This window comes from Cloacibacillus sp. (assembly GCA_036655895.1).
In the GTDB taxonomy this organism is placed as follows: Bacteria; Synergistota; Synergistia; order Synergistales; family Synergistaceae; genus JAVVPF01.
On the sequence record JAVVPF010000015.1, the window covers coordinates 1 to 57671 of the forward strand.

The 57671-nt window shown below is 57.5% G+C and carries 49 protein-coding genes and 1 other annotated feature (1 of these 50 running past the window's edge); of the genes, 28 read left to right on the forward strand and 21 right to left on the reverse strand.

Going from position 1 to position 57671, the window contains the following annotated elements; all coding sequences use genetic code 11:
- Nucleotides 1-298: hypothetical protein (locus RRY12_06205; protein MEG2184251.1), on the forward strand; the 298-nt coding region annotated here is incomplete at its 5' end.
- A 90-nt stretch (nt 299-388) separates the two neighbouring features.
- On the opposite strand, the gene RRY12_06210 is transcribed toward RRY12_06205, so the two are convergent.
- Nucleotides 389-2395 carry an FAD-dependent oxidoreductase gene (locus RRY12_06210; GenBank protein ID MEG2184252.1) on the reverse strand — a complete coding sequence of 669 codons (2007 nt, stop codon included), beginning with the start codon at nt 2393-2395 and terminating at the stop codon, nt 389-391.
- Between the two features lie 166 nt (nt 2396-2561).
- Between RRY12_06210 and RRY12_06215 the strand changes: the two genes are divergently transcribed.
- Genes RRY12_06215 through RRY12_06225 form a run of 3 tightly spaced genes read left to right on the forward strand, consistent with a single transcriptional unit; the run spans nt 2562 to nt 4276 of the window.
- Nucleotides 2562-3197 carry a cyclase family protein gene (locus RRY12_06215; protein MEG2184253.1) on the forward strand — a complete coding sequence of 212 codons (636 nt, stop codon included), beginning with the start codon at nt 2562-2564 and terminating at the stop codon, nt 3195-3197.
- A gap of 57 nt (nt 3198-3254) precedes the next feature.
- The gene (gspG, locus tag RRY12_06220) at nt 3255-3710 is read left to right on the forward strand and encodes a type II secretion system major pseudopilin GspG (protein ID MEG2184254.1); all 456 of its coding nucleotides are present in this window, start codon (nt 3255-3257) and stop codon (nt 3708-3710) included.
- A gap of 11 nt (nt 3711-3721) precedes the next feature.
- Nucleotides 3722-4276, forward strand: a complete 555-nt coding sequence (locus tag RRY12_06225; GenBank protein MEG2184255.1) for a deaminase — start codon at nt 3722-3724, stop codon at nt 4274-4276.
- An 87-nt stretch (nt 4277-4363) separates the two neighbouring features.
- On the opposite strand, the gene RRY12_06230 is transcribed toward RRY12_06225, so the two are convergent.
- On the reverse strand, nt 4364-4642 hold the full coding sequence (locus RRY12_06230; GenBank protein ID MEG2184256.1) for a hypothetical protein: 279 nt from the start codon (nt 4640-4642) through the stop codon (nt 4364-4366).
- A gap of 659 nt (nt 4643-5301) precedes the next feature.
- Between RRY12_06230 and yedE the strand changes: the two genes are divergently transcribed.
- The gene (gene yedE, locus RRY12_06235; protein ID MEG2184257.1) at nt 5302-6378 is read left to right on the forward strand and encodes a YedE family putative selenium transporter; all 1077 of its coding nucleotides are present in this window, start codon (nt 5302-5304) and stop codon (nt 6376-6378) included.
- A 12-nt stretch (nt 6379-6390) separates the two neighbouring features.
- Entirely contained in the window at nt 6391-6645 is a 255-nt protein-coding gene (locus RRY12_06240; GenBank protein MEG2184258.1) for a sulfurtransferase TusA family protein, read from the forward strand.
- Between the two features lie 133 nt (nt 6646-6778).
- On the opposite strand, the gene RRY12_06245 is transcribed toward RRY12_06240, so the two are convergent.
- From RRY12_06245 to RRY12_06260, 4 genes are all read right to left on the reverse strand, one after another.
- The gene (locus RRY12_06245) at nt 6779-8074 is read right to left on the reverse strand and encodes a hypothetical protein (protein MEG2184259.1); all 1296 of its coding nucleotides are present in this window, start codon (nt 8072-8074) and stop codon (nt 6779-6781) included.
- A gap of 122 nt (nt 8075-8196) precedes the next feature.
- On the reverse strand, nt 8197-8985 hold the full coding sequence (locus RRY12_06250) for an XdhC/CoxI family protein (GenBank protein ID MEG2184260.1): 789 nt from the start codon (nt 8983-8985) through the stop codon (nt 8197-8199).
- Nucleotides 8986-9223: 238 nt separating this feature from the next.
- Nucleotides 9224-10270, reverse strand: a complete 1047-nt coding sequence (locus RRY12_06255; GenBank protein ID MEG2184261.1) for a molybdopterin-binding protein — start codon at nt 10268-10270, stop codon at nt 9224-9226.
- Nucleotides 10267-10716, reverse strand: coding sequence for a Fur family transcriptional regulator (locus tag RRY12_06260; GenBank protein MEG2184262.1), 450 nt, complete (start codon nt 10714-10716; stop codon nt 10267-10269). The genes RRY12_06255 and RRY12_06260 overlap by 4 nt, the downstream gene beginning before the upstream one ends.
- Nucleotides 10717-11230: 514 nt before the next feature.
- Here RRY12_06260 and ilvN point away from each other — a divergent pair.
- From ilvN to ilvD, 4 genes are all read left to right on the forward strand, one after another.
- Nucleotides 11231-11719 carry an acetolactate synthase small subunit gene (gene ilvN / locus RRY12_06265; protein MEG2184263.1) on the forward strand — a complete coding sequence of 163 codons (489 nt, stop codon included), beginning with the start codon at nt 11231-11233 and terminating at the stop codon, nt 11717-11719.
- 63 nt (nt 11720-11782) lie between these two features.
- Nucleotides 11783-12796, forward strand: a complete 1014-nt coding sequence (gene ilvC, locus RRY12_06270) for a ketol-acid reductoisomerase (GenBank protein ID MEG2184264.1) — start codon at nt 11783-11785, stop codon at nt 12794-12796.
- Nucleotides 12797-13120: 324 nt separating this feature from the next.
- Nucleotides 13121-14803 carry a biosynthetic-type acetolactate synthase large subunit gene (ilvB, locus tag RRY12_06275; GenBank protein MEG2184265.1) on the forward strand — a complete coding sequence of 561 codons (1683 nt, stop codon included), beginning with the start codon at nt 13121-13123 and terminating at the stop codon, nt 14801-14803.
- Nucleotides 14804-14816: 13 nt separating this feature from the next.
- Nucleotides 14817-16481, forward strand: coding sequence for a dihydroxy-acid dehydratase (ilvD, locus tag RRY12_06280; GenBank protein ID MEG2184266.1), 1665 nt, complete (start codon nt 14817-14819; stop codon nt 16479-16481).
- Nucleotides 16482-16629: 148 nt separating this feature from the next.
- On the opposite strand, the gene RRY12_06285 is transcribed toward ilvD, so the two are convergent.
- From RRY12_06285 to RRY12_06305, 5 genes are all read right to left on the reverse strand, one after another.
- Complete coding sequence (locus tag RRY12_06285; GenBank protein ID MEG2184267.1) at nt 16630-17403, reverse strand: DpnI domain-containing protein; 774 nt, start codon at nt 17401-17403, stop codon at nt 16630-16632.
- Nucleotides 17404-17429: 26 nt separating this feature from the next.
- Nucleotides 17430-18644, reverse strand: a complete 1215-nt coding sequence (hydF, locus tag RRY12_06290) for a [FeFe] hydrogenase H-cluster maturation GTPase HydF (GenBank protein ID MEG2184268.1) — start codon at nt 18642-18644, stop codon at nt 17430-17432.
- Nucleotides 18645-19568, reverse strand: coding sequence for an aliphatic sulfonate ABC transporter substrate-binding protein (locus RRY12_06295; GenBank protein MEG2184269.1), 924 nt, complete (start codon nt 19566-19568; stop codon nt 18645-18647).
- A gap of 92 nt (nt 19569-19660) precedes the next feature.
- Nucleotides 19661-19948 carry an iron-only hydrogenase system regulator gene (locus tag RRY12_06300; GenBank protein ID MEG2184270.1) on the reverse strand — a complete coding sequence of 96 codons (288 nt, stop codon included), beginning with the start codon at nt 19946-19948 and terminating at the stop codon, nt 19661-19663.
- A gap of 291 nt (nt 19949-20239) precedes the next feature.
- Nucleotides 20240-20899 (reverse strand): lysophospholipid acyltransferase family protein, encoded by a 660-nt coding sequence (locus RRY12_06305; protein MEG2184271.1) that lies wholly within the window; start codon nt 20897-20899, stop codon nt 20240-20242.
- 77 nt (nt 20900-20976) lie between these two features.
- On the opposite strand from RRY12_06305, the gene RRY12_06310 reads away from it, so the two are divergent.
- On the forward strand, nt 20977-21591 hold the full coding sequence (locus RRY12_06310; protein MEG2184272.1) for a DUF502 domain-containing protein: 615 nt from the start codon (nt 20977-20979) through the stop codon (nt 21589-21591).
- Nucleotides 21592-21695: 104 nt separating this feature from the next.
- Here RRY12_06310 and nifJ read toward each other — a convergent pair whose 3' ends face one another.
- The 3 genes from nifJ to RRY12_06325 form a co-directional block, all read right to left on the reverse strand.
- On the reverse strand, nt 21696-25208 hold the full coding sequence (nifJ, locus tag RRY12_06315; protein ID MEG2184273.1) for a pyruvate:ferredoxin (flavodoxin) oxidoreductase: 3513 nt from the start codon (nt 25206-25208) through the stop codon (nt 21696-21698).
- Between the two features lie 168 nt (nt 25209-25376).
- Nucleotides 25377-27908 (reverse strand): AMP-binding protein, encoded by a 2532-nt coding sequence (locus RRY12_06320; GenBank protein MEG2184274.1) that lies wholly within the window; start codon nt 27906-27908, stop codon nt 25377-25379.
- A gap of 1 nt (nt 27909) precedes the next feature.
- A complete protein-coding gene (locus RRY12_06325) occupies nt 27910-29325 on the reverse strand; it encodes an alpha-isopropylmalate synthase regulatory domain-containing protein (GenBank protein ID MEG2184275.1) in 1416 nt (471 codons plus the stop codon).
- An 81-nt stretch (nt 29326-29406) separates the two neighbouring features.
- Nucleotides 29407-29636, reverse strand: a binding site (T-box leader).
- A gap of 269 nt (nt 29637-29905) precedes the next feature.
- Between RRY12_06325 and RRY12_06330 the strand changes: the two genes are divergently transcribed.
- From RRY12_06330 to RRY12_06360, 7 genes are all read left to right on the forward strand, one after another.
- On the forward strand, nt 29906-31120 hold the full coding sequence (locus RRY12_06330; protein ID MEG2184276.1) for an ATP-binding protein: 1215 nt from the start codon (nt 29906-29908) through the stop codon (nt 31118-31120).
- 296 nt (nt 31121-31416) lie between these two features.
- Complete coding sequence (gene iorA / locus RRY12_06335; protein ID MEG2184277.1) at nt 31417-33219, forward strand: indolepyruvate ferredoxin oxidoreductase subunit alpha; 1803 nt, start codon at nt 31417-31419, stop codon at nt 33217-33219.
- Complete coding sequence (locus RRY12_06340; protein MEG2184278.1) at nt 33212-33820, forward strand: indolepyruvate oxidoreductase subunit beta; 609 nt, start codon at nt 33212-33214, stop codon at nt 33818-33820. The genes iorA and RRY12_06340 overlap by 8 nt, the downstream gene beginning before the upstream one ends.
- A gap of 82 nt (nt 33821-33902) precedes the next feature.
- Nucleotides 33903-35132, forward strand: a complete 1230-nt coding sequence (locus RRY12_06345; GenBank protein ID MEG2184279.1) for a phenylacetate--CoA ligase — start codon at nt 33903-33905, stop codon at nt 35130-35132.
- A 196-nt stretch (nt 35133-35328) separates the two neighbouring features.
- On the forward strand, nt 35329-38415 hold the full coding sequence (locus RRY12_06350; protein MEG2184280.1) for an efflux RND transporter permease subunit: 3087 nt from the start codon (nt 35329-35331) through the stop codon (nt 38413-38415).
- A complete protein-coding gene (locus RRY12_06355) occupies nt 38415-39710 on the forward strand; it encodes a TolC family protein (GenBank protein MEG2184281.1) in 1296 nt (431 codons plus the stop codon). The genes RRY12_06350 and RRY12_06355 overlap by 1 nt, the downstream gene beginning before the upstream one ends.
- Nucleotides 39711-40880: an efflux RND transporter periplasmic adaptor subunit gene (locus RRY12_06360; GenBank protein ID MEG2184282.1), complete on the forward strand. Its 1170-nt coding sequence runs from the start codon at nt 39711-39713 to the stop codon at nt 40878-40880.
- 102 nt (nt 40881-40982) lie between these two features.
- Here RRY12_06360 and RRY12_06365 read toward each other — a convergent pair whose 3' ends face one another.
- On the reverse strand, nt 40983-42188 hold the full coding sequence (locus tag RRY12_06365) for an iron-containing alcohol dehydrogenase (protein MEG2184283.1): 1206 nt from the start codon (nt 42186-42188) through the stop codon (nt 40983-40985).
- A gap of 270 nt (nt 42189-42458) precedes the next feature.
- On the opposite strand from RRY12_06365, the gene RRY12_06370 reads away from it, so the two are divergent.
- Both RRY12_06370 and gpmA read left to right on the forward strand, forming a co-directional pair.
- Nucleotides 42459-42674 (forward strand): type II toxin-antitoxin system MqsA family antitoxin, encoded by a 216-nt coding sequence (locus RRY12_06370; GenBank protein MEG2184284.1) that lies wholly within the window; start codon nt 42459-42461, stop codon nt 42672-42674.
- 78 nt (nt 42675-42752) lie between these two features.
- Nucleotides 42753-43505: a 2,3-diphosphoglycerate-dependent phosphoglycerate mutase gene (gpmA, locus tag RRY12_06375; protein MEG2184285.1), complete on the forward strand. Its 753-nt coding sequence runs from the start codon at nt 42753-42755 to the stop codon at nt 43503-43505.
- A gap of 64 nt (nt 43506-43569) precedes the next feature.
- Here the strand turns inward: gpmA and RRY12_06380 are convergent, their stop codons facing one another.
- Nucleotides 43570-44991 (reverse strand): MATE family efflux transporter, encoded by a 1422-nt coding sequence (locus RRY12_06380; GenBank protein ID MEG2184286.1) that lies wholly within the window; start codon nt 44989-44991, stop codon nt 43570-43572.
- Between the two features lie 5 nt (nt 44992-44996).
- Nucleotides 44997-46364 carry an MATE family efflux transporter gene (locus RRY12_06385; GenBank protein MEG2184287.1) on the reverse strand — a complete coding sequence of 456 codons (1368 nt, stop codon included), beginning with the start codon at nt 46362-46364 and terminating at the stop codon, nt 44997-44999.
- A 201-nt stretch (nt 46365-46565) separates the two neighbouring features.
- Here RRY12_06385 and RRY12_06390 point away from each other — a divergent pair, with 201 nt between their 5' ends.
- From RRY12_06390 to RRY12_06410, 5 genes are all read left to right on the forward strand, one after another.
- Complete coding sequence (locus RRY12_06390; protein MEG2184288.1) at nt 46566-47477, forward strand: phosphate acyltransferase; 912 nt, start codon at nt 46566-46568, stop codon at nt 47475-47477.
- Between the two features lie 35 nt (nt 47478-47512).
- Nucleotides 47513-48586 carry a butyrate kinase gene (buk, locus tag RRY12_06395; GenBank protein ID MEG2184289.1) on the forward strand — a complete coding sequence of 358 codons (1074 nt, stop codon included), beginning with the start codon at nt 47513-47515 and terminating at the stop codon, nt 48584-48586.
- A 337-nt stretch (nt 48587-48923) separates the two neighbouring features.
- Entirely contained in the window at nt 48924-49487 is a 564-nt protein-coding gene (locus RRY12_06400; GenBank protein MEG2184290.1) for a DUF308 domain-containing protein, read from the forward strand.
- Between the two features lie 354 nt (nt 49488-49841).
- Nucleotides 49842-50345: a TlpA disulfide reductase family protein gene (locus RRY12_06405; protein MEG2184291.1), complete on the forward strand. Its 504-nt coding sequence runs from the start codon at nt 49842-49844 to the stop codon at nt 50343-50345.
- A gap of 1 nt (nt 50346) precedes the next feature.
- Nucleotides 50347-51018: a cytochrome c biogenesis CcdA family protein gene (locus RRY12_06410; GenBank protein ID MEG2184292.1), complete on the forward strand. Its 672-nt coding sequence runs from the start codon at nt 50347-50349 to the stop codon at nt 51016-51018.
- 211 nt (nt 51019-51229) lie between these two features.
- Here the strand turns inward: RRY12_06410 and RRY12_06415 are convergent, their stop codons facing one another.
- The 4 genes from RRY12_06415 to RRY12_06430 form a co-directional block, all read right to left on the reverse strand.
- Entirely contained in the window at nt 51230-51505 is a 276-nt protein-coding gene (locus RRY12_06415) for a type II toxin-antitoxin system Phd/YefM family antitoxin (GenBank protein ID MEG2184293.1), read from the reverse strand.
- A gap of 66 nt (nt 51506-51571) precedes the next feature.
- On the reverse strand, nt 51572-52474 hold the full coding sequence (locus RRY12_06420; GenBank protein MEG2184294.1) for a DMT family transporter: 903 nt from the start codon (nt 52472-52474) through the stop codon (nt 51572-51574).
- The gene (locus RRY12_06425) at nt 52474-53727 is read right to left on the reverse strand and encodes an MFS transporter (protein ID MEG2184295.1); all 1254 of its coding nucleotides are present in this window, start codon (nt 53725-53727) and stop codon (nt 52474-52476) included. The genes RRY12_06420 and RRY12_06425 overlap by 1 nt, the downstream gene beginning before the upstream one ends.
- A gap of 3 nt (nt 53728-53730) precedes the next feature.
- Nucleotides 53731-54663: a DMT family transporter gene (locus RRY12_06430; GenBank protein MEG2184296.1), complete on the reverse strand. Its 933-nt coding sequence runs from the start codon at nt 54661-54663 to the stop codon at nt 53731-53733.
- 241 nt (nt 54664-54904) lie between these two features.
- Between RRY12_06430 and RRY12_06435 the strand changes: the two genes are divergently transcribed.
- The 3 genes from RRY12_06435 to RRY12_06445 all read left to right on the forward strand — a co-directional run.
- Nucleotides 54905-56032: a sodium ion-translocating decarboxylase subunit beta gene (locus RRY12_06435; GenBank protein ID MEG2184297.1), complete on the forward strand. Its 1128-nt coding sequence runs from the start codon at nt 54905-54907 to the stop codon at nt 56030-56032.
- 160 nt (nt 56033-56192) lie between these two features.
- Nucleotides 56193-57089 carry a Wzz/FepE/Etk N-terminal domain-containing protein gene (locus tag RRY12_06440; protein MEG2184298.1) on the forward strand — a complete coding sequence of 299 codons (897 nt, stop codon included), beginning with the start codon at nt 56193-56195 and terminating at the stop codon, nt 57087-57089.
- A 45-nt stretch (nt 57090-57134) separates the two neighbouring features.
- Nucleotides 57135-57671, forward strand: partial view of a nucleoside-diphosphate sugar epimerase/dehydratase gene (locus tag RRY12_06445; GenBank protein ID MEG2184299.1) — the 5' portion only. The gene runs 1299 nt beyond the window's last position; only the first 537 of its 1836 coding nucleotides appear in the window; the start codon lies at nt 57135-57137; its stop codon lies beyond the right edge, outside the window.

Here is a 57671-nt window from a genome sequence, read left to right on the forward strand (position 1 = left end):
TTTGATGGCCTGCAAATTTTTGGCGAACTCAGACCGAGGATACACGGCGTTTGAGGCCCGTAAAGACATCACCGATATTTTGGCGATCTATGGCGTGGAGCCGCAAGCGCTCAGGCCGGCCTGGGATATTGCCTTTGACGCATACGGCTCGTGGCTTCAGAGGTGTACCAGAATATCGCTTGATAGGGATAGGTTTGATGAAACACTTGAGACCGTTGGAGTCGAGCCGGAACGCAGAAAAGAATTTTCGGATCTTCTTTTGAAATTATCAGAGGAAATAAAACCGTTGTTGGACTAGAAAAAACAACTATGAGAAGCGCGGCGCAGATGTCAACTGGCGCCGCACTTCTCATTTTAGTACGTTTATTTATATGGCGGGCGTGGCCGCTTATTTCTTTTTTGTCTTTGTCTGCGCGTCGTCGTTTGCGCGCATTATCATTATGTCGGCTACTGCCGCGGCAAGCTGGCCTTTGGTCATTATGGCTGGGCCGCTGTATTTTTTTATTACGGCGTCGTAACGGCCCGGCTCTTTTATTGTGAGCGCGGCAAGCCACTTGCCGAAGTCGTCGAGCGTCACGGTCTCTTCAAAGGGGCGCGTCGGAAATTCGCGGAGGCCGAAGGCACGGCGGAATGCGTCGCGCAGTTCAAGCCAGTGCATTTCGTCGTCCACGCCGTAGACGGTCTCGTCGGATGGGTCCATGTATTCGTAGAGCACGGACATTTCAACGCCCTTCCACCATTTCGACTCCGGCGGCACGTCGCCGAAATTATAGACGGAGAGTTTGTCTTTTGCGTCAAGTAGCGCGGACTGCACGTCAAGCGGGTTCACGTCGCGCGGGTTTTTCTTTTCGCGGATGGCGACGGCTGCAAGCGCGCCCGCGGCCTGTCCCGTCAGCATGGTGATGGGCTGAAGGCGCGTGGAGCCGTTGACTATGCGTGAGACGGAGATGTTTTTCTCTGCGGCGAGCAGCCCGTCTATCTTTTCGGGGATGAGCGCGCCCATCGGCACCTGAAACAGTCCGCCCTTCCAGTCGGATTCCTGCGGCACGCCTATGGACTGTTCGCCAAGGTCTTTATCGAGGTACTGCGGTTCGTGCAGGCCGTGTATGTCGGTCGGGTATTCGCCAAGCGCTATGCTGTCGTGCTTTGAGGTGAGGGTGCGGCGAAGCTGCGGGTCGCGTATGACGTCTTTTACCGTCATTGTTTTGACGCCCGCGATTCGGCGGCTTTCGCGTATGTATGGAAACGGAGGGAAGTGCTGGAGTATTGGCGCAAATTCTTTCGGCATTTCGGCCCAGTCCTGCCAGTCGTTGGTGAAGTATTGGCCGTAGCCCTGCCTGTTGTCGATGGCCCAGTCTTCCATTTTCAGCTCGGTCTGCATGTAGTAGAGGAAGGCGAGAGTTTTTTCCATCGCTTTGCGTTCGGCCTCGCGGCGGAATTTTTTGTCTTCGAGGAAGCGCACTGACATGCCTGGCTCGCCGCTGTCGTGTCCCGGGTAGTCGTTGGCCCAGTTGATGGCGGTGCGCGAGATGTAGGGCCATGATTCCGGGTTGCCGCCGCTTATGTGGGCCGCCTCAGGGTTCGTCACGTCTGGCATCCCGCGGTAGGCGTTGTGCGCGGCTATGTTGTACGGCGCCTTTCCGGGCCAGGTGTCTCCGCCAGCCGTCACTATTTTTTGAAAGCCGGGCAGGTACTGCTCGTAGTTCGGGGGGCGCATTGTGAATTTCAGTTCTTCGGGCACGCCGTTTGGATAGCGTTTTACGACGACGGGATAGGTGATGAACTGTATGACGCCGGTGCGGTCTATTTTGGGGGAGGCGCTGTTGCCGGAGCGGTAGCGCGCGCCGGTCATCGGGATGAAGTCGCCCGCTTCGGTGGCGTCGATGAAAATTTTTGCGTTGATTGAAAGGTCTTTGCCGTCGCACTGGATGAGGGCGGAGGTGACTTTGCCGCCCGTTAGGCCGGCCTTCAGCACCTTAGCCTGTAAGAAGAGGTCGACGTTTCCAGTCATTTTTATCATGTCGAGCAGCGCCTTCTGCGCGGCCCACGGCTCGAAGCCGAAGGTGTCCGGCCCCCAGAGGCAGACGTTGACCGCGGTGTTGCGAAGGTCGTAATATTCTTTCGCTTTGAGTATGAATTCGTAGTAAAGCCCGGTGCGCGTGCGGCGCACGTCGTCTATCGTGGAGACTGCGGCGCCCGTCATTTGGCCGCCGACCCAGTCGGACTGCTCTATGAGGGCGACGGACATGCCCATGCGCGCGGCCTGTACCGCGGCCATCGAGCCGCCCGTGCCGCCGCCTATGACCGCTACGTCAAAGTACAGATTGTCAGCGGCTTCCGCGGTGGCGGCAAGCGAAAAGAAAAATATCATAACTGTAGTTAAGAACGTTATCACAAAAGATTCCTCCAGAATGTTGAAGCTAAGGCACAACTTTTTGATTATACTAGTTTTCGTTAGACTACACAATGAAAAAAATAATGCAAAGCGGCGCTTTGCGCATATAATAGGTGACGTAATGACGTACCTTACAAAGTAAAGCTGCGAAAGGATGATAGTATAGATGAAGGTCATAGATTTGGGCAGGGCGCTTGAGGATTCTATGCAGGTATTTCCGGGGGACGACGCGCCTGTGGTGGAGCGGCTTGATTCCTGCGGCTGCCGTTCAAAGAAGCTCACTCTGTCCACACACACCGGCACGCACATGGACGCGCCGGCGCACATGCTGTGCTCCGGCGCCACGCTCGACGCGCTTGCTCCTGAGAGTTTCTTCGGCTTCGGCTTTATCGTAGACGTGAGCGGCTGCGCTGGGCGCGAGATAGAGCCGGCGGACCTCGGGCTCTCGGCTGCGGAGCTTTCGGCGGCTGATTTTCTGCTGCTGCGCACCGGCTTTGACGCGAAGTTCGGCACGGAGGCCTATTTTAAAAATTTCCCCGTGCTTTCCGCGCGCGCCGCGAGTTTTCTTGCGGAGCAGGAGCTTAAGGGCGTAGGTGTGGACGCGATATCGGTCGATTATGTCGAAAGCGCGGATTCTCCCGTCCACCAGATACTGCTGGGCGCGGGGCTCGTCATAATAGAGAACCTCACAGGGCTGGACAGGCTGCCGTACAAAGAACCCTTCTGCCTGACGGCTCTTCCGATGTCGATAAAAGAGGCAGACGGCGCGCCCGCGCGCGTCATGGCGGTGCTTGAAAATTAGCGCCGCGCGGCTTAATATAAGAGAGAGGCAAAAACAAAAAATCTCGGAGGTGCGGTAATGGCAGATATCGACAGAAAACCTGAAAATAAAATATTCAAGAAAAGGCGCGGCTTCACTCTTATAGAAATAATGGTGGTGGTCGTTATTATCGGGCTGCTTTCCGCGCTTGTCGGGCCTAAGCTGATGGGCCAGAGCGACGAGGCGAAGCGCAAGACGACGCAGACGCAGATATCGCAGCTGGAACAGGTGCTTGGGCTTTACTATCTTGACAACGGCTTCTACCCGACGACGCAGCAGGGCCTTGAGGCGCTGGTCTCCGCACCCGCAACGCCGCCGGAACCGCTCAACTACAAAAAGGGCGGCTATATGAAAAAAATGGCGAAGGACGCTTGGGGACGCGAGTTCATCTATGCTGCGCCCGGCGAGCACGGCGATTTTGACATCCTCTCCTACGGCGCGGACGGCCAGGAGGGCGGCGAAGGCGCCGCAGCCGACATCATGAATTGGGAATAGGGGCGAATACATTGAATAAACCTGAGATGATAATAAAAGCCATCCGCCATGATCTGCTGCTTGAGACGAGCAAGGGGGTGGACGCGGGCGGCCACGTCTTCGGCGCGGTGGTGCTCGATAAAGCGACGCTTTGTCCGGTCATCGCCGGAAGCAACAACCGAATGGAAAATCCTATATACCACGGCGAGGTGGAGACGCTGCGGCGTTTCTTCGCCTGCCCGAACCACCCGAAGCCCAAAGACTGCATCTTCGTAGCAAGCCACGACCCGTGCCCGATGTGCATTTCAGCCATCGCGTGGGCCGGCTTTGACGAAGTGTGGGTGCTCTTTAACTACGAGGACGTAAAAAAGAGCTTCGGTATGCCCGTAGACCTTCTGATGTATAAAGAAATATTTGGCGCGGAGGGCGCGCGGCCGCAGAACGCCTTCTTTAAAAAATACGACTTAAAGGCGGAGGCGGCAAAAGAAGAAAACGCAGAACAGCTTGCCGCGGCAATATCTGAAATAGAGGCTCTATACGCACAGATAGGCAAACAGGTGCGTGACTTCGACTATCCGGGAATGTAGGGCGCAGAAAGCGCCGGCGTTTGTATACGCAAAGGGACGGACATGGTGCAGCTGTCCGTCCCTTTGCGCTCTGGGGTTTTTAGGGTACTAGCTCTGGATGGCTTTTTGGATGATCTCCGTTATTATCTCTTCGCCTCGGGGAGTCATATTTTGGATGTCCGCCAAATCATTGTTGGTAAACGATGCAAAATCGAAATTCGCCCTTTTCAGGATGGCGGCCCCAATATAATGCACCGCGTCCTTGTTCTTCTTGTATATACGTTCCTCCAGCTTCTTCATCTTGGAGTCGAGCTCCTTGATCAGCAGCTCTGGGCTTCTCCTTATTCTCTTGGCGGACGGCCCTTTGGGCTCTCTGCTACCGGTCATAAATATTTCATCCCCTTTATCGTACATAATTTATATTAATTAAATCATTAGTTTGCTGTGCCTTACATTGAAAAGTATAATTCTCTTTTATGTTTGGCACATTGCGTTTTATACCTAAATGGCTATGCGTAAGCATAATGATTAAAGGTTTTTGTTTAAAATATAACATTATCCGCGCAAGCGGCCGTCCCGCGTGCGGCGCGCAAACGGGCGGCCACGCGCAAAACGGCCGCGCCCGTGGGCCGTTTGCTGCGCCGCGCGCGTTACTGGCGGGTGTTTTTTAAGCGCGCGCCTGTTTTATGCCGGCGAACAATTATTGTCGTTTTGATTTGCGCGCGCAAAGAGGCGGCGTTATAATAAGATAAAGGCAGTGCGCCTTATTCTTTCACATTTTTGGGGAGGTCGGCTTTTATGACGTGATCTGTTTTATTCGCTCGTGTACCGAGTCATACATATAATGCCGCGCGCTCCCATACCTCAAATAGAACCAGGACGAAACTTCCTCTTTAACAGCCCTCTGTCCCCTCTTTATTTTTGTGAGCCATGCGCGGCGTCGGTATGCCTGCCGCGTTCTTTCGGCATTTTTTGCGGAATATAAAAATGGCCGCGCCGCTGACGTCTTCATCGCGCGCGCAAAAACATTTATAGGAGGAATAACCTTGGATCGTTTTCTTACTTCAAAGAACGGCCCCGTCTATGCGGGGGTAGTGCTCGGCGTCATAGCCGCAGTGCTGGTAAAATTTGGAAACCCTGGAAATATGGGCTTCTGCGTCGCCTGCTTCACGCGCGACATCGCGGGTGCGCTTGGCCTTCATCACGCCTCTATAGTTCAGTATCTGAGGCCGGAAATAGCGGGCTTCATACTTGGCGCCTTCGCCTCCGCGCTGCTTTTTTCAGAATACAAGCCGCGCGGCGGCTCGTCTCCGCTCGTGCGCCTCGCGCTTGGATTTTTTGCGATGATCGGCGCGCTCGTCTTCCTCGGCTGCCCGTGGAGGGCCTATCTGCGCATCGCGGGCGGCGACATGAACGCCATTGCGGGGCTTGCCGGCCTTGTTGTCGGTATCGCGGGCGGCGTCTGGTTTTTGTACCGCGGCTTCAGCCTCGGCGCTTCGCGCCCCAATCCTAAGGCCTCAGGGCTCGTCATGCCGCTTCTTGCCGTAGCCGTTCTGCTGCTGCTTGTAGTGAGGCCGGTCTTCGGCCCGGACGGCCCAGTCTTTTTCTCAGCGAAAGGCCCCGGCGCCGCGCACGCGCCAGTTGCTATATCGCTTGCCGCGGGGCTGCTCGTCGGCTGGCTTGCGCAGCGCACGCGTTTTTGCACCATCGGAGCTATTCGCGACATGATAATGATAGGCGACAGTCACCTCTTCAAAGGAGTCGCCGCCTTCACCCTGGCCGCTTTTTTGACGAATGTCGCGCTGGGACAGTTCCACGCGGGGTTTGAGGGCCAGCCTGTGGCGCACACGATGCAGTTGTGGAACTTCCTCGGCATGGTGCTTTCGGGTCTTGCCTTCACGCTTGCCGGAGGCTGCCCGGGCCGTCAGCTCATAATGTCCGGCGAGGGCGACGCGGACGCGGGGACCTTCGTCATAGGGATGCTTCTTGGCGCCGCCTTCGCGCACAACTTCCTGCTCGCAAGCTCCGGCAAGGGCATTGGCATGTACGGCGCGGCGGCTACGATGATAGGCTTAGGCTTCTGCCTCATCGTGGGCTTCGGCTTTAGAAACAAGATGGCGTAGGAGGAAAGAACGATGGAAATGAAAGAGAAGAAAGAAAATAAAGAAAAGATGGAAAAGACGGTCGTGGACGCGCGCGGGCTTTCCTGCCCGCAGCCCGTCATAGAGACGAAAAAAGCGCTCGGCGGCAAAGCTTCCGGCGCGGTGGAAATTCTGGTAGACACCGTCACCTCACGCGAAAACGTCATCCGCTTCGCAGAGCACGCCGGCTGGCAGGCAAGCTGGACGGAGAAAAACGGCGGATATTCGGTAATCGCGGAGAAAAAATAAGCGAAGCGACAATCAGCCTGGCAATAAAAAACCTCGGGAGTTAGGGCTCCCGAGGTTTTTGTTAATGGTGGTCTTGCTTCATTTATCTGTCGTTTCCTTATTCTAACATAATCTTTTGTCGCCTCAAGCGCGCCTACCGCGAGGGCTTTGTGTGGTTTGTCACCCAGGCGGCCAGCTCATCCGGCGAACATTGGCCCGCGGGGCGTCCCTGTTTTGTCTGCATGTGCGCAAGCGGGATGCTCACCCTGTTTACGGAATCGGGCAGAGCTATGTTGTTGTGGAACGCGGCTAGTGAAAGCCCCGCAAACGCCGCTGTGACGTAGTTTTTTGCGCCGTCGCGCCATAGCTGCAGCACGAGGCAGCTTCCCGGAGGTATTTGGTTTTGCGCAAAGCCCGGCAGACGCCAGTTGAGGCCGAGCAGCGCGGCGACGCCCGCGATGTTCGTGTCGTGCCCCACAAAAATAGAAACCTTCGCCGCCTGCGCCGGAGCCTTTATCGCGGGCGCCACCTTCGCAAGCCCGAGGTCGCGCCCAAGCAGCGCAGAGGCGAGCAGCGCCGTAAGCTGGCTCGCTTTAGGGAGCGCCACGCCGTTTGCGCGGTTCACGACGTCGAAGATGTTGCTGTGCACCTGCATGAGGTTTTCAAGCACCTCGCCGTTTACAGCGCCCCAGCCTGCGTTTTGGTCGGGCCACTGACAGTATTCCAGCAAAAATATTTCAGCGGTCGATGAGGCTATGGCAAGGCCGCCGCTTATTCCCACGCTAGCTCCGTCCTCCGCAAAGACGATTTCAGAGGGTATGGCAAGCAGATTCGCGCCCTGCGGCAGATGATACTTTTGCGCCGCCTCCGCCGTTATCGGGCCGCATACGTTTGTAAGCTGCGACAGAGGACCGGAAAGTTCCTGCGTCAGCGCGGCGATAGAGCCGCCGGCGTTTCTTACGATGTCCTTGTAGGCCGCCGTTTTGTCGAAAGAGGCAAGCCCCGCCCTCACCGGGTGGAAAACGGGCGTGACAAATATCCTGTCATAGACGACGGGCGCCATATCCTGGGAGCCGGCGAGCGCCGCAAGCATCGCCTCCGCCGTTTGTACCGTGCGCTGCGTGGCGTCGGCGCAGATGAATATTTCCGCAGGCTGCACGCCCTGCGCCAGAAGCCGCGCGCGCTCCGCTCCCCACTGTTGGAAGACGAGCGCCGCGCCGCGAGCGGTAAGCTCGCCGGGCTTGACTGGCCAAACGGGCCATTTTTTTGCCGTCCACTCCGCAAGCACGGCCGGTTTTTCAAGAGGGCTGCGCACGCCGTGGCGTGCAAGCACCACCTCTTTGAGCAGCACCCTTCCATCTGCCAGCGCCTCCTGCGGCAGCGCCGCCGCTGCCGCCGCGGCTAGAAGCGCGCATATTAAAAACAGTTTGCATAATTTTCTCCAATCCATGACAGACCCGCCCTTTGCTTCATTTTTATATAAAAAATCGAGACTTATGACGATATTATTTATAATCCGTCAAAGCCTCGATATGCAGGGTATTTAATGAATCGGCGGGCTGCGTTTAGTGCCTATCCGCGCATTTTTTCAACGTCCGCTCCGTATTTTACGCCTATTATCTCCGCCATTATGGAGACGGCTATCTCGTTTGGCGTCTCTGCCTTTATCGGAAGGCCTATAGGCTGGTGGAGGCGGTCGAGGTGCGCGGCCGATACGCCGCGTTCAAGCAGCATCTTGCGCACGGTAGCTATCTTGCTGCGCGATCCTATCATGCCGTAATAGGCGCCGGGCATATTGTCCGTCACCGCCACGGCCTCCGCGTCGAGCGAGTGCCCGCGCGTCATTATGACGACGAAGCTGCGGTCGTGCAGCGAAAGGCCGTTCTCATAGACCTTTTCGATGGGGCAGACGATGCTGCGCGCCCACGGGATGTTTTCAGAGTTTGCAAATTCGGCGCGGTCGTCCCAGACGACGACGCGAAAGCCGGCGAAGGCGCCGATTTCCGCAAGGGCGCGTCCGACATGGCCGCCGCCGAAGATGACCAGCTCGTCGCTGCGCCCCAGCACCTCCATGAAGAGGTCGGCCTCGCCGCCGCAGGCCATTCCGTCGCGCTCCGTAAGGCTCTTGTGCCAGAGGCGCGTAGGCTCGCCGCTTTTTAAAAGTTCAAGCGCCTGTCCGATGGCCTCAAACTCGATAAGGCCTCCGCCGATGGTGCCGAGAATGCTTCCGTCGGGGCGCACCCACATCGACGCCCCGCGGCTGCGCGGCGTAGAACCAGATTCGGTAATGACCGTGCAGACGACGCCGTATTTTCCGTTTTCAAGCTCGCCGTTTATCTTTTCCAAAAGATCTCTATTCATAAAAACACCTTCCTCTAAAAAATCTCTCTGACATTGCGCCGCGTTAAATCTTTTATCTTCTCTCTTCCGCTTTCTTTTCGCATTTTGCCTTTGTCCGCCGTAACGCACAGCGTCGGCGTTGAGACGGCGGCGGCCAAATAAGCCCGGCCGGCATGGAACGCGCCGTATTTTCATACGCCGCAGTCAGAAGGCGCCCTGCCTCAGACGCTGGCGCGCCGTATGAGCGCGGGCACGATATTTAGGAGCCGGCGGCGAAGCTGCAGGCGGGGTAATGGCAGACGGGGCAGTGCTCGCACAGGCCGCCTACGCCCCATCTGCGCACGAGGTCGCCCGGCTCTATGCCGGCGAATACGAATGGCAGCAGCTTGTCGAGCGCTGTTCTTTCGTCAAAGGCGACGCAGGCTGGCGCGCCAATGACGGCCACGTCGCGCCCGTCTTCCGGCGATTTCGCCCAGCCCAGCATCAGCATAGCGCCGGGAAGCGCGGGCGTTCCCTGAAACGATATTTTCGCGCACCGCGAGCGGATGGCGCCAGGCGTTCTGTCGTCCGCGTCGACGCTCATGCCGCCGGTGCATATAACGGCGTCCGCGCCCTCGTCAAGAAACGCTCCTATGGCGCCGCTTATCTGCTCCAGTGAATCGGTACAGAAGCGCTGGCCCAAAAGCGTGCCGCCGAGCCGTCCAAGTTTTTCCAGAAGTTTCGGGCGGAAGGCGTCCTCAACGCGGTTGTCCACTATCTCCTTGCCAGTAGTCACAAGTCCCACCTTCAGCGGCTTGAAGGGCAGTATCATAAACGGTTTACTGCCGCGCACCGAGGCCACGGCGCGTTCGACGCGGTAGTCTCCAAGCACCAGCGGACGGATGCGAAAGCCAGCCACCGTCTGTCCGGCCAGCACCGGCCTGTGAGGGGCGAGCGCCGAAAGCACCCAGTCAGGGTCCTGATTGACGCGGTTCACCGTCTCAGCCAGATACCAAAGCAGCCCAGACTTCTCCGCTACGAGGTTGCACCGTCCCTCCTCCGGCTCCGTAAGGCGCAGGTTTTCGCCGCAGAGCGCCTCTCCGAGCGCGCGCGCCGCGTCGTCCTCGTGAATGTCGCCGGGAGACATCTCCATTATCGAAAGGTTCTCGCGCCCCATGCTGCGAAGCGTCTCAAGGTCGGCCTCTGTGATCACCTGTCCCTTTTTGAAGCGCGCCGATTTTTTGTGGTTTTTCGCGTCGATCTGCGTAAGGTCGTGCGCAAGCGGCAGTCCTACCGCCGCGTCAAGCGGGATCTGCGTTATCTTCAATTGTTATCATCCTTTTCATCGTTGTTTTTATCGGAATTGCTCACAGCGCACTCAGGGCACGCGCCGTAGATGACGAACTGTTTGCCCTCGACCTGCATCCCGGCGGGCACCGCAACGCGCGGCATCCGCTGGTCGGCAAGGCAGAACATCCTGCCGCACGAAAGACATAAAAAATGCGCGTGATCGCCGGGGCAGCCCTGCGTTCCCTGCTCGTGCGCGCAAAAACGCCAGACGCCGTCGATGCCCTGCACCTGATGGACGATGCCCGCCCTCTTCAAAGTTTCAAGCGTCCGGTATAGAGTGACGCGGTCGAGATGCTCCGCAAGCCGCGCCTGTATCTCCGCGTGAGAAAGCGGCGCGCCCTCCGCTGCAAGCAGCTCCAGCACCACGCGCCTCTGCCGCGTCACCCGCAGCCCCGCGCTTGTCAGTTCCATATTTATATCCAAAAGGTCCAGGCCCCCAGTCCGTTTTTATTTTCCCAATATTTATATTATCCTCAAATCACAACTTAATTGCAATAGGTTGCCCGCGCGCGAAAATAACACACCAAAGCGCCGCGCGTTTAAAATTATTTGATATATAAGGCAAAATTTGTTTTGAGGCCTTACTACATCGTGCAAAAGAAAAATCAACGTCGCAAACGTAAGCGTAAATTAATTTTTACAGCTCTGTTGCGTTCCAAAGCAGAGGTTGACATTATCGGCCTCTGCTTTTATTATGTTCCCCAATATGCGAGAAAGGCGCGCAGCCTTTCAAACCGGCATCGAAGGGACGGGACAGCAATGCGGAAAGATATGATGGTAAACGTATCCAATATAGTCGTCGTAGTACGCATTATTAGCAGCGGGTCCCCCGAATTGGCCGGCGCTTAATTGCCGTGTTACTTCGGACCGGGGCCCACAGAGGGCGCCGGTCCTTTTTTTATGATTTTTAAGTTTGCTTAGAAAGGGCGTTATCAATTTGAAGAGTACATTCAGCATCGTTTCCGAAGACAACCCCGGAGTGCTGATGCGCATCGCAAGCCTCATCTACCGGCGCGGCTATAACATCGAGAGCCTTAGCGTCGGGCGCACGGACACGCCGGGACTTTCGCGCTTCACCATCATCATAGAGGGCGAGGAGGGCGTCTACGACCAGATCCGCAAGCAGCTCATGAAGCTCATAGAGGTCGTAGAGGTGAACAACCTCACGAAAGAGGGGCCGTTCGTCGAGCGCTGGCTTTCGCTAGTCAAGGTAATGGCGCCTCTTGAACGCAGGCCGCACATCTTGCAGACGGCGGAGATCTTCCGCTGCCGCGTCGTAGACCTCGGCTCCGATACGATAACGCTTGAGGTGACGGGCGACTACGGAAAGGTGCAGGCCTGCATGGAGGCGCTTCGCCCCTACGGCATACTTGAGACGGCTGGCAGCGGACAGGTTGCGCTCTCCCGCACCGGCTTCGACAACTAAGTTATCATTTAGCCCAGTAAGCTTTTGATATATAAATTCTAATATTTTAAGGAGTGTTTTATTATGGGTGCAAAGGTTTATTACGATCGCGACGCGGACTTGAATTTTCTTAACGGCAAAAAGGTGGCCGTCATCGGCTACGGAAGCCAGGGACATGCGCATTCGCAGAATCTGCGCGACAGCGGCGCGGACGTCATCGTAGCTCTTCACGAAGGCAGCAAGTCAAAGGCGAAGGCGGAAGCGGACGGCTTTTGCGTGCTGACGGTGGCTGAGGCCGCAAAAGAGGCCGACCTCATCATGTTCCTCATGCCCGACCACATGCAGGCTGAGATATACAAGACGCAGGTCGCGCCGAATATGAAGCCCGACGCCAAGCTGCTCTTCGCGCACGGCTTCGCGGTACATTTCGGCCAGATAACGCCCGCTCCGTCGCACGACGTCTTCATGATAGCCCCCAAAGGCCCCGGACACATGGTGCGCGCCATGTACAAAGAGGGCAAAGGCGTGCCGTGCCTCATCGCCATCTACCAGGACGCAAGCGGCAAGGCGAAGGACTACGCGCTTGCATACGCCTCGGCAGTAGGCGGCGGACGCGCGGGCATCATTGAGACCACCTTCCGTGAGGAGACGGAGACCGACCTCTTCGGCGAGCAGGCCGTGCTTTGCGGCGGCGTCTGCGAACTGATGCAGCAGGGCTTCAAGACCCTCGTCGACGCCGGCTACCAGCCCGAGATGGCCTACTTTGAGTGCATCAACGAGATGAAGCTTATCGTAGACATGATCTTCGAAGGCGGCATGAGCTGGATGAGATACTCAATCAGCGACACGGCGAAATACGGCGACATGACGGCAGGCCCGCGCGTAATTGGCGAAGAGTCGCGCAAAGCCATGAAGCAGCTCCTCACAGAGATACAGGACGGCACCTTCGCGCGCGACTGGATCCTTGAGAACCAGACCGGACGCCCGCGCATGAAGAAATGGGCGAAGGCGGCCCAGGAAGCTCCCTGCGAAGCCGTAGGCAAAGAGCTGCGCAAGATGATGCCTTGGATGGATCAGAAGGAAATCCCTAAATTTTAAGATTGTATGGCCCATCTCCGTCATGACTTGGCCTCAGCCTTTCCTCGCCGCACGAAAGAGTGCGGCTCCGGGAGGCTGAAACCAAGTCATTTAGGAGCTGAACCATCCAATCTTAAAATTTCAACTTTTGACGCACCGCAAGTGCGCCTCCGGCTCATCGCCGGCCGATTCATTTAGCATCCGGCACATCTAAACAGCGGGCCATACGTATCGTATGAAAATATGAAAAGATAAGAAGATAAAAGATAACAAGACAAAACACAACATGATAACACGGTAAGCAGGCACTGGCTAAAAAACAAGATTTTAAAGGAGCGCAATAAAATGGCAAGAATGAACGGGGCTCAGATGGTGGTCAAAGCTCTGGAGGACGAGGGCGTATCGACGGTCTTCGGGCTTCCCGGGGGGACGGTCATCCATCTCTATGACGCTCTCTATGATTCCAAATTAAATCACATACTGATGCGCCACGAACAGGCGGCCTCGCACGCGGCGGACGGATACGCGCGCACAAGCGGCAGGCCGGGCGTCTGCATCGCGACATCGGGCCCCGGAGCCACGAACCTCGTAACAGGCATAGCGACAGCGAACCTCGACTCAGTGCCGATGATAGCCATCACGGGGCAGGTGGCGACCACAGTCATCGGAACGGACGCCTTTCAGGAGGCGGACATCGTAGGCGCCTCGCTTCCGCTGGTAAAACACAGCTTCCAGGTGCGCACGCCCGACCAGATACAGTCAACCATCCACAAAGCCTTCTACATAGCCTCGACGGGACGCCCCGGGCCGGTGCTCATAGACGTCCCCGCGGACGTACAGAAGGGCTTTGGCGACTATAAATATTCAACGGAGCTAGATTTTTTAGGCTATCATCCAGAAAACCTCTGGGACGTCTCGCAGCTTGACGCCGCGGTCTCCCTCATAGAGCATGCGGAGCGCCCCGTGATATTTGCCGGCGGCGGCGTCATTCGCTCAGGCGCCTCGCCCCAGCTCATAGACTTCGCGCTGAAATACCAGATACCGGTGACGACCACGCTCATCGGCAAAGGCGGATTCCCCGAGTCGCACGAATCGGGCCTCGCGCTCGGCATGGCCGGAATGCACGGACGCCCCGTAGCGAACCGCGCGCTCATGGCGGCAGACGTCATAATCGCCGTCGGCTCGCGTTTCAGCGACCGCACCACAGGCAACAGACAGCGGTTTGCCGCGGACGCAAAAATAATCCACATAGACCTCGACGCGGCTGAGATAGACAAAGCCATAGAGACGGACGTCTGGCTCGTAGGCGACGCCGCGCGCGTGCTCGACGCCTTGATGGCCGCGCTTGGCAAAAAAATAGCGGAGCACGGCGAATGGAACAAAACCCTTGACGAAATACGCAAAAAAGAGCCGCTGCCGCACGGCCGTCTTGAAAACGAAATAGCCCCGTGGCAGGCGCTCGAAGAGCTTCGCGCACTCACGGGAGGGTCGGCCGTCATCACAACCGAAGTCGGCCAAAACCAGATGTGGGCGGCGCAGTATCTTAACATCGAAGCGCCCGGGCGCTTTTTGAGCTCAGGAGGCCTGGGTACAATGGGCTTCGGATTCCCCGCTGCAATAGGCGCGGCCTACGCCTGCCCAGACCAGCCCGTATGGTGCGTCGCCGGCGACGGCAGCCTCATGATGAACATACAGGAGCTAGACACCTGCGCACGCTACAACATCCCCGTCAAAATCATGCTGCTCAACAACGCCTGCCTCGGCAACGTGCGCCAGTGGCAGCAGCTGTTCTACGATCACCGTTATTCAAACACCATCTACAACAGAACGCCTGACTTCGTAAAAGTCTCCGAGGCGATGGGCGTTCCCGCCTTCTCCGTCTCGCACCCGAACGATCTCCACAAAACGCTTGCGGCCGCAATGGCCGAGCCGGGCCCAGCCTTGGTGGACGTCCGCATACCGCAGGGCGCGCTAGTGCTTCCGATGGTCTACCCCGGCGACTCGATAGACAACATGGTGACTCAATAGGAGCTGATAGATAATGAACAGCGATAAAGCTAAAAAAGGATACCTTCGCGCGCCGCACCGCTCGCTTCTCAAAGCGGCCGGCTACACCGACTGGGAAATAGAACGCCCGTGGATAGGCGTAGCCAACGCCTACAACGCAATAATCCCAGGGCACACCCACCTGCGCACCATCACAGAGGCGGTCAAGGCCGGAATCTACGCGGCGGGCGGCCTTCCGATAGAATTTCCGGTAATAGGGGTGTGCGACGGCATAGCCATGAACCACGAGGGAATGAAATTCTCCCTGCCCAGCCGTGAGCTCATCATGGACTCAGTAGAGGTGATGGCGCGCGCCCACGCCTTCGACGGGCTCGTGCTCGTGCCCAACTGCGACAAAATAGTGCCCGGCATGGCAATGGCCGCGGCGGAGCTGAACCTCCCGTCAGTAGTAGTCTCAGGCGGCCCCATGATGGCCGGGCAGCACAAAGGAAAAACACTCGACCTAAACAGCGTCTTTGAAGGCGTCGGCCAGCGCGGAGCCGGAAAAATAGACGACGCGGCCTTACAGGAGATAGAAGACAACGCCTGCCCCGGCTGCGGCTCCTGCTCAGGCATGTTCACGGCAAACACCATGAACTGCATGATGGAGGCGCTGGGCCTCGCCCTCCCCGGAAACGGCACCATTCCCGCCGTGCACGCCGGACGCATCCGCCTCGCAAAAGACGCAGGGCGCGCCGTAATGGCGCTCGTTGAAAAAAATATACGCCCGCGCGACATACTGACCGCGGAGGCCTTCAGAAACGCCGTAGCGGTAGACCTTGCTCTCGGCGGCTCCACAAACACCTCGCTCCACCTTCCCGCCATCGCGTGGGCGGCTGGGCTAAAACTATCTCTTGAACTCTTCAACGAAGTCGGCGAACAGGTGCCGCACCTCTGCTCAATGAGCCCCGGCGGACAGTATCACATAGAGGACCTCTGGCGCGCAGGAGGAGTGCGCGCTCTCATGGAAGAACTCTTTGCCGCCAGCCTCATAAACGGCGAAGTCATCACAGTCACCGGAAAAACGGCCGCTGAAAACGCCGCGGGCGCCCGCGTGCTTGACACTGAGGTCATTCGCCCGCTCGACAGGCCCTACCACAAACAGGGCGGCCTTGCCTTCATGAAAGGAACGCTCGCCCCTCTTGGCGCAATAGTGAAACAGGCGGCGGTAGCCCCTGAAATGCTCGTCCACACCGGCCCGGCGCGCGTCTTTGAATCCGAAGAAGAGGCGAGCGCCGCAATAATGGCAAACAAAATAAAAGACGGCGACGTAGTCGTCATTCGCTGCGAAGGCCCCAAAGGCGGCCCCGGAATGCGCGAAATGCTCGCCCCCACCTCCGCCATAATGGGTCAGGGCAAAGGAGAAACGGTAGCCCTCATCACAGACGGGCGCTTCTCCGGCGCAACGCGCGGCGCCGCCATCGGCCACGTCTCGCCCGAAGCCGCGGTAGGCGGCCCCATCGGCCTTGTAGAAGAGGGAGACGAAATATACATCAACATCCCTGAAAAACGCCTCGACCTCCACGTCTCAGAAGAGACGCTCGCCGAACGCCGCAAAAAATTCGTCCCCAAAGAACAGCCCGTAGAGAGCCCCTTCCTAAACCGCTACCGCGCCTTCGCCACCAGCGGAGTAGAAGGCGGAGTGCTGAAAAAAGGCTAGCCCCTTACCTCGGCAATAAAAACCCAACATAAATAAACCGAAGAGAGCCGCGTCGCCAGACGAGGCTCTCTTGATCTGCATGCGACGGAGGTATCGCAAACTGGGCGGAACAAGGCTGTAAATGCGTCTGTCTATGTGCCGCCGCTTCTCACAGCGCTGCTTTCCGGTATCGCCCGCGCCCTGCGAACTCAATAAGCCCCCGGTCTCTTAGCATCTGCAACTGCTGCCTTATTTTTGCGCGGATGTTGTTGTTTTCTGGGTGGATCGCCGACAGTTTTTCTTCAAAGTCGTATATTTTCGCCAGCGTGAATTCTTCGCCTGCGGTTTTGTTGACGCAGTTTAAAATGTCCAACAGCCAACTGCGCGTGGCCATCTCTTTTACCTCAAGCTTTAAGGCGGCGGCGAATTTTTTAATGACCACTGCTTTTTCAAGCGGTACGCTATTCTCGATGATGTATATCCGCCCCTGCTCTGGAATGTCGTGAAGCAAGATATTACAGCCCGTCCATCCGGCTCTTTTTGCGGTAGGTGAAAGTGGTTCGCGTTTTTCAACTATCTTTGGTGTGAAGAAGAATTTTGGCACGGCGAAAAGGTCGTGGACGCGCATATCGGCGCGGCTGTAGTTCATGAAAAGAAAATCAGGGTTTGTCGTGCTCTTGATGCGGTCGATCATAGCTTCGTAGGCGCCGCCTGCCGTCTTTTTTGAAAAACCGTTCTGGCGGCTCTTTTGCTCGTAGACCGCGCCGCAGGCGGGGCAGGAAAAATCCTTCACTGGCCGGTTCGCCGTCTCATGTATCAGATGATCGCTGCCGCAGCGAGGGCAGTAAAGGTTTGGCGCAGTCCACCCTTCGGTGAGCCTGCGCGCGATCTGCGACGGGCTCATGTATTGATTGCCAAGTTTCTCCTCAAGCGCCGTATTCATCGTCTTAAGTCTCCCGTTTCCTATAGTTAAAACATCTCCGTAACTCTCTCCAATATGCCGTTCAGCTGGGCTATGGCTATGCCGTAGTTGGTTATGGGGACGCCGGCGGCTTGGGCTTCTATTATTCGGGACATTAGCTGTTTTCTGGTGAACATGCAACCGCCGCAGTGGAGGATGAGTTTGTATTCTTTGAGGTTCGCGGGGAAGTCAAGGCCGGTGGCGATGTCGGCGGTGAGGTTTTCTCCGGCTTTTTCGCGCAGCCAACGCGGCAGTTTTTCGCGGCCGATGTCTTCGTTCAGCGGCGCGTGGGTGCAGGCTTCGGCTATTAGCACCTTGTCGCCGTCTTTGAGGTTTTCTATGGCGCGCGCGCCCTCTATGAAGGCGGCAAGTTCGCCTTTCGCTCGCGCCATGAGTATGGAGAAGGAGGTGAGCGGCACGCTGCGCGGCAGCACGCCGTTTACGTAGCCAAAGACCTGCGAGTCGGTTATGACGAGCGCCGGCGGCTCTTTGAGCGCGGCCAGCATCTGCGGGAAACGGTCGGCGGTGCAGGAGAGCGCCATGCCGCCGTTGTCCAGGATGTCGCGTATCGTCTGCACTTCGGGCAGTATGAGCCGGCCTTTGGGAGCCTGTATGTCCTGCGGCGCTACGAGTACGACAGTGGCGCCCGGCAAAAAGAGGTCGCCCGTCAGCGTCGGCGCTTCAAAATCTGTGGGCGCCGCCTTTACGATGGAGGCAAGCAGCGGCGCGCGGGAGTTTTTGTCAAGCGCGGAGACCGCCGTGAAGGGGATGCCGAGCGCGGCTTCGACGCGGGCGCGAAGCGGCTCCACCTCCTGCGGCGCCAGTTTGTCCGTCTGGTTGAGCACGCCGATGACCGAGGTTTTTCTCTTTCGGAACTCTTCTATCCATTCTTTTTCAAAGTCAAGCGCGCCCGACGCCGCGCCCGCGGCTACGACCAGCAGCGCAAGGTCCGTCCTGTCCATCATGGAGCGCGCGCGTTCGATGCGCAGGGCGCCCAGCTCGCCGGTGTCGTCCAGCCCCGCCGTGTCTATTACGGCGATGGGGCCGAGCGGCAACAGCTCCATGCTTTTGATGACGGGGTCGGTGGTTGTGCCGGCGTATTCGGAGACGAGCGCCGTCTGCTGCGCCGTTACGAGGTTTATGAGGCTCGATTTGCCGGCGTTGCGTCTGCCGTAGAAGCCGATGTGCAGGCGGTTGCCGCGGGGGGTGTCGGAGAGCGCCATCTATTTCACCAGCGCGCGCACGTCGTCTATTTTTTTGCGCTGCAAGCCGTTGTCGAGCATGAACTGCTGCGTGCGCACCAGCTCTTCTATGTCTGCTTTGCGAATGGCCGGGTCAAAGTTGTACCAGCCGTACATGGCCTCTACGCCGGCCATCGGCATTCCAGTCTCTTTCTGGGTCATCTCTTTTGCCTCTTTTGGATGTTTTTTCATCCATTCGAGCGTCTTTTTGTGCGTCTCCATGAAGGTCGCGACGGCTTTAGGATAGGCTTTCATGAATTTGTCCGTCGTGGCTATGACGATCGTCGCGTCCACTAGTCCCTCGCCGTTTTTGAGCATCCGCGAGCCTGTTGAGAGCGCCTTGTAGGCGGCGGGGCCGGCAAGCAGCGCCGCGTCTACGCTGTTGTTCGCCAGTGCGTTTGCGCCGGAGGCCAAGTCCATCTGGATGAAGCTGACGTCGCGCATGGACATGCCCTCTTTGTCGAGCGCTGCGGCAAGCAGCTGATGAAGTATCGTTCCTTTGGGGCCGGCCACTTTTTTGCCTTTGAGGTCGCGCACGGTTTTTATCGCGGGGTCTTTTACTACTATCATGAAGGCTTTCGGCGCGCGGGAGTATATTCCGACGATGCGAAGGTCAAGGCCTTCGGAGGCGGCAAGCAGCGCTGAGGTGGAGCCAAGGCAGCTGGCTATGCCTATCTCGCCCGCGGCAAGCGCAGCCGTCTGTTTGGGGCCCTCCGTCAGTTCGGGGAAGGCGAGCGTAACGCCGGGGTAGGCGGCTTCAAAGGATCTGTTGTATTTTTCAACGATCGACGGAACGTTGAGCGGCGCTTTGACGTAGGTGATGGCAAGTTTTGCCGGGTAGTCCGCGGCAAACGCTGTGGCCGCCGCCGCAAGGACGATGAGAAACGCTGTGATTATTTTTTTCATTTTGAATATCTCCCTTTTTTAATTTTAAATTTTTATATTTTGGAACGGCTGATCATAAAACTGCAAAAGGACGGGCTGTCGAAGAGAGGCCTCTATTTTTTCGACATGGCGGCTTTGACGGTGACGCCGGTTATTTTTCCCAGTTTGCCTGTGAGCGCGCTTATGGAATCGGTCGTTCCGTCCAGCACGACGGAGATGACTGAAAGTCCGCGCTCGCGGTAGGGGATGCCGAGGCGGCCGACGATGAGGCCGCTGTACTGGTGCAGCACGGCGTTGACGGAGGCGGCGCTGTCCGGCTCTTCAACGATTATGGCGGCCACGCCGATTTTGTTTTCGTCCTTTTTTTGTTCTTTGTCTTCGTTTGCTGGTATTTCCGGCATGGATGTCCCTCCTAAAATAAAAAACAGAGCCGCTCCCGCACGGGAAAGGCTCTGTGAACGACATACAGAATTGCAGACCGCTTGCCGACCGCCGGAATGTTTCAACTAACGCGCCCGTGCGGGGCGACATACAGAACTGTTTACCTCTCCCCACCCGCAGGGCGCACCTCCGGGAGCGGAACGTTTATTAAAATCTCTTTAGATATTATAGGCTAAATCTTGCGTTAGGCAAGCGGTATTTTTAACGAACCGCCCGCGCCGCCGCACCGTTTTTTGCGGCGCTTTCGTAAATTATTTGAGCGGATGTTTCGCCTTGTCCTTTGCGTCCTCGGCCTTGTAGAAGGCGTCGATTTTTTCTAATATGAGGCGGCGTTTTTCGCGGTCGTCCGCCTCCTGAGGCAGAAGCGCCGGGTCTATCGGATCTCCGAAGGTGACGGTGAGCTTGCGCGGGCGCGGGAAGCGCATGGCGGGCGAGAGCGCGCGGAAGGAGCCGCTGACGTAGGTGGGCACGACAGGCGCGCCTGTTTTTAGCGCCATGATGGCGACGCCGCCTTCAAGCGGCTGGAGCCGTCCGTCGAGCGTCCTGTGCCCTTCGGGGCAGATGAAGGCGCTGAATCCGTCTTTTATAAAGCCTATGACCATGCGAAGCAGCCCCGCGGAGCTGGCTTTGTTTTCGGGCGAGACTGGCACAGCGCCCATCTCATGCAGGAAGGCCGCGAAGGGTTTGAAGTGAAACAGCCCTTCCCATGCGATGAATTTTAAATAGCCGGGCAAAAAGGCGTATCCAACTACGGGCGGGTCGAGGTAGCTTGCGTGGTTTGGCGCGACTATTACGGGCCTCTCCTGCGGGATTTTCTCTTTGCCGAAAATCTCCAAACGATGATAGAATGTGAAATATAGGAATGTTATAAGACGTACTACGTTATATACCCAGTTTCTGTCAGATTTCAAAGCCGATTCCCCCAATGTGCTGCTGTTTAATAGCATAACTCAGCGAGGGGGCGGCTGGCAAGTGAGGAGCGGTAAATTTGGAGGATAAAAATATAAAATCTCAGAACACGGCGGAGGGCGCGCGCGGCTTTACGCTTCGGACGCTCGGGCGCGACCTTTTTCTCGGCTGCGTCGCCATCATGCCGCTTGCGCTCTTTATTTTCTGTTTCTATTATCTCATCGGATTTTTTGAGGCGATAGGCGCGCTCATCTTCGGCATAACAAAATCGCAGAAGTCGACGGCGCTGATAAGCTGTTTTCTCATCGTAACTCTCATCTCCATCGGGCGAAAGCTGCGCCGCAGGGAGACGTCGATACTGAGCCTTCTCGAACACTACGTCATCACAAAGATACCGGTCCTGGGCGGCTGGTATACGGCGCTGCGCGACATTTTGCAGACGTTCACCTCAGGCGGCGGCAACACCTACCTCGGCACGGCGAAGGTGCCGGCGGGGCCGGGATATATCATAGGCTTCGTCTCCAGGCGCGAGACGCTTGCCGACGGCTCCGTGCAGGTGACGGTCTTCGTGCCTACGTCGCCGAACCCGACGACGGGGCTGGTATTTTTCTTCCCGGAGGATCAGATAGAATATCTCGACCTGTCGCCCGAGAAGGCCTTTACAAAGATAATCTCACTTGGCGTGAAATCTTAAAGGCGGACGGCGAAGGCGCCGCCTCTATTTTTCAAAAAAGGCAAAGGCCGCGGCCCCAGTCGTTTTGACCGGGGCCGCGGCTTTATGTTTTTGCGTCTTTTGCGTTACTGGTTTTCTTCCATGCGCCTGTATTTTTCGTAGCGCGCCGCGGCCTCTTCGGCCGCCTCTTTGAAGAATTTTTCTGCGTTGTCGGGGAAGGTGCGTTTCAGCGCGGAGTAGCGCACTTCGCCTTCAAGGAAGTCGCCGTAGGGCATAGTGGGCGCCTTTGAGTCGAGCGAGAGCGGCTTTTCTTTTCTCGGGTCAAAGCGGTAGAGGTTCCAGTAGCCGGAGGCGACCGCGCGCTTCATTTCGTCCTGCGTGCGCCCCATGCCGCCGCGGATGCCGTGCGCCATGCAGGGCGCGTAGGCTATGATGACGGAGGGGCCGTCGAACTCCTCGGCCTCGCGCATCGCCTTGATGAGCTGGTTTTGATCGGCGCCCATCGCCACCTGCGCCACGTAGATATTCCCGTAGGTCATAAGCATCGCGCCCAGGTCTTTTTTGCCGACCTTTTTGCCGCTGATGCAGAACTGCGCCACAGCGCCTTTAGGCGTGGACTTTGAGGACTGGCCGCCCGTGTTTGAGTAGACCTCTGTGTCTACGATGAGGACGTTTACGTTCTCGCCCATAGCCAGCACGTGGTCCAAGCCGCCGAAGCCTATGTCGTAGGCCCAGCCGTCGCCGCCGTACATCCAGAAGGTCTTTTTTGATAAATGTTCTTTGTTGGCCAAAAGCTCCGCCGCTTTTTCGGCGGCCGCCCCTGCAAGTGTCGCCGATTCAAGCGCGGCTACAAGCGCGTCGCCCGTCTTTGCGGAGGCCGCGAAGTCGTCGTAGGCGGCAAGCCACGCACGCACCGCGTCGGCGGCAGCCTCAGGCGCGCCCGCTTCAAGCAGAGCCTCAGCGCGCAGCCTCTGCGCGCTGCGCTGCTGCTGAACGGAGAGGAACATGCCCAGGCTGAACTCAGCGTTGTTTTCAAAGAGCGAGTTTGACCACGCAGGGCCTTTGCCCGCCTTGTTTTTTGTGTAGGGGATGCCGGGCATCGCCGCGCCCCATGCCTGCGAGCAGCCGGTAGCGTTCGCCCAGTAGACGCGGTCTCCAAAGAGCTGCGTCATAAGCTTCGCGTAGGGCGTCTCGCCGCATCCGGCGCAGGCCGCGGAAAATTCAAGCAGCGGCTGGCGGAACTGGCTTCCTTTTATCGTCCACGGGTCGAAGGAGCCCTCTTTGTCGGAGAGAGAAAGTCCGTAGGCCCACTCGTCGGGCAGCGATTTTGATTTTTCTATGGGAACCAACGCAAGCGCCGTCTCCTTTGCGGGGCAGGCGGCGACGCAGCTTCCGCAGCCTGTGCAGTCGTCGCGGCTTATCTGCATCGTGAAGTAGAGTCCCTTTGCGCCCGTCGCGGGCATTGTGAGGAAGCCCTCCGGGGAGGCAGCCTTTTCGTCTTCCGTGAGCAGATAGGGGCGGATGACGGCGTGCGGGCAGACGCAGGCGCAGCGGTTGCACTGTATGCAGCGCGTCGGGTCCCATTCGGGAACCTGCGTCGCGATGGCGCGTTTTTCGTAGGCGGTGAGGCCAAGCTCCACCGTGCCGTCCTCGTAGCCCTTGAAGGCGCTGACGGGCAGGCTGTCTCCCTGCTGGCGGTTTATCGGTTCAAGCAGTTTTTCGATGATGGCGGGCTCTCCTTTGGGACGCGGCTTTGCCGCCTCCTGCGCCTCGCTCCAAGACTCGGGAATCTCCACGCGCACCAGCATAGCGCCGCCGTCGTCGATGGCCGCTATGTTTCTTGCCACCACCTCGTCTCCCTTTGCGAAGAAGGTCTTGCGCACAGCTTCGGCCATATATTTTTTCGCCTCGTCTATCGGTATGAGGTCTACGAGGTGGAAGAAGGCCGACTGGAGCGGGATGTTGACGTGGCTGCCGAGGCCGTGTTTTTCGGATATCTTCGTCGCGTTTATTATGTAGAAGCGGGCGTGCTTGCGGGCCAGTTTGCGGCGGATGTCGGCTGGGATGTTGGCCTCAAGCTCCTCCGGCTCCCACGGGCAGTTGAGCAGCAGCGTGCCGCCCTCCTTCAGCTCGCTTACGATGTCGTAATTTTGGATGTAGGTCGGGTTGTGCGCCGCGATGAAGTCGGCGCGCTTTACGAGGTACGACGAGCCGATTGGGCTGTCGGAAAAGCGCAGATGCGAGATGGTGACGCCGAAGGATTTTTTTGCATCGTATTCAAAATAGGCCTGTCCGTATTTTTCAGTGCTGCTGTTTATTATCTCAACGGTGTTCTTGTTAGCACCGACCGTGCCGTCGCCGCCCAGCCCCCAGAATTTGAAGGCCATATCGCCCTTGGCCGCGGCCGAAAGCGGCTCGCCCACGGGCAGAGAGAGGTTCGTCACGTCGTCGGTGATGCCTATCGTGAAATTGTTTTTAGGGTGCGGCTGCGCCAAGTTGTCAAAGACGGCCGCTATCTGCGCCGGGTCGGTGTCCTTCGACGAAAGTCCGTAGCGCCCGCCGACTATCGCAACTCCGCGCCCTGAGCCTGCGAAGGCGGTGCAGAGGTCCTGATAGAGCGGCTCGCCGTTTGAGCCCATCTCCTTGCAGCGGTCCAGTGCCGCTATTTTTTTGACCGTGGCGGGAATGGCCGCCATCAGGTGCTTCACGGAGAACGGACGGAAGAGGTGCACCTGCACGAAGCCAGTTTTGCGCCCCTGCGCGTTCATGTGGTCGACGGCCTCGCGCGCCGCGCCGGAGACGGAGCCCATCGCAACGATGACCTCCTCCGCGTCAGGCGCGCCGTAGTAGTTGAAGAGGTGATACTCGCGCCCGGTTATGGCGCTTATTTTGCCCATGTAATCCTCGACTATTGCGGGAAGCTCGTCGTAGGCGCCGTTGTTCGCCTCGCGTATCTGGAAATAGATGTCCGGGTTCTGCACCGTGCTGCGCATCATCGGGCGCTCCGGGTTCAGCGCTTCGGCGCGGAATTTTGCAAGCGCCTCTCGGTCGAGCAGAGAGGCAAGCGTCTCGTAGGAGATCTCCTCCACCTTGTTTATCTCGTGCGAGGTGCGGAAGCCGTCGAAGAAGTGCATGAAGGGCACGCGGCCCTTTATCGCGGCAAGGTGCGCCACGCCCGCAAGGTCCATTATATCCTGCACGCCCGCCGTCGAAAGCATGGCAAGCCCGCACTGGCGGCAGTTCATTACGTCGGAGTGGTCGCCGAAGATGGAGAAGGCGTGAGTGCCCACCGTGCGCGAAGCTACGTGGAGCACTCCCGGGTGGCGCTGGCCGGAGAGCCTGTGCAGCACGGGGATCATCAGCATCAGCCCCTGGGACGAGGTGAACGACGCGCCAAGCGCGCCGGTTTCAAGCGCGCCGTGGATGGCGGCGGAGGCTCCAGCCTCCGACTGCATCTCAATAAGCGTCACCTGCTGCCCGAAAATATTTTTCTTTCCGGCCGCCGCCCACGCGTCGGTCTTTTCCGCCATCGGGGAGGATGGCGTGATGGGATATATGGCGGCGACCTCCGTAAAGGCGTAAGCCACATACGCGGCCGCTTCGTTGCCGTCCATTGTAACAAGACGTTTGTCTGTCATAGTCAAGCACCTCTTTGTCAAATTAAATTATTTAAACGACAGGCCGTTAGTTTGCCCGATAAATCATCTTTACGCTTTTTATTATAATACCTTTCGGCCGCCGTATCTTATAAAATTTCGCGCGCCGGCAAAAAGTCGAAAGCCGGCGCGCGCCTCTTTTTGTCAGCGCTACGCAGTCTTTACCGAGGCCGCCTTTTGCAGGCCGAGCTTCGCCACGGCGTCGTCGCGCATCTTGTATTTCAATATCTTTCCCGCCGCGTTCATCGGGAAGTCGCGCACGAAATCTATATACTTCGGGCATTTGTGGCGCGCCATCTGCGCTAAGAAAAATTCCTTTATCTCGCGCTCCGTTACGCTTTCGCCTTCCTTCAATACGATGCAGGCCATTATCTCCTCGCCCAGAGCCTCATCCGGCACTCCTATCACCTGCACGTCCTTCACCTTCGGGTGTGTATAGAGGAACTCCTCCAGCTCCTTCGGGTAGATGTTTTCGCCGCCGCGGATTATCATGTCCTTCAGACGTCCCGTTATCCTGTAATAGCCCTCGGGCGTGCGGCAGGCGAGGTCTCCGCTGTGCAGCCAGCCATCTTTGTCGATGGCCAATGCCGTAGCTTCGGGCATCTTGTAATATCCCTTCATTATATTGTAGCCTCGCGCCACGAACTCTCCGGTCGTTTCGTCCGGCAGCTCAAGGCCCGTCTCCGGGTCGATGATGCGGCATTCTATCTCTGGCAGCGCCTTGCCCACCGTGGCCACGCGCGCCTCAAGGCTGTCGTCCGTCCCGCTCATCGTGCAGCCGGGCGAGGCCTCCGTCTGGCCGTAGGTTATGACTATCTCCTTCATGTTCATCTTTTCTACGACGTCCTGCATCTTTGAGATGGGGCAGGGGCTTCCCGCCATGATGCCGGTGCGCATGTAAGAGAAATCAGTTTTTTCAAAGTCCTCGTGCTCCATCATCGCGATGAACATCGTGGGCACCCCGTGGAAGCAGGTGATGCGCTCCTGATTTATGCAGGCAAGAGAGGCCTTCGTGGAAAAATAGGGCATCGGGCAGAGCGTCGCTCCGTGCGTCATCGAGGCGGTCATAGCAAGCACCATGCCGAAGCAGTGGAACATCGGGACGTGGACCATCATGCGGTCGGCGGTCGAAAGGTCCATCCTGTCGCCGATGCACTTGCCGTTGTTCACTACGTTGTAATGCGTAAGCATGACGCCCTTTGGAAATCCCGTCGTGCCGCTTGTGTACTGCATGTTGCAGACGTCGTGGACGTCGACCGCAGCGGCCATCCGGCGCACCTCGTCGTGGGGCGTCATTTGAGCGCGAAGCAGCGCCTCCTCCCACGAGAGGCAGCCCTTCATCTTAAAATCGACTGTGATGATGTTGCGCAAGAATGGCAGACGGCGGCAGGCGAGCGGTTTGCCCGGCGCGGACTCGGCAAGTTCGGGGCAAAGTTCGCGCATAATATTGTCGTAATGCGAATCTCGGTAGCCCTTTATCATAACGAGCGTGTGCGTATCCGACTGGCGCAGCAGATATTCAGCCTCGTGTATCTTATAGGCGGTGTTCACTGTGACGAGCACCGCGCCTATCTTCGTCGCGGCCCAGAAGGTTACGTACCACTGAGGCAGGTTCGTAGCCCAAATGGCAACGTGGCTGCCTGCCCGGACGCCCAGCGAGACCAGAGCGCGCGCGAACTCGTCAACGTCGTCCCTGAACTGCGAATAGGTGCGCGTGTAGTCCAGCGTCGTGTATTTAAAGGCGTACTGGTCGGGGAACTCCTCGACGATACGGTCCAGCACCTGCGGGAAGGTCTTTTCGATGAGCCTGTCCTTTTGCCACGGATAAAGCCCCGTGTGGCGCTTGTTGTCGTAGAGGCGCTTGCCGCGAAGCTGGCGCGCCGGGTTGTCAAAACGGCTCATTGTGTTTACGAAATGCAGCGAAATAAGCTCAAAGCAGTTTATCTCCGGCATCCACGCAGGGTCCCATTCCATCGATATAAAGCCGTCGTAGTTCAGCGAATAGAGCGAGCGCATCATGGCGTCGATGGGCAGCGTCCCCTCGCAGACGAGGCGGTACTCAGTGCGCCCGTCCACCACCTCGGAATCTTTCAAGTGTACGTGCTTTATATAGGAGCCCAGGTTCTTCACAGTCTTTTCGGGGCTTTCGCAGCCTTCGCGCACCGTGTGCTCCATGTCCCAGAGCGCGGCCAAACTGTCGCAGGCGAAGGCGTCCAGCAGTCCGCAGAGCCTGTCCGTGTCGGAAAAAAGGCCGATAGTCTCAACCAGCAGCGTCACGTTGTTTTCGCGCGCCGCCGGTATCATGCGCGCAATCACCTCGCGCGCCGCGGAAAACTGTGCCTCCGCCGCAGCCGCGCCTCGCGCGCCAAGGCGAACGTAGGGGATGCGGAGGTTCTTTGCCTTCTTTATATAGTCGCCTATCTCGGCGCAGCAAAGGTCGAGCAGTGAGGCGTCGCCTATGTTGCAGGAGGTGTCGATACAGGGGATGCAAAGCCCCTGCTCCGTCATCTCGCGGTGCGCCGCGTTTGCCATCGCCGGGTCGAAGATGCCGCTTTTCTCCGAAAAGGCCGGTTCATTTATGCTGTGTACCTCTATGCCCGCGAAACCTCCGTCCTTCGCCGCCGCGCAGAGATCCTGCCATGAGTAGCCGCTCCATCCGAATGTCGAAAATGAGAACTTCATTTTAATGGTTCTCCTCGTAGGTTATTTTGTTCAGCGCGTTGACGTAGGCGCGGATGCTGGAGCCTATGATGTCCGTCGAGATGCCGTTTCCGGAATAGAGCTTGCCGTTTGAACGCAGCTTCACCAAAGTTGAGCCCATCGCCTCGCGTCCCTCGGTAACGGACTGTATCTGAAAATCGTCCAGCTCGTAATGATGTCCCGTTATCTGCTCCACGGCGAGAAAGGCCGCGTCTATAGGCCCGTCGCCCTCGGCCAGGCCGAAGAGCTCCTCCCCATTACGGCGCACGTGGATATTCGCGGTGGCGTTTATGATGTTGCCGCTGTTTATGACGAAGCTCACCAGCTCATAGGTGGGCGGCGCCTGCAGCGCGCTTGTTGCGATTATCGCCTCCAGCTCCTTCGTGCCCACGGATTTTTTCGCGGCTACGTTGCGGAAGGTCTCGTAGACGTTCGCCACGTCCTCGTCCGAAAGGTCGTAGCCAAGACGCTGCGCCGCCTTTGCCACGGAGCCTGCGTCGTCGTTTGCGTCAAGCCGTACGTCATGTGCCTCCGTCGCGGCAAGCCCTGTGTCGAAGGCGGAGGTCTTGCTGCGTTCCGGCCTCGTTATCCAGTGCATCTGAGCCACGGAGCGGTGTATCTCGGTAAATTTAAGGCCGCAGCAGTAGCCGCAGTCGTCGCCGCGCGTGCGTATGACGTGGGCCGCAGCCTCAAACTCCGGCGCGCAGCCGCCGCTTACGCAGACGTCCACCTCTGTCGCTCCCGCCTTAACGGCGGAGACGGCGCAGGCCGCCGCCATCGAAAGTTCGTCCGAACATTTCACCGCAAGCGCAACATCCTTCAGCTCCGGCACAGCCGCGTAAAGCGCCTTGACAAAGGCGGCAAATTCATAGGGCATCATAGTCCCCGCGGAGTCGCAAACTGTAATGGTCGAGGCGCCGGCCGTTATCGCGGCCGATATTACGGAATAAAGAAAATCCGGCTCGCTGCGCGTTGCGTCGACTGCGGCAAACTCAACGTCGGGGCAAAGCGCGCGCGCGCGTTCGACCAACTGGCGCGTCATATCGAGGATGCCGGCGGGCTTTTTGCCGCAGACAAACTCCATCTGCACCGCCGAAAGCGGAGCCTCCACATAAAGGCGCGGATGCGCGGCCTCCGCCACGGCCGCCCACGCGCGGTCGACGCCCGCTTCGTCGAAGCCCACGGGGATGGAAAGCGCGCTGTTTTTCACAGCGGCCGCCACCGTGCGCACCAAAAGCGAATCTATCTTGTCGTGTACAATAGGCGCCATGCTTATGACGTCGAGATTCAGCTTGTCCAGCGTCTTTGCCATCTCGATTATCTCTTTGAAAGAGAGCGCGCCCTCCGCTCCGCGCTGCGCCTCCCGCAGCGTAATGTCCGTAAACTTGATTTGTTTCATCACAAAAACACCCTTTCTCATCCGATCTAGTTCCTCGCAGGCGTATAAAAACATAAAAAAGCCCCCGAGGTATGTTCATACCTCAGGGGCGAATATTTAAAGTTCGCGGTACCACCCTGATTGCCGCAGATTTCGCGGCCGCTTCATTGGCGCCTGTAACGGGGCCAGCCGTAATCCCTTAGCGGCAGACGCTTTAGGGGATTCCGCTCCGGAGCGAGGCCGATACGCCGCCATTCGGTTCCGGCTCTCACCTGCATGCCGGCTCTCTGTAAACCTATCTGCTGCGTTCGTAACTCCATCATTGCGTTTGTTCCGCATATTCAGTAAGCTTGATATTTCATAAATCCAAGCTGTATTTGTTAATAATATTCTCAAAAGCCCGAAGTTGTCAAGCGCGAAATTTTAAAAAATATCGGGCGCAAAACCGGACGAAGAAATCCGCCACGCCCACTTATAACTGAAAGCGCGCCCAAAAATATGACGTTTATCAGTTATAACTGATAAAATAGGTAAAAACGCTTCGTTTGTCAGGTATAACTGTGATAATATTACAGCGGCAACAGAAGGGGGCCGAGCTGCTATGATAAAACGAGAACTATATATGAAACGCATCCGCCCGTTCATGGGACAGGAGATAATCAAAGTGCTGACCGGCATCCGCCGCAGCGGCAAGTCCGTTATGCTTGGGCTGATCCAGCAGGAGCTCATCGCAGCTGGCGCGGCGCCGGAGCAGTTTATATCAATAAATTTTGAGAATATGAGCAACGCGCCTCTTTGTACGGCAGAGGCGCTCCATGACGAAATAGCCGCGCGCGCGGCGAAAGTGCCCGGCAAAGCCTACCTCTTTTTTGACGAGATACAGGCGGTAGACGGCTGGGAGAGGTGCGTCAACTCCTTCCGTGTAGAATTTGACTGTGAGATATACATCACAGGCTCCAACGCTAAACTTCTTTCGGGAGAGCTTGCCACCTATCTTGCGGGAAGGTATGTGGAGTTCGTCGTCTACCCGTTTTCTTTCGCGGAGTTCATTGAGCTTTACAATACAGTCTATCCGGGGACCGCGCAGGGAGAAGCGTTTAAAGCGTATCTGACATCGGGAGGGATGCCGTACCTCAGCAATCTGCGCTATGAAGCCGAGCCGAGCCGTCAGTACCTCCAGGATCTCTATAATTCCGTCTTGCTCAAGGACATCGTCAAACGCAAGAACATCCGCGACGTAGACCTGCTTGAGAGGATCATCGGCTATCTGACCGCGAATGTCGGTACGACCTTTTCCGCGTCGTCCGTTTCAAAATATTTGAAAAGCGAGGGCCGCGCTGTAGCCGTGGAGACGATATTGAACTATATCCGATGCTGCGAGGAGGCGTTTTTGTTCTATCGCGTGCGAAGAGAGGAGCTGCGCGGAAAAAAGCTGCTCAGCAGCAATGAAAAGTATTACATAGCCGACCACGGCATACGCGAGGCGGTCTTTGGCGGAAATATGAAGGACATCAACCTTGTCCTTGAAAATATCGTATTCATGGAACTTATCCGGCGCGGATACAGGGTCACGGTGGGCAAATTGGAAGAGCGCGAGATAGACTTTATCTGTGAAAAACGCGGTCAAAAAATTTACATACAGGTATCCTATCTGCTTGCCTCAGAGGAGACGATAGAGCGCGAATTTGGCGCCTTCGACGGCGTCCGCGACAATTACCCGAAGTACGTCGTCTCACTCGACGAGTTCGAAAGAAGCCGCGACGGCATCCGTCATATAAACCTTCGGGATTTCCTGCTTGCTGAAAAGTGGGATTAAAATCACCGGCTGTTGCATCCCGCAGCCGCGGTTTGTATATTGTGCGGCAATTCTGTATCTTTGCTCTTGGAGGCCGCAATCCTTGACATTATCGGGCGGCGGGGCTATAAATATCAGCAGAAGAAGAGGGAGAGCCCTTTTCGGTTTAGAAAAGACAAGACCAGATTAGCGAAGGCAAGTTGAGTGACTGTGAATATTTCAGGGCTCTGCCGCCGTATTTGTCGCGCAGGGCTCTTTTCTTTAGAGTTTTTTAGAAAAGCTTTTAACATAACCTGTTTGATTTTGGAGGAATATAAATGAGCCGCAGGGTCTGCATGGGAAACGAAGCTATAGCGCTGGGCGCGCTTGCCGCCGGAGTATCGGTGGCGGCGGGCTACCCCGGAACGCCGTCCACAGAGATAATAGAGACGCTCGCCGCCGTGAAGCAGCCGGGCGTGAAAGTCCAGTGGTCCGACAACGAGAAGGTGGCGCTTGAGGTGGCGGCTGGAGCCGCCTACGCCGGCGCGCGTTCGCTCGTCACCATGAAGCAGGTGGGGCTCAACGTAGCCTCCGATCCGCTGATGAGCCTTGCCTACATCGGAGTGAAGGGCGGCATGGTGCTCGCAGTGGCTGACGACCCGGGGCCGTGGTCTTCGCAGACGGAGCAGGACACGCGTGGCTTTGCAAAGCACGCGAACCTTCCGGTCTTCGACCCCTCCTCGCCGGAGGAGGCCTACGAAATGGTGCAGAGCGCCTTCGACCTCTCCGAGGCATTTCTTCTTCCCGTATTCCTGCGCCCGACGACGCGCGTCTGCCACGCAAGCGCGGAGACGGAGGTGGCGGAGAGTTTTTCACCGCGCGCCGCCACGGGCTTTGAAAAACGTCCTGAGTGGTGCATATTCCCGGCGCTCTCCTACAGACGCCACGGCGAGCTTGAAGAAAAACAGCACGAGCTTGCGCGCGCCTTCGACGAGCTTCCCTACAACCGCATCGAGCGCGGCGCGCGTCCCTCTCGCATGGGCGTCGCCGTCTCCGGCATCTCCTATCTATACGCGAAAGAGGTGATAGAGGAGCTTGCCCTCGACGTTGTATTATATAAAATTGGCACTCCGTACCCGCTGCCGGAACGGATGACGCGCGATTTTCTTTCTGCGGTCGATTCAGTTCTCGTCATAGAGGAGCTGGACCCTGTCGTTGAGGAGCAGCTTCTTATTGAGGCGCGCGGCGGCGTCCCTGTCTTTGGTAAACGCTCCGGCCACATGCCGTGGAACGGAGAATATTCTTACGAACTTATAAAAAAGGCGCTGCTTGCCTATCTCGGCCTGCCGGCGGACGAGGAGGCTGCCCCCGCTCTTCCGCAGCTTCCGGTGCGCCCGCCCGTGCTTTGCGCGGGATGCCCGCACCGCGCTTCGTTCTACGCGGCGAAGGTGGCCGCACGCGACGCAAAGAAGGCCGTTTTCTGCGGCGACATCGGCTGCTACACTCTAGGCAACGCGGCGCCCCTTAACATGGTAGACACCTGCCTCTGCATGGGCGCCGGCATCACTCTCGCGCAGGGTATAGCGCTTGCGGAGCCGGAGACAAAGTGCATGGCCTTCGTTGGAGATTCAACCTTTTTCCATACCGGGATACCGGGCGTCATAAACGCGGTCTATCAGGGAACGGACATAACGCTCGTGGTGCTTGACAACCGCACGACGGCGATGACGGGACACCAGCCGCACCCTGGAACGGGACGGCGCGCGCTCGGCGAAGAGGCGGTGGCGCTTGACATAGAGACCATCCTCCGCGCCTGCGGCGTATCGCACGTCGCCTCCGTCGATCCGTTTGACTTCAACGGGACCGTTTCCTCTATGAAGGAGGCGCTTGCCTTTGACGGGCCCTCCGCCGTAATAACGAAGGCCCCCTGTATAGCGCAGATGAAAAAGCCAAAAACCGTGCACTTTGTAGACGATAAATGTATCAAATGCGGCAGATGCGTCCGCGAGATCGGATGTCCCGCAATCACGCCGGACGCGGAGGGACGCGCCGTTATAAGCGCGCCGCTTTGCACCGACTGCGGCCTCTGCGCATACCTCTGCCCCGTAAAGGCGATAAAGAGCGGTGACAACAATGACTAAGAGCATAGTGATAGCGGGCGTGGGCGGACAGGGAACGCTGCTTGCCTCAAAGATACTGGCGACTGCGGCCGGCGCGCGCGGGCTTTTTGTGCGCACCTCTGAGACCATCGGCATGGCGCAGCGCGGCGGCTCCGTGTCGAGCCATCTGCGCATAGACTCGCGCGGGCTTTCCCCTATCATCCCCTCCGCGCACGGCGACATCCTGCTTTCCTTCGAGCTTGCGGAGGCCGTCCGCATGATTCCCAAGATGCGCGCGGAGGCCGCCTGCGTCGTAAACACAGATCAGATGATTCCGACAAACGTGGCTCTCGGCCGCGGCGTCTATCTTGCCGACGAATACATGGCGGCGCTCAAGAGCCGTTTTCCGAAGGCCGTATTCATCGAGGGCGCGGCGCTTGCACTTGAAGCGGGCGACATCCGCACGCTGAACATAGTGCTGCTCGGCGCGGCCTCCGCCGCCGGCCTGCTTCCCTTCGGCGAAGACGAACTGCGCGCGGCGCTTGCGCTCTGCGTGAAGCCGAAACTTCTTGCCATGAACGAAAAAGCCTTTGAACTTGGGCGCGCCGCGGCCGAGCGATGGCGTGACGACTCTGTTAAATAGCGAAAGCGCGCGTTCGGACGGCAAACAGACGAGACAGGTCAGGCAACAAGACAAGAGAGCAAGACAAGAGAGGATTTTTATAGTGAACGAACTTACAATAATGAGCCAGTGCTTTGCGCAGGTACGCCGCGTGGCGAAGGCAAGTCCCATGTATAAAGAAAAATTCGCGGGCCTTCCCGTGGATACGATGATGACGCGCGAGCAGTTTGAAGCTCTTCCCTTCACGACGAAGCAGGACCTCCGCGACGCGTACCCGATGGGGATGCAGTGCGTGCCGAACGATAAAATCGTTCGCGTCCACTCGTCGTCGGGCACGACGGGCGTGCCGGTCATCATGCCCTATTCGGCGCAGGACCTCGAGGACTGGGCCGTCATGATGGAACGCTGTTACCAGCTTGCCGGAGTCACTCCAGAAGACCGCGTGCAGATAACGCCGGGATTCGGCCTGTGGACGGCGGGGCTCGGCTTTCAGGCTGGCGCAGAAAAAATGGGCGCGATGGTCATCCCGACTGGCGCGGGCAACACAGACCGCCAGCTCCAGCTGCTTCGCGACCTTCAGGCGAGCGTGCTCATAGGCACATCGTCCTACGCGCTGGTCATCGCCGAAGAGGTGGACAAGCGCGGCCTCCGCGACGAGATACATCTAAAGCGCGGCATCTTCGGCTCTGAGCGCTGGGGCGACAAGATACGCGACCGCATCTACGAGTCGCTCGGCATAGAGTTCTTCGACATCTACGGCCTCACCGAGATATACGGCCCCGGCATCGCGATAGACTGCCACGAGCACGCGGGGATGCACTATTTCAGCGATTACATCTACTGCGAGATAATAGACCCGGCGACGGGCCGCGTGCTGCCGGACGGAGAGCAGGGCGAGATAGTTATCACCACCTTCCGCAAAGAGGCGGCGCCGCTTATCCGCTACCGCACGCGCGACATCTCGCGCATCATTCCCGGCGAATGTCCCTGCGGCTCGCCGTTCCCGCGCCTCGACCGCATCGTAGGCAGAAGCGACGACATGATAAAGGTCAAGGGCACGAACATCTACCCGGCGCAGGTGGAAGTGATACTGAAAAATATCGAAGGCTTCTCCAGCGAATACCGCATCGTCCTTGAGAACGAAGATCTGCGCGACCGCATGATAGTGCAGGCTGAGGCCCATCCCGGAACGAACGCGGAGGCGCTAGCCGACGAGCTGGTGCGCGAGTGCAAGTCGGGGCTTGGCATACGCGTCATTCCCGAGGTGGTTGAGATAGGCGCCCTCCCAAGAAGCGAAAAAAAGACGCAGCGCGTCATAGACAAACGGGATTAGGCGCGGCGCTAAACTAACGGCAAAGGGACGGCGCGCGCCGTCCCTTTTTATTTCGCTCATACCTTTACTTTTATAAAATATGTAAAGTAATAAATTTTATAAAAATAATTTCACAAAACTCACACATCCTCGTTGTATAATGTAGCCTTGGAATTATTAATAAAATTTGCCAACGGCAAAAGGATGTCTTCAATCGATGAAAATTACTGAAAGTTCTCTGCGGCGTCCGGTAACGGTATTGATACTGACCATCGCGGTCGTCATATTCGGCATCTATTCCTACTCCAACATGGGCGTTGAACGAATGCCGAACGTCGAGTTCCCGATAGTCGTCGTCCGCACGACGATGGAGGGCGCAAGCCCGGCAATCATGGACAACGACGTGACGGACGTGCTTGAGGCGCGCATCAACACCATCGAGGGCATCAAGAACATGACCTCAAGCAGCTACGAGGGACGCTCTGTAATCGTCGTAGAGTTCGAGCTTGACCGCAACGTCGACTTCGCTGCGGCGGACGTCCGGGGCAAGGTGAGCATGGCCGCGGGCAAGCTGCCCGACGACTGCGACGACCCGCAGGTGGACAAGTATGACCCGTCCGACAGGCCGATAATGAACATCGCCGTCAAAAACGACGGCAGAACCGACATGCGCACTCTTTCGCGCTACGTCGACAAGATTGTGACGGAGCGCCTGCAAACGGTAAAGGGCGTGGGCGGCGTGCAGCTTGCGGGCTTTCGCGACAGGGAGATGCGCATCTGGCTCAACCCGCAGTCGCTTGAATCCTACGGCATAACCACAAAAGAGATCAAAAACGCAATATACGACAAGCACGTCGAGCTTCCGGCGGGACGCGTCGAGACTGGCGCAAAGGAGTACGGCATCCGCATAGAGGGCGAATACTCGTCGGCTGCGGAGCTTGCCTACCTTCCCATCACGGTGAGAAACGGCGCCGTCATCCGCCTGCGCGATCTGGCGCGCGTTGAGGACGGCTTTGAGGACCAGCGCAGCAGCTCGCTCTATGAGGGCAAGCCAACCATCATGGTCATGGTGCGCAAGCAGAAGGGCGCAAACGAAGTGCTGCTTTCGCGGCTGGTCCAGCAGCGCATAGCCGAGCTCAATAAAAACGCTCCGGCCGGAACGAGCCTCGTCGTCGTCTCCGACAACGCGAAATTTATACTTAGGTCGATGAACGGCGTCTTCTGGGACATCGTCACCTCCGTCATACTCACCTCGCTTATAATGTTCTTCTTCCTGCGGACTCTGCGCGCGACCTTCATCGCCGTCATCACGATACCGGTCTGTCTTCTGGGCAGCCTCTCCGTGCTCTACTGGATGGGCATTTCGATAAACAACATGTCGATGATGGGGCTGTCGCTTGCGGTAGGAATGGTGGTAGACGCCACCACCGTCGTCATGGAAAATATATCGCGTCACAAAGAATACGGCAAAAGCGCCTTCCGCGCCTCCGAGGACGGCACCGGCGAGGTGGCCTTCGCGGTGCTCGCGGGCGCTGCCACCACTCTTGCCGTCTTTGTGCCGGTCGCCTTCATGGGCGGCATGATGGGGCGCTTCTTCAACGCCTTCGGCGTCACAGTAGCCATGACGATCTCAATATCGCTCATAATATCGCTCACGCTTACGCCCTTTCTCTGCTCGCGGCTTCTGGGCCGCTCAAAGCCGCCTACGCGCGCGCAGATATTGATGGAACGCCCCTTCATCTGGCTTGAAAAAAAATACGCGGGAGCGCTCTTCTTTTCCGTCAGCCACAGAAAACTTATCCTTGCCTCCGCCCTTGGGCTCTTTGCGGTAGGCATCTTCTTCGCCTCGATACTGGGCACCGAGTTCTTCCCAAGCGAGGACCAGGGCCGTCTGCGCGTCGTGGCGGAGCTTCCCGCCGACTCGTCGCTTGAGGTGACGGACGCCGTCACGAAGCAGATGGTGGAGGTCATAAAGCAGGACGAGGCCGTCGCCTACACCTACGGCGTCGTTGGCAGCGGCTCCGGCGAGGAGGTCTACAAATCGAACATAAATATCGAACTTGTTGACGCCTCGCTGCGCCCGAAGGCCGCCGTCGTCATGAAGAGGCTGCGCGAAAAGCTTTCGCGCTTCCGCGACGTAGACCTGCTGATGGGCACGTGGGGCGCGTCTGACATCACGCTCGTCCTTCAGGGGCCGACCAGCGAAGGGCTCGCCATCCTGGGCGACCGGATAAAAAAGGACCTTGACGAGCACGCGCGCGGACTGGTGGACATCACCACCGACCTGCGCATGAACAAGCCCCGCATCAACCTTGCGCTCAACCGCGGCCTTGCGGACGACCTGAACATAAGCATACGTGACCTTTCCGACGAGATGCTGACGTGGTTCGGCGGAGACAACAGCGGCACCTTCAGCGAAGGCGGCTACCGCTACGACATCCGGCTGCGCTCCGAAAGCGGCTCGCGCGACGATCCGACGAAGGTGCTAAAGACGCTAATCACCACAAAAAGCGGAGCCACCATCCCGGCCGAGGGCGTAGTCACAAGCTCCATCGGCATGGCGCCGAACGTCATAAAACGCTACAACCGCCAGCGCTCGCTTGAAATAGGCGCAAACGTCGAGGGCATCGCGCCCGGCGACGGCATAAAGGCGATGGAAGAGGTCTTCAAAAAATACGCGCCGCAGGACGGGACCTACAGCATGGTGCCGTCTGGAGACACGGAGAACATGAAAGAGAGCTTCGGCTACATGTCCATCGCGCTCATCTTTGCGATACTGCTCGTCTACATCGTCATGGCGATACAGTTTGAATCCTTCGTCCACCCGTTCACGGTAATGTTCTCGCTGCCTCTTATGACCGCAGGCTCCTTCGGACTGCTCGCCCTAATGGGGCTGAGGCTTTCCGTCATGAGCTTCATGGGAGTCATACTGCTGGTCGGCGTCGTCGTCAACAACGCGATACTGCTTGTCGACTTCATAAACCAGCTGCGAGCGTCGGGCTGCGACAAGGTAACGGCCGTGCTCAAAGCGGGGCCGCTGCGCCTCCGCGCCATACTGATGACCACAGTCTCCACGATGGTAGGTTCGCTGCCCGTGGCGCTTGCGCTCTCACAGGGCGGCGAGACGCGCCAGCCGATGTCCGTCGCGGTCATCGGAGGCCTTTTCACCTCGACGCTGCTTACTCTGCTCGTCATACCGGTCATCTACCTCATGATGGACGACCTGATGGACAGGGCGCGCGCCAGGTTCAGAAGATACCAGGCGTTCAGACGCTACAAAGAAAAAGAAAGAGGACGGTGCTGATGAAAAACTTTGCAAAAGGCGCGGCGGCCGCGCTGCTCGTCTTGCTGCTCGCATCCGGCGCGCGCGCTGCGGCCCCCATCGACATAAACGAGGCGGTGACGCTCGCGCTCAAAAACAACGCGCAGCTTCGCCAGCTCCGTCAGGAGCTGATAAAGGCGGACGCCTTCAAGCTCGCGGCAGACGGCACGCTGCTGCCCTCCGTATCGGCCTCAGCCGCCGCGGACAAACAGCGCGAGCCGCAGACGACGGACGGCTCGGACAGAAGCGACAACAGAAACGTCAAAGCGATGCTTGAACAGGTCATCTACTCCGGCGGCAAAAACAGCGCCATCCGCGCGCAGGCGCCGCAGGTAAAAAGCATCGCGCGCCTCGCTCTTGCGGACGGCGAAAACCTCACGGCGGGCGAGCTCTACGCGCGCTTCTACGACGTGCTGCTCAAAAAAAAGCAGATAGAGGCCGAGGAGTCCGCGGTCTCAACCTCAGAGATGCACCTAAAGCAGGTGAGGAAGATGGCGGAGCTGGGCCTCGCAAACCGTCTTGACGTCATACGCGCCGGCCAGCAGCTTGCCACCAACACGGCGGCGCTTGCAATGGCGCGAGGCATGTTTGAGACCTCGCAGATATCGCTGATGAACTACATGGCGATAGCGCCCGAAGAGCGCCGCGAAGTGGCGGGCGCTCTGTACACGCCGGCCGTATCGGGCGACCAGAGCCTCTCGCTTGCTGCGGCGCAGCAATACCGCGCCGACCGCATGGGCCTCGAAGAACAGCTCAAATACCAGGCAAACCAGATAAAGATAGAAAAGAGCGGACTTCTGCCCAAGGTGACGGCGGGGCTTTCCTCCGGCTGGGCAAACCCCTATCAGCGCAGCGACCAAAGCGGAGACACGTGGCGCGCGGAGATAACGCTCGCCGTCCCCATCTTTGACAGAAACGTCACGCAGAGCGCCGTCATCACCGCAAAAGCGGTGCGCGAGCAGAACGCCATCGCGCTTTCTCAAAAAAACATAGATATAAAATCCGAGGTGGCCTCCGCGTGGGCGGACATCGAAACGAGCCGCAAGAGCCTGGCCGCCTCCGAAAAGGCGCTTGAACTGGCAAAGGAGACGCTGCGCCTCGCGCAGGCCGGCTTCCGCGAAGGCGTCACGCCGCAGCTCGACCTGCTCGACGCGCAGTCGTCGCTCACGGCGACCCAGCTTGAATACAACCGCGCGCAATACAACTGCCTCATCGCCGCAGTCGCCCTCAGGGTGACGGAGGGCACGGCCGCCGAATGGAATGGAGATAAAAATTAGATGAGCAAAATAAAACTTCCCGACAAAAGCACAGCCATAGTCATTCTCGTATTTATCGCGGTAATCGCGGCGATAGGCCTCTTCAGCCATCGCGACAAGATATTCACCGGCAGGGACAAAAAGGCCGCGGAGAGCTCCGCCATCGTCCAGACGGAACGTGCGGGCGCAGACTCCACCGTCGCCGACAAAATAGTCCAGAACATGTCCGTCGAGGCGCGCCGCCGCGTGCAGCTTCTGCCGCGCGTCACAGGCAGGCTCATGGAGCTTCGCGTAAAACAGGGCAGCATCGTCCGCGCGGGCGACGTCGTGGCGACGCTTGAGCACGACCAGCAGAACGCGCTCGTCTACTCCGCCGCGGCCCAGCTTGCCGCAGCACGCGCGGAGACTGCGAAGGCGAAGGCCGAGATGCTCAACGCAAAGACAAACGTAGACCGCTACCGCCGCCTCTATAAAGAGGGCTTCTCAACGCAGCAGCAGCTTGACGCGATAGAGACGGAGCACACCGGAGCCGTAGCCGCGCTTGAAGCGGCTCGCGCGAAGGAGCGCCAGTACTCCGCGGAGTCCACGCGCGCCGCCTCCACAAAAGAGGACTATATCATCCGCGCGCCGATGGACGGCATCGTGCTCAACGACTACACGCTGACAAAGGGCGCTATGATCTCCCCGTCGTCGCCGGTGCTAGACATAGCCGACCCGCGCAGGCTCAAAGCGACGCTCAAAATACCGGAACTCAAAATATTCGCCGTAAAAATCGGTATGCCGGTGCTGCTTGCCTTTGACGCTCTGCCCGGCGAAAAATTCACAGGCTCCGTTACGCGCATCGACCAATACGTAGACCCAGCCACGCGCACAAGCAGCGTAGAGATAGAGCTCGACAACGACAAGCAGGCGGGCGGACGGCTGCGCCCCGGAATGTTCGGAACGGCCTCCATCGTCGAAAAAGAATATAAAAACGCGATAACGGTGGCAGACGGCGCGCTTCACGCAAGCGAAGAGGGCTACTACGCCTTCATAGTGCGCAACGGCAAAGCGATAATGCGTCAGGTGAAGACCGGCATAAAAGAAAACGGCCGCACGCAGATAACGGACGGCCTGAACGCAGGCGACGAAGTGATAACCTTCGGAGGCGCGAACCTAAAAAGCGGAGAGGCCGTCAGCGTAGAAAACTAAAAACGAACTATGACACGACGTCAAAAGGCCCGGGGTGCATACCGGGCCTTTTGACGTCTTGAACTTTACCTGTATCCTGTTGGGAGGAGGAAGGTGTCTTTTTTATGCCGCCCGCGCCGCCTTGAGCGTTTCCTTGTCGAAGTAGCAGCTCTTAAGAAGTTCGGCCATCTGAGCGGGCGTTATAGCGCGAGGGTTCGAGCCTGTGCAGGCGTCTCCCACGGCAAGCTCCGCGACCTTCGGCAGCTTCTCCATGAATTCCTTTTCACAGATGACGCCGCCCTCGTAATCCTTGATGCGCGAGGGGATGTCAAGCGCCGCGTTCATTGTGTTGATGTGATCCACAAGCGCCTCCACAAGCTCCGCGGTGTTCTTGCCGCAGAGGCCCAGGAACTGTGCTATCTCGGCGTATCTTGCCGCCGCCGCCGGCTCCTCTGCGTTGAAGCGGATCACCTTAGGCAGATACATCGCGTTTGCGCAGCCGTGGACGATGTGCGCGCCGGAGTATGCGGCGCCCGTCTTGTGCGCCATTGAATGCACGATGCCAAGTAGCGCGTTTGAGAAGGCCATACCGGCCAGGCACTGCGCGTTGTGCATCGTGGCGCGCGCCTCCATGTCGCCGTTGTAGGAATCTATCAGGTTCTCGCTGACCAGCTTTATCGCGTGCAGCGCAAGCGGGTCTGTGTAGTCGCTGTGCAGCGTCGAGACGTAGGCTTCGACCGCGTGCGTCATCGCGTCCATGCCCGTGTGCGCCGTCAGCTTCTTAGGCATCGTCTCCGCGAGGTCGGGGTCTACTATCGCCACGTCCGGCGTGATGTTGAAGTCGGCGAGCGGGTATTTGATGCCCTTCTGATAGTCTGTGATGACTGAGAAGGCCGTCACCTCGGTGGCCGTGCCTGACGTTGACGGAATGGCGCAGAACTTTGCCTTCTGGCGCAGCTCGGGGAAGTTGAAGGGAATGCAGAGCGCCTCAAAGGTGGTCTCTGGGTACTCGTAGAAGGCCCACATAGCCTTGGCCGCGTCGATGGGCGAACCGCCGCCTATTGAGATTATCCAGTCCGGCTCAAAGCTTCTCATCTCGGACGCGCCCTTCATGACCGTCTCAACGGAAGGATCCGGCTCTACGCCCTCAAAGAGACGCACCTCAAAACCGGCCTCTTTAAGATAAGCTTCAACTTTATCGAGGAAGCCGAAGCGTTTCATGCTTCCGCCGCCAACCACGACAAAGGCCTTTTTGCCTTTGAGCGTCTTAAGAGCCTCCAGCGAACCCTTTCCATGATAGAGATCGCGCGGTAATGTAAATCTTGCCATGATCAATTCCTCCTGTAAATAAATTTTATATTTTTGTGGTCCATCGTATCTCGTTCACTGATGGCATTATATATCGCTCCCACATTACTGAATAGGCATAAAAACGGCATATCGCTATACATATACCGATATAACATTATCTAATGTGCAGGCGACACAGAGCGCGCCGAACGTGAAAAGGAACTTGAATTAAAGAGAGCGAGAGAATAGAATGAAAGCATAAAATGATCACAACGCTGGCGAAGGGAGCGGTGACGGATGAGGTGTTTTATGTGCAAGGGAAATATGGAAGATAAAGAGACGACCTTCATGACTGAAATAGAGGGTACGATCATCATCGTCAAAAATGTTCCGTCGCAGGTCTGCGTTCAGTGCGGAGAAATCTCCTACTCTGACGCGGTCGCCTCGGAGCTTGAAAAAATCGTTTCCAGCCTCAGAAACGGGATGACGGAAATAACCGTCGTCAATTTCAAAGACGCGGCCTGACCCTTAGCTTGACAAGCCTTCGTCTCTGGCTGACAATTAAACTTACGGATAAAAATAACTTTTTCTGGGGGATCAGTCATGTATAAAATCGTGCTTATCAGACATGGAAAGAGCGCTTGGAACAAGGAGAACAGGTTCACGGGGTGGCAGGACGTGCCGCTTTCGGAGAAGGGGCTTGCCGAAGCCGCGGCTGCCGGCCGCCTGCTTAAAGGCGAGGGCTTCGTCTTTGACAAGGCCTACACCTCGGTGCTGCGCCGTGCGATAAAGACGCTCTGGTGCGTGCTGGAGGAGACGGACCTCATGTGGATACCGACGGTGAAGACGTGGCGTCTCAACGAACGTCATTACGGCGCGCTGCAGGGTCTGAACAAATCGGAGACGGCGGCGAAGTACGGAGACGAGCAGGTGAAGATATGGCGCCGCAGCTACGCGACGAGGCCGCCGCTTCTTGAGGCGGGCGACGAACGCTGGCCGGGCCGTGAGGCGCGCTACGCCGGCCTTACGCCGCAGGAGCTTCCGCTTGGCGAGTGCCTTGAAGACACGGTGGCGCGCGTCGTGCCCTATTGGGAAAAGGTCATAGCGCCGGACGTCCGCGCGGGCGTTCGCCTTATAATAGCGGCGCACGGCAACAGCCTCCGCGCGCTCGTCAAATATCTTGACGGCGTATCCGAGGAGGAGATAGTCGGGCTCAACATACCGACGGGCGTACCGCTCGTCTATGAGCTGGACGACGAATTAAAGCCCATCCGTCATTACTACCTTGGCGACGCCGAGGCGATAAAGGCGGCGCAGGAGGCGGTGGCAAAGCAGGGTTCAGCGAAGAAAGATTAAAGGCGCGGCAAATAATCAAATAAAAATATCGGCCGTCTCATGTCGGATGAGGCGCCCGGTGTTTTTATTTTGTTTTGAGCATTACGCCGCCCATGTCGCGTTCGAGTTTTTTCATCAGGTAGTGCGCGAAGAGCCAAGTGACCAGCGTGCCGCCCACGAATGAGATGGGCTGGAATAGCCATATCCACTGGATGGAGACGAGCCCGGCAAGCAGCCAGATGGCGGAGATGCGGAAGATGAGGCTGCGGCATATCTGCACGATGAGGCCGAAGGCGGAATAGCCGGTGGCCACGAAGAGCGCGTTGTAAAAAATATTGTAGATGACGAGCGGATAGGCCGCTATGGTTATGCGCAGCGACTGCACCGCGATGTCGGCGGTGTGCGCGGTGGGGCGAAAGAGCGCGACCGCGGGCCACGGCCATATCATGAGCGCAAGCCCAAGCGGGATGGTGATGCAGGCGCTTATCTTTACGGCGGCTATGATGCCCGCCTTCATCCGCGATAGGTTCCGGCTGCCGTAGTTATAGGCGAGAAAGGGCACGAGCGCGTCGTTTATGCCCATCATCGAGTTGAACGAGATGTCTTCCACGCGCAGCTCTATCATCCAGCCGGCCACCGCCGCGTTGCCGTAGGTAGCAGAAAGTATCTTGTTGACAGTCCCCATGCCGCAGGCGACGCTTCCTGTGGCGAGCGTCACTGGAAGCCCTATTTTCGTTATGCCCATCCAGTATCTCGCCATCCACAGACGCGGCGGCGCTATGACGGGCAGTTTGAGCGCGCTTGAATCACGCAGTTTTTTCATTATATAGAAAAGTCCCACGACGCGCCCGATGAATGTCGCGAAGGCGGCGCCCGTCATGCCCCAGCCGAAGGTGAAGATGAATATTGGGTCCAGCACTAGGTTCAGCCCGTTTGCTATGATGAAATATTTCAGCGGTATGATGGTGTTGCCCTGACAGCGGAAGAGCGAGTTGCCCATGTAGGTGTAGCTTATGGTGAGCAGCGTGGGCGGTATCCACAAATTATAGAGGTAGGCCTGATGCAGCGTCACGGGGTCGGTAGCGCCCAGCATCCTGAAGAAGGCGTTTGAAGCCGGCTCAAAGATAAAGGGCAGCCACAGCATGCAGAGAAGGTAGGAAAAAATAAGTCCCGACTCCGCAATGCGCTGCGCCTCTTTTTGGTTTCCCTCGCCGAGTTTGCGGCCCACGAGCGCCGTGACGCCGTTGCCGACGCCCTCGTAGACGGCCCAGACGCCTATCTGCACTGGGAAGGTGTACGAGATGGCGACCATGTAGCTTTCGCCGAGCCACGATATGAATACCGTGTCGACTAGATTGAAGAGCGTGTGAAAGAGCACCATCGCTATCGAGGGGACGGCAAGCCGCACCAGCGACGAGAGCACCGGCCCTTTTCCTAGATCCACCGCGCCGCGTTCGCGCGTCTGTTCCTTTATCTTTGTTACTGCCTCTTTTATAAAATTGATCATGACTGCTATGCTCCCGTCCTTTGTGCGAACATCAGTTTAAGCTCTCTGCGGCCACGCATGAAGATGGCCCATGAGATGATAAATGCGAAAATATCGGCTGCCGCAAACGACGCCCACGCGCCGTCCACGCCCCAGATGGCGGAGAGCGCCAAAGCAAGCGGCGGATGCAAAAGAAGCGGCCGCAGCATCGAGAGAAAGAATGCCATCCGCGCGCTGCCCGTGCCCTGATAGTATGTGGAGACCATCACCTGCGCGCCCGCGAAGGGCAGTCCCAGCGCTATGCAGTAGATGCCGGCCGCGCCTGACGAAAGCAGCGCCTCGTCGTTTGAAAAGAGCGCCAGCACCGCGCGCGGGAAGATGAAAAGCAGCACGGCGCAGATGCAGCAGATTACCGTGGCTGCTATGTTGGAGAGCCTCATCGCGCGCAGCACGCGCCGGAAGTTGTTTGCTCCGTAGTTGTAGCCAACGAGCGGCAGCAGCCCGTGCCCCATGCCTATGACCGGCATTATTATGAGCGAAAGTATCCGCTGCACCAGTCCGGAAGAGGCGACCGCGATTGAGCCGCCGGTGCTGGAAAATATTCTGTTCAGCACAGTCCACGAGATTGCGATGCCCACCTGCCGAACAAAGGCCGACGCGCCCACCGTCAGCACCTGCCAAAGCAGCGGCAGAGAGGGCCGGCGCAGGTAGCGTCTGCCTACGGGCACGGCGCTTTTGCCGCTTGCGTAGTAATAGACGAGCCAGACGAGCGCGCAAATCTGCGACAGCACCGTGGCCCACGCCGCGCCCGCCACGCCCCAGTGAAAGACGAAGATAAAGAGCGGGTCGAGCAGGATGTTGAGCACCGACGAGATCATCATGCTGTACATGCAAAGCCGCGTGTTGCCCTCGCCGCGCACGAGGTTGTTGAGCACCATCATCATAAAATAGACGGGCGTGCCGAGGAAGATGACGCCGCCGTAGACGAGCGAATACTCCATCATGTCCGACGCGGCGCCTAGCATTTCAAGCAGCCGCGGCAAAAATATCAAAAGCAGCGCCGTCATAAGAAGCGAACAGGCCGCTCCCGCGACGAAGATAGTTCCCAGCGTGCCGCCGGCGCGTTCTGTGTCGCCCGCGCCGAGCGCGCGCGCAATGACGGAGCCGCCGCCTACGCCGAAGGTCTGCGAGACGGCCATGACGACAAGAGTGGCGGGGAAGGAGATGAAGACGGAGGCTATTCCGAGAGGGCCTACTCCGCGCCCGACGAAAAAGGCGTCCGCCACATTGTATAAAGAGATCATGAACATCCCGGCCATCGCGGGTATTGAAAGCTCTACCAAAAGCCGTCCGATAGGGGCGGTCCCGAGAGCCTTTGTATCGTTTGTTTTCATAAAAAAACTCCTATTCATCTTTCGCAGCGAAAATTGCGGGCGCCTTTAAAAAAATTTGAAAAAGGTGCGGGCGGCGCTCCCTAATTATAGTATAATTTACCTAGACGCGTATCAAGCAATATTCAGCGGTTTTCTCGTTTTCTTATTCGTAAAATGCCTCATATTATTGGATACAGAATGATGTTGACGGGAGGAAACTAAATGTACAAAACTTTTGACGAAATGATAGATAATTGCGGATGCTTGACCGACAGCACCCTTGTCGCGGCTTCCGCCGACAAAGAGACGATAGAGGCCGTCAAGCTCGCCTTTGAGCACGGCCTCGGGCGCGCGGTGCTAGTGGGCGACGAACAGGTGATAGCGCCTGTGGTGGAGGAGCTGGGCATCGGCGACAAAATAGAGGTCGTACACGCGGACGACCCGGCAGACGCGGCGCGAAAGGCCGTGGCGCTGGTGCGCGACGGCACGGGCGACACTCTGATGAAGGGTCTCGTCAACAGCGCGGACTTTCTGCGCGCCGTGCTGGACCACGAAAACGGCCTCCGCGCCGGACATACGTTGAGCCACCTGGCCGTGCTTGAGATACCGGGCGAGAACCATCTCTCCTTCTGCACAGACAGCGGCTTCAACGTCGCGCCCACGCTCGACCAGAAAAAACATATCCTGCGCAACGCTCTGCGCGCCATCCACGCGCTGGGCTACGAGCACGTCAACGTTGCCTGCATCGCGGCAAACGAAAGGGTAGACCCCAAGATACCCGCCTCTGTGGACGCGGCGGCTCTCGTCGAAGCGTGGCGGAACGGCGAGTTTGACGAGCTGCCCTGCACCTGCACCATAGAGGGGCCGATCGCGATAGACGTCGTCGCCTCAAAGGAGGCCGCCGCGCACAAGGGGATAAACAGCGTCATCGCCGGCAAGGTCGACCTGACCCTGGTGCCCGACATCGAAAGCGGCAACATCCACACCAAAACTCTCGTACACTACTGCAAGGCGAAGTTCGCGGGAGTGGTGCTCGGCGCTAAGGTGCCGATAGTGCTCTGCTCGCGCACAGACGACGCGCAGACGAAATTTTACGGGATAGCCCTCTCCTGTCTAGTAGCGGGCGGCAGGTAGGCAATACAAATCAATACGAAGGAAGCGCTTCACAGATGAAAATACTGGCGGTAAACCCCGGCTCCACCTCCACAAAGATAGCGGTCTTCGACGGGGGCCGCGCTCTCTTTGAGAAGAACATCCCTCTTTCGGACGCGGAGCGCGGGCGTTTTGACACGGTGCTCGGCCAGCTCGACGCAAGGTGCGCGGCGATAGAGGAAGCTCTTGCGGCGGCGGCTGCGGCGGAGCTTCGCTTTGACGCGGTGGTGGGGCGGGGCGGCCTGCTTGCGCCCATCCGCTCCGGTACATACGCTGTAAACGACGCGATGAAGGCGGATCTGCTTTCGCACGCGCGCGGAGAGCACGCCTCAAATCTTGGAGCCTTCATCGCCGAAAGATTCGCGCGCATTTCCGGCTGCCCAGCCTACATCGTAGACCCCGTCTCCGTCGATGAGCTTTCACCGGAGGCGCGCCTCTCGGGCGCGCCTGAGATAGAGCGCGACAGCCTCGTTCACGCGCTGAACCAAAAGGCGATGGCACGCAAGGCTGCCGCCGCGCTTGGCAAACGCTACGAAGAATGCCGCTTCGTTGTCGTGCATCTGGGTACCGGCATCACGATGGGCGCGCACAAAGATGGCCTCATAACCGACGTCATCGGCGCGAAGGCCGACGGCCCGTTTTCCGCCGAACGCGCGGGGGAGCTGCCGGCCGACCAGCTTGTTGAGCTATGCTTCAGCGGCCGCTACACGCTTTGCGAGCTGCGCAAAAAGCTGCTTTCTGGCTGGGGCCTTGTCGCCTATCTGGGCACGCGCGACATTCGTGAGGTCTTCAAAATGGCGGAGACGGACGAACGCGCGAGGCTCGTGCTGGACGCCTACGTCTACCAGATAGCAAAGGGCGCGGGCGCGCTTGCCGCGGCGCTTGACGGCGAAATAGACGCAGTTATTCTGACGGGCGGCATGGCGCATTCACGTCCGCTCGTTGAGCGCATAACCAAAAAAATAAAATTCCTGGGCCGCATAATGACGCTGCCCGGAGAAAACGAACTTGAATCGCTCGCAGCCGGCGCAACAAGAGTGCTTGACGGAAGCGAGCGCGCAAGAAACTATCCAGGCGGAGAATATATCTAAAATATAAAAAGTCCACGGTGCCGCGCGCGCAGACAACGCGCGCAGCGTCTCCTCAGACTTTTTTTCGACCGGCGCAAACTATTGCAAATCCTCCAAAATAAAGCCTATCCGCACGGCAAAACAACTTAATACGGCACTATGACTGAAACTACCTATCATTGATGCGGTAATACTGCTGTGATAATTTATATCGCCCGCAAATAAAATATAATCCGTCGAGGCAGAGAGCCGGGGTCGGCAAAAGCCCCCTTCGATGCTTCGGCTGTGGGACGCGCCGTCAGCATTAAAAGTTTTATGAAGTTGATAAGATATAAAAACCGAATGGAGGAGTTTCACAATGTTGATCTCAGAAAAAATCACCAAGGAAGATCTGATCAAAAACAAAACAAGGTTCTACTGGACAGGCGCTCTTATGCTTATCACGGGCTTTATAGCGCTGTGGATGCCGCTTGCGGCCTCGTTTGCCATCGAAATGGTGGTGGGCTGGCTGCTTATCATAGCGGGCGGCTCGCAGGCCTACGGCGCCTATAAAGGATTTAAGGACAAGACCGGAGGCTGGTGGGAAGTTTTCAGCTCCATCTGCTCGTTCGTCGCGGGCTTTCTTTTCATCGCCCGTCCCCTCGCGGGAGTGCTGACGCTCTCCATTTTGCTTTCGGCCTACTTCCTCGTTGACGGCGTTACAAAAATAGTCCAATACTGGAGCATCCGCCACATGGACGGCGCCGTATGGACGCTCGTCTCCGGCATCTTGAGCCTCGTGCTCGCCTGGATGATGTGGCAGAACATGGTAACAGGAATGGCTATGATAGGCGTAGTGCTCGGCGTAGATTTCATATTCAGCGGGATGAGCCTCATCTTCCTCGGCAGGGGATGCGAAGCGGCGGCAAAGGCTGAGAAATAGCGCCAGGCGAAAAAAATAAAGGACGAAGACGATACCTCCCCTCTGTAACGCACGCAGATACCCACACATCAAACAGCCGCCCCCGGTTACGGGGGCGGTTTGTTTTTTGCCGGCGCGCCGCGCGTTAGCCGCACGCAGCCTGTTGCGCTTATTTTTGCGCGGCCGGCGGCTTCAAATTTCGGTATTCCTGCGTTTTTGGGACTAGCGCCGTTCTCTTATTATTTATCACGTACAGATAGGCCTATCCAAAAATGTAAAGAGGCTTTGTAAATATGTATTTTAAAAAAATACAAATATAGTGTATAATGCAAGTCACGTAAAATCAACGAACCAACGAAGGGAAGATGTCTTCTGATGAAAAAGAAATTTATGGTAATAGCGCTCGCCGCGGCGATCACTGCGATATTCGCGGCTTCGGCCTTCGCCCTCTCAAACGGCGCGCAGGTGAAGAACTTCACGCTGAAGGACACGGAGGGACATAGCGTATCGCTTGAGCAGTTCCGCGGCAAGGTGGTCGTGCTGAACTTCTGGGCGACGTGGTGCCCGCCCTGCCGCAACGAGATGCCCGAGTTCAACGAGATGAACAAGGAATTTAAAAAAAGCGGACGTGCCGTGCTGCTTGCGATAAACATGACGGACGGCCAGCGCGACACGCCGGAGAAGGCCGCGAAGTTCATGAAGGACAACAAGTACACGATGACGACGCTGCTTGACACGGAGCAGACGCTTGCCGATTATTTCAGCATCCGCTACATTCCGAGCACCTACGTTATCAACGCGCAGGGAAAACTTGTCGGACAAATTCAGGGCGGCACGACGAAAGCGGCCGTCATGAAGCTGGTAGACGAGGCAAAATAAGATGACCGCGGAACTGCCGCTCCTTTTTCTCGAAGGCTTTCTTGCCTTCATCTCGCCATGTATGCTGCCGATGCTGCCCGTCTATTTGATGTATCTTGCGGCTGAGACGGAAAACGGCAAACGCGCCAGCATCGTCAACACGCTTGGCTTTGTCGCCGGCTTCTCCGTCGTCTTCATGGCGATGGGAGCGACCGCCACCTCCATAGGCGCGCTGCTCAACGACCACCGCGCACTGCTGCAGCAGATAAGCGGCGTCGTGATAATGGTCTTCGGGCTGCATTTTCTCGGCGTCTTCAACATAGGCTTCCTCGACGTCGAAAAGAAGCTCGAGGTAAAAGTGGCCCGCCGCGGCTTCATAGGCTCGCTGCTCTTCGGGGGCGCCTTCTCGCTCGGCTGGACGCCGTGCCTCGGGCCGTTTCTCGGCTCGGCGCTCATGATGGCCGGCAACGGAAAGACTGTCGCGGAGGGGATATTTTATCTCTTCGTATTTTCGATGGGCCTTGGCATCCCGTATATATTGGCCGCGGTCTTTTTCACGCGGATAAAGGGAATATTCCAGTGGCTGAAGCGCCACGGCAAGACGATAAAACGCGTGTCCGGCGTCATTCTGCTTGCCGCGGGAGCTGCTATAGCGACCAACACCTTCGGCTACTGGGCCTCGCTTTTTGGGTAACGGCGCGCGCAAGCGCTAGGGGCAACTAAAACAGTCACACCGCCTGACGCAAATGGACCGCAGGCGGTGTGACCTTTTTATTTCGTGTTGAAAGCGCAAATAAAATTTCTGCGCGCATATATTATCCTGTATATCGTTACTCGGTGTTTTTCTTCGTCAACGCTGTAGAAAAGAAAATAATTCTGCACTTTGACTCGTCGGTGCATAGAGCTCATACATTGCTGTCGTTTATGGCATCCTCCATCGCCATAAACGCCTCGTCTATGGAATATCGTTTGTCTGTGAGAGCCTCTTCCTTTTCCGCCTCTAGAAGTTTAAAGTATACTTCGCTTTCAAACTGGAGGTTTTCAAAGGACTCCACGCTGAGAACGACCATGTCGCCGTAACCGTTTTTTGTAAGAAATACGGGCTGTGAGGTCTCATGGACAGTGCGTGAGATGTCGGCAAAATTATTTCTCAGGTCCGATACAGGTCTAATATGATTCATCACGGTCACCCCCGATAATATCTTAGCATAATTACGCGCGGTATGCTCTGTGGGTTTTGCGTGGACTCAGTCGCCGTTTTTTTGCTTTTTCGGCTGTATTATCCCTTCAAGCTCCGTGATGAGCATACCGGCTATGATGAGCACGCCGCCAAGCGCGCCCTGAAGATGGAACGGGTCTTGGCCGCTTGCTACGGCCAGGATGTAGCCGAAAAGCCCTTCGAGCGAAAATATGACCGCGACGTGCGAGGCGTTTGTGACGCGCTGCGCCTTGAACTGGAGGATGAAGCAAAGCACCGTGTTGAGCAGCGCTACGCAAAGCAGCGAGCCCCATATCTTCATGCTGAACTGCGCCGGGTCGGGTATAGGTTCAAATATCAGAGCTATCACGGTCAGTATGACGGCGAGCAGGATGATGTGCAACGCTACGAGGCGTATCGGCTCCACGCGCCGCGAGCAGTACTCCGCGCCAAGCACCTGTATCGCGTAGAATATCGCCATGATGAACGAAAGAAAGTCTCCGAAATTAAATTCCATGCCGGGCGTGAAGCCCATTATCAAAAGCCCAGCCGTGGTAACGGAGGCGCCTACGAATATCCAGCCCGAGGGGCGCACTTTGTAGAGCCCCCAGACCATGAGCGGCACCATTATGACGTTGAGGCCGCCTATGAAGGACTGTTTGCTGGCGGTGCTGTAGGTGAGGCCGAAGGTGAGCGATATGAAGACGCCGGTCAGTATGAGCGTCTGGATGAGCGATATCTTCCAGTCGCGCGCGGTCGCCGTAAGTATCTTTTTGGGAAACAGGATCATCAAAAAGACGGAGGCAAAAAGCATTCGCAGCGCCACGGCCCACAGCGGCGTGATGCCGCGCGCAAGCACCGCAGAAAGCGGTATCCCCGCGCCCCAGATAAAAGCCACCAGTACCAGTGTTATGTCCGCAATAAGAACTTTGCGGTAATTCGCCTCCGTCATTATAACGCCCCCTCGCGCTTCAGCGCGCCTAGAATTTCGTCGTTTACTTTATCTATTTTTTTCATATAGTACCAGGCCGCGCCGGCGGAGCAGACGCCGCATATAAACAGCGCCCAGGCCGTCCCCACGATGTCGCCAAGTTTGCCGGACATGAGGCTGCCGAAGGGCGGTATGCCCACAATGGCAAGGGTGTAGAGCGCCATGATGCGGCTGCGCGAGGCATCCGAGCTCATCGTCTGAAGCAGCGTGTTGCAGGCTATTGTGGAAACGACCATGCAGAAGCCGACGGGCGCGGCAAGCGCAATGGCAAGCGGTATGCTGCGCGAGAGCGAAAAGAGCGTAACCGAGAGGCCGAAGCCAAGACAGGTGCGCGTGCACCACCACGAATAGGTGGCAGTAGTCTTTCGCGAGGCCATGAGAAGCGAGCCCGCAAGCGCGCCCACCGCAACTCCCATCAGCAGAAGCCCGAGCGTCTCTGAGTTGCCGTCAAGCACGCTCTTTGCCATTGCCGGCATGAGGATGATAGCGGGGAAGCAGAAAAATCCGGTGATCGTAAGAAGCGTCAGGAAATATCTGTAGGGCGCGAAGTCGCGCGCCGTCTTTATGCCCTCCCACGTATCGCGGATGGGGTGGCTCTTGCCGCCGGTGCGTCCGATGGGCGGTTTTTTGAGCCGCATGCGTTTCAGCGCCCAGAGCGTGCTTGAATAGCAGAAGGCGTTGGAGAAGAAGCAGAAGCTTTCGCCGAACGCGTGGATGACGAAGCCGCCAAGCGTGGGGCCTATCATGCGCGCCGTGTTGAAGAGCGTCGAGTTCAGCGCCACGGCGTTTGCCACGTCGTCTTTGCTGTCGACCATGTAGTTGACGAGGGAGTAGCGCGTCGGCAGCTCAAAGGCGTCTATCGTGCCGCGTGCGATGACGAGGCAGAGTATTATCGGGAAGGTTATAAGCTCCGTAAAGGTGAAAAAGGCAAGAGTCAGCGCTATCGCCATACATCCGGCCTGCATATAGAAAAGCGCCTTTCGCAGGTCGAGCCGTTCGATGATGGCGCCCGCAAGCGGCGTCAAAAGGCATATCGGAAGCGAGGCGGTGAAGTCCATCAGCCCGAGCGCGGCGTTTGAGCCGGTCAGCTCAAAGACGAGCCAGCCGATGGCGATGCGGTGCATCCAAAGCCCCGTCATCGAGATCGTCTGCGCCGTGAAAAAGAGCCTGTAGTTGCGGCTGTTGAGCGCCCGCAGCGCTTCAGGAAAACGCAACGCCTAAAGCCCCACGATGACGGAGCCCACGATGGTCATCGCGATGCCAGTCCACTGAAGCCGCGTCAGCATGACGCGCTTGAAAATACGTTCGTAGAGCGCCGCTATGAACGGGCTTGTGGCGGTGATGGCCGTCACTATGGCCACGGGCATGACCGCGAGGCACTGAGCGTAGATGATGGAGCCGGCGCAAAGTCCAATGACGGAGGCGCCCGCAAAATAGAGCGCGGCGCGCAGCGGTATCTCGCGCAGCGGCATCGGCCTCTGGTTTGGCATGTACCTGCGCTGCGCCGCGCGCACCGCGATAGTTATTATAAGGAAGGCGACGGAACGGTAGAAGGTGATGTTTACGGCAGAGGCTCCGCTCGTCAGTATGGCGAGCTTCGTAAGCGGCGAGGAGAGCGCCCACATGAGCCCAGCTGCGATGGCCAGCGAAAAGCCCTTCATCAGCCGCCGCTTGTTGTGAAGCGCGCGCCTTATATCCTCGGTCTTTTCGTCTTTGCCGCCAAAGCGCAGCAGCATAAGCCCGGCCACGACTATCACGATGCCCCAGAGCAGTTTTTGCGTCGGCTCCTCGCCCAGGATGAACCACGAGGTGAACGCCACGAGGATAGGATAACCGTTTGCCACCGGCACCGCGAGGCTCACGCCGATCTCGCGGATGGCTATGAAATAAAGGATGTCTCCAAGCGTGTAGCTTATAAAGACGCTTACAAAAATATAAAACCACGCTGCGGCCGACGTCATCACAGGGATGTGGCCGCCAGTTGCGATATAGGCCGTAGCAAACGCCGAGATAAAAAAGACGGCGGAGCGCACCGGGTTTATGTCGCTTGTAGAACAGCGCGAAGCGGACAGGCCGTGATTGACCATAATCGGTGACGCCGCCCAAAGCGCGGCTGCTACAAATGACAAAAGAAAACCCCATAACGGCATGACCCGACCTCCTTGTATACTTGGGATATTGTACATGATTATAGTCAGGAACGGAACAGGCCGCAAATCACGCGCGCAAGCGCCAAAATCTTTGCTGTATATAGTTAAAAACACTGATTTTTTATTAAAAACTCCGCGACACGCGCTCTAGAATGAGAGCGGATACTCAAAAAAACGGCGTTTTGTGTTATAGTGTGCCTACATAAAGCACCAGTAAAAAATAAGGAGAAGTGACTGTAGAATGGAGTTTTTCGTCCATACCTTTCAAGCCGTAACGTGGCAGAGCCTTGTGATGATGGCCGTAGGCGGCCTTTTGATGTACCTTGCGATAAAGAAGGGCTTCGAACCCAACCTGCTGCTGCCGATGGGGTTCGGCACTATACTCGTCAACCTGCCTCTTTCGTCCGCTCTTGACCAGGTGGCCGGCGGCAAAGTGATAGAGGGCGCTCTTTCTATGTTCTTCAAGCTCGGCATAGCCACCGAGATAATGCCGCTGCTCATACTGATCGCGGTAGGCGCCATGTGCGACTTCACGCCGCTGCTTTCCAACCCGAAAATGTTCCTCTTCGGCCTCACCGCGCAGGCCGGCATATTTTTGACGATGGGTCTTGCGCTCTTCTTCGGCTACAACGTCTACGAAGCGGCCTCCATAGGCATAATAGGCGCGGCGGACGGCCCCACCTCCATCTACGTCGCGACGCGCTTTGCGCCGCACCTGCTGGGGCCGATATCGGTCGCGGCCTACACCTACATGGCGCTCGTGCCGCTCATCCAGCCGCCCGTCATCAAGGCGCTCACCACGCTCAAAGAACGCCGCATGAAGATGCCCTACGCAGACCGCCCCGTCTCGCGCCGCGCGCTGATATTCTTTCCCATAATCATAACGATACTTGGCGGCATAATAGCGCCAGCCTCCGTCGCGCTGCTTGGCTTCGTCATGTTCGGCAACATGCTCCGCGTGAGCGGCGTCACGGAACGCCTCTCAAACGCCGCGCAGAACGAGCTTGCCAACATAGTGACGATACTGCTTGGCTTCTCCATAGCGGCCACGATGACCGGCGAGAAATTCGTCAACGTAAGCACCGCCGTCATCATAGCGATGGGCCTAGTCGCCTTCGTGCTTGATACCGCGACAGGGGTGCTCACGGCAAAGGCGCTCAACCTCTTTCTGCCCAAAGCCAAACGCATCAACCCGATGATAGGTGCGGCCGGCATCTCCGCCTTCCCGATGTCCGCCCGCACCATCCAAAGAATGGGTCAGCAGGCCGACCCGAGCAACCACCTCCTCATGCACGCGGTGGGAGCAAACGTAGCCGGACAAATAGGCTCCGTACTGGCCGGAGGGATACTGCTGGCGTATCTGGGGTAGCGCGATTTTGTGATTTATACGGCGCACTCGCCGCCCGGGCGCAGCCCATCCCGCGCCCGGGCGGCGTTGTTACGTCCGCGTCGCATTTTACAAAGAAAAAAATTATGGTATTATATGGTGCAGGCTTATTTTTTATAAATTATTAACCGGGGGAACAAAAATGGACGAAAAACAATTCCAGCCGCCTTACTATTACAATGAGGAAGATGACGGCATCTCAATGCTCGACATCCTGATAATCTTGGCTGAGCGCAAGAAGATGATCATCGCTGTAACGCTTATTTTCCTGCTTGGCGGCCTCGCCTACGGCTTTTTCTTCACAAAGGCCAAATATATGGGAGAAGTTCAGGTGATGCCCGTCTCTTCCGCCATTGTCAATAAAGGTACCTACAATGTTTACGTATCGGGGAACATAATAAGCGGAATAGCCACCAGCAACGCGGCATTGGACGCCGTCATAGACAAGTTCGGGCTGCTGAAGCGCGACGACAAAAACGTCACCAGAAAACAGGCGCGCGCAAAGCTTAAAAAAGACGTCAAGGTCAAGTACGACGATAAAACCGGCGTAATATCTATCACCGCCGACGCGGACTCCCCGCAGCAGGCAGCCGACATGGCAAACTATGTTTATGACATAACAGAGAAGTCCCTCAAGGAGCTTGCGATGGTTGCCGTTGTTGACAATAATACGGCCTTGCTTGGAGAAGAACTTAGCAAAATAAAAGCCCAGGGGGGCTTTGCAGGGCTGGACACTAAAACTGACGATGGAATGGCGAGGATAGTCGAACTCTATTCGACGCTCACTCAGTACGACGACAGCAAACAGCTCAAAAACAAAACGCCGGTAGTTCTTCAGCTCATAGCGCCAGCCTCCGTTCCCGATGAAAAAGAGGCTCAGGGCAGAGGCAAGATAGCCGTTCTTTCTGCCATACTTGGGCTCTTTGTCGGCATAACGCTCGCCTTTGTCTGCAATTTCTGGCAGACCGCTGAAGACGACCCTGAAACAAAAGAGAAAAAGGCCCACCTCCGCGCGCTGCTGGGACGCAAGAGCGCTTAGCGGCCTCTGCCTGGGATAATGTACTCCAGCGGATATCAAAAAATTTTGAACGCGTTTCTTTGGCTTGGCATGAGGAACAGAAGGGTCTTTGTTTTAGACCTCTTCTGCCTCGTCTTTGCCGTCTACGCCGGCTTTTCCCTGAGACTGTCGTACTTTATCGGGCGGCAGTACAGGGAAGACTTCATTCTAAGCGCTGTGCTTTTTGCCTTCATCGTGGCGCTTGCGCTCCTTGCCGGCGGCACCTACCGCGTCTTGTGGCCGCGCGCGAGCGTAGAGGAATACGCGCACTTCGCGCGCTGGTACGCTCTCGGAGTTCTCGTCTTTCTTCCTATAAGCTATTTCTTTGACTTTGTGAGAGTGCCGCGTTCGGCGTTCCTCTTCATGTCCATACTTGGAATATTTTTCCTCACCGTCACGCGCGCCGTCTGGCGCCTGGCGGCCGTCTCGCGCCCGCCGCATTCGGAGCACAGCGAACGCGCGCTCATAATAGGCGCAGGCGAGGCCGGCACGCTGCTTGCGCGGGACCTTATGCGCCACGGCTCCGAGATGCTCCCCATAGGCTTCATAGACGACAACCCGGAA

Coding starts and splice junctions, on each gene's coding strand:
- RRY12_06215 (MEG2184253.1), top strand. CDS start 2,562: ATGAAGGTCATAGATTTGGGCAGGGCGCTTGAGGATTCTATGCAGGTA.
- gspG (MEG2184254.1), top strand. CDS start 3,255: ATGGCAGATATCGACAGAAAACCTGAAAATAAAATATTCAAGAAAAGG.
- RRY12_06230 (MEG2184256.1), bottom strand. CDS start 4,642: ATGACCGGTAGCAGAGAGCCCAAAGGGCCGTCCGCCAAGAGAATAAGG.
- RRY12_06240 (MEG2184258.1), top strand. CDS start 6,391: ATGGAAATGAAAGAGAAGAAAGAAAATAAAGAAAAGATGGAAAAGACG.
- RRY12_06245 (MEG2184259.1), bottom strand. CDS start 8,074: ATGGATTGGAGAAAATTATGCAAACTGTTTTTAATATGCGCGCTTCTA.
- RRY12_06250 (MEG2184260.1), bottom strand. CDS start 8,985: ATGAATAGAGATCTTTTGGAAAAGATAAACGGCGAGCTTGAAAACGGA.
- ilvC (MEG2184264.1), top strand. CDS start 11,783: ATGGGTGCAAAGGTTTATTACGATCGCGACGCGGACTTGAATTTTCTT.
- ilvB (MEG2184265.1), top strand. CDS start 13,121: ATGGCAAGAATGAACGGGGCTCAGATGGTGGTCAAAGCTCTGGAGGAC.
- ilvD (MEG2184266.1), top strand. CDS start 14,817: ATGAACAGCGATAAAGCTAAAAAAGGATACCTTCGCGCGCCGCACCGC.
- RRY12_06285 (MEG2184267.1), bottom strand. CDS start 17,403: ATGAATACGGCGCTTGAGGAGAAACTTGGCAATCAATACATGAGCCCG.
- hydF (MEG2184268.1), bottom strand. CDS start 18,644: ATGGCGCTCTCCGACACCCCCCGCGGCAACCGCCTGCACATCGGCTTC.
- RRY12_06295 (MEG2184269.1), bottom strand. CDS start 19,568: ATGAAAAAAATAATCACAGCGTTTCTCATCGTCCTTGCGGCGGCGGCC.
- RRY12_06300 (MEG2184270.1), bottom strand. CDS start 19,948: ATGCCGGAAATACCAGCAAACGAAGACAAAGAACAAAAAAAGGACGAA.
- nifJ (MEG2184273.1), bottom strand. CDS start 25,208: ATGACAGACAAACGTCTTGTTACAATGGACGGCAACGAAGCGGCCGCG.
- RRY12_06320 (MEG2184274.1), bottom strand. CDS start 27,908: ATGAAGTTCTCATTTTCGACATTCGGATGGAGCGGCTACTCATGGCAG.
- RRY12_06325 (MEG2184275.1), bottom strand. CDS start 29,325: ATGAAACAAATCAAGTTTACGGACATTACGCTGCGGGAGGCGCAGCGC.
- RRY12_06330 (MEG2184276.1), top strand. CDS start 29,906: ATGATAAAACGAGAACTATATATGAAACGCATCCGCCCGTTCATGGGA.
- iorA (MEG2184277.1), top strand. CDS start 31,417: ATGAGCCGCAGGGTCTGCATGGGAAACGAAGCTATAGCGCTGGGCGCG.
- RRY12_06340 (MEG2184278.1), top strand. CDS start 33,212: ATGACTAAGAGCATAGTGATAGCGGGCGTGGGCGGACAGGGAACGCTG.
- RRY12_06350 (MEG2184280.1), top strand. CDS start 35,329: ATGAAAATTACTGAAAGTTCTCTGCGGCGTCCGGTAACGGTATTGATA.
- RRY12_06355 (MEG2184281.1), top strand. CDS start 38,415: ATGAAAAACTTTGCAAAAGGCGCGGCGGCCGCGCTGCTCGTCTTGCTG.
- RRY12_06360 (MEG2184282.1), top strand. CDS start 39,711: ATGAGCAAAATAAAACTTCCCGACAAAAGCACAGCCATAGTCATTCTC.
- RRY12_06365 (MEG2184283.1), bottom strand. CDS start 42,188: ATGGCAAGATTTACATTACCGCGCGATCTCTATCATGGAAAGGGTTCG.
- RRY12_06370 (MEG2184284.1), top strand. CDS start 42,459: ATGTGCAAGGGAAATATGGAAGATAAAGAGACGACCTTCATGACTGAA.
- gpmA (MEG2184285.1), top strand. CDS start 42,753: ATGTATAAAATCGTGCTTATCAGACATGGAAAGAGCGCTTGGAACAAG.
- RRY12_06380 (MEG2184286.1), bottom strand. CDS start 44,991: ATGATCAATTTTATAAAAGAGGCAGTAACAAAGATAAAGGAACAGACG.
- RRY12_06385 (MEG2184287.1), bottom strand. CDS start 46,364: ATGAAAACAAACGATACAAAGGCTCTCGGGACCGCCCCTATCGGACGG.
- RRY12_06390 (MEG2184288.1), top strand. CDS start 46,566: ATGTACAAAACTTTTGACGAAATGATAGATAATTGCGGATGCTTGACC.
- buk (MEG2184289.1), top strand. CDS start 47,513: ATGAAAATACTGGCGGTAAACCCCGGCTCCACCTCCACAAAGATAGCG.
- RRY12_06400 (MEG2184290.1), top strand. CDS start 48,924: ATGTTGATCTCAGAAAAAATCACCAAGGAAGATCTGATCAAAAACAAA.
- RRY12_06405 (MEG2184291.1), top strand. CDS start 49,842: ATGAAAAAGAAATTTATGGTAATAGCGCTCGCCGCGGCGATCACTGCG.
- RRY12_06410 (MEG2184292.1), top strand. CDS start 50,347: ATGACCGCGGAACTGCCGCTCCTTTTTCTCGAAGGCTTTCTTGCCTTC.
- RRY12_06415 (MEG2184293.1), bottom strand. CDS start 51,505: ATGAATCATATTAGACCTGTATCGGACCTGAGAAATAATTTTGCCGAC.
- RRY12_06420 (MEG2184294.1), bottom strand. CDS start 52,474: ATGACGGAGGCGAATTACCGCAAAGTTCTTATTGCGGACATAACACTG.
- RRY12_06430 (MEG2184296.1), bottom strand. CDS start 54,663: ATGCCGTTATGGGGTTTTCTTTTGTCATTTGTAGCAGCCGCGCTTTGG.
- RRY12_06435 (MEG2184297.1), top strand. CDS start 54,905: ATGGAGTTTTTCGTCCATACCTTTCAAGCCGTAACGTGGCAGAGCCTT.
- RRY12_06440 (MEG2184298.1), top strand. CDS start 56,193: ATGGACGAAAAACAATTCCAGCCGCCTTACTATTACAATGAGGAAGAT.